The sequence below is a fragment of the Rothia sp. HMSC076D04 genome (assembly GCF_001814645.1).
Classification (GTDB): Bacteria; Actinomycetota; Actinomycetes; order Actinomycetales; family Micrococcaceae; genus Rothia; species Rothia mucilaginosa.
On the sequence record NZ_KV817363.1, the window covers coordinates 93,247 to 150,917 of the forward strand.

The window sequence follows — 57,671 nt, forward strand, 5'->3', positions numbered from 1 at the left end:
CTCATCAGAATCTCCTTTCAAAAGAATGACGCCGCGGTCATTCATATCCACAACCCGCAACCATTGGCGAGCCGAAGTCAGGAAATCCATCGCATGCCCCAAACCGAAATTGAGAGTGCGACTCTCGTATTCCCTGTGACTTGAATTAATACTAACACACCTAGGCAATTTATTTAGTGATTTAAATCACTTATATGATAATATGGGATTTACCCGCTTTAGATATATTTAAATATTATTTACTACATTTACAAGACAAAAAATCCAGATAACATCACACAACCCCACCACAAACAACGCATCAAACCCCGTGGGTACCCACATTCATGTGAAAAACTCAACACCCCACCCAAACAAAGAATCACCCAATACCCCAATAAAAACCCCAATAAAAAAGGTTCCGACGCGCACACATGCTTCACATTCCAGGAGCCATACCGGAGGCATCACCAGAAACCCAGCCATTTTCTAGGATTTCAAAATCGCATCCTTTTTTCGCGTAGCACTCTTTAAGAGCAAAGCAGGCGAACAGAGCAGCAAATTCCTTCATTGTTACCGACTCCTTTCAACCAGGAAAGTCAGGAGGAGCCCACAAACACTGGGCTCCTCCATCACAATTATTAGTTGTACTATTCAGTTCAAACAGAATGTGTTATTGACTAGTGGCGATAATTTCACGCGCCCTCGCCACATGCTTTTCTTTCTCTTCTTTCAACTGGTTAAGCTTCGCCTGGTTCTTCTCAATGAGAGGCCCCTGGTAGGATGCCTCAATATCACCCAGACGCTGAGCCATACCAACCTTCTGATTACATTCCGCTTCGATAGTTGCGAGGCGAATCACTTCTTGAGTTTTTTCCTCCTCACTCTTAGAACTTACGTCAATATTGGACGTCTCTTGACTACCCCACGCCTGGTCATCCTTGCGTGGTGTTAACCCATTGCTCTCTAGGCAGCTCCACCATTCAGAGCGAACTTTATTCCATTCCGGATCACTTTTCGCACTCGCATAGGCTTCCTGTCTAAGCCGGTAAGCGAAAGAGTCATTGTCATTCTCGTATTCAATTTCTTTCAACTGATTGGCACTTTCCTTGCGACATTCCTTCCTAATCTCTGCCGGTATTTTCTCTGCCGCCTGCGTGCGCTCTCGAGACTTTTCTTCATTGAAATATCCATACTTCTTGGCATATTCAACATTCCAGGCACCATATATATTACTGTGCTGATCATCAGAGAACACAGGGACAGCATCAGAGTATCCCTTAGCTACATAACATACTTGCATGATACGGGCGACCGCCTCATTAATTACAGCCCTTGACGCATCGTCATAGTCATACTCATCCAGGGGAAGAGTAATCAAATTATTCGCGTAATCGAGCTTGGCTTTATACTCAGAATTTGAGGCACCTCCCTGAGCGCATGAAGACAGCAAAAGCGCGCCTGCTAGGGCAGTGATTGTGAATGCACTACTTTTATGCAAGAGCACACCCTCCTTTCAGAGTGGAAGAAAAACTTAAAGCAGGAAAGCATCCTGTCCCTCTACCACCATTCACCTAGCAATACACATACCTAACTGAGCTAATCCGGTCATCCCAAGTCTCGCCCCAATGGAGACCCTCATGGCTTAGACCCCGCAGATAGTTGAGGTCGGAAGAAGAATCAAACCTGCGACCCCTATAGTGGCTGTCTTCGTAATAGCGCCACCGGCACCCATCAGAATGCAATGAAGATGCACGGTCATTCATCCAACCCAGATGAGGGTTATCCCAGGTGTACATACGGGACCCAAGGAAATTGGCATCCGAATAGAAAGTAACACCCGCATGTGCCGGAGGTGCTACCGCACCGAAAGTCACCGCAGCCACACAGGCCGCAACAGCAAGAGACTTATTAAAGATCCTCATCAGAATCTCCTTTCAAAAGAATGACGCCGTGGTCATTCATATCCACAACCCGCAATCATTAGCGAGCCGAAGTCAGGAAATCCATCGCATGTCCCAAACCGAATTTGAGAGTGCGATTCTCATATTCCCTGTGACTTGAATTAACACTAGCACACCTAGACTATTTATTTAGTGACCTAAATCACTTATGTGATAATATGTGATTTACCCGATTTAGATATATTTAAATATTATTTACTACATTTACAAGACAAAAAATCCAGATAACATCACACAACCCCACCACAAACAACGCATCAAACCCCGTGGGTACCCACATTCATGTGAAAAACTCAACACCCCACTCTAACAAAAAAAATCACCCAAACCCCCAATAAAAACCCCCAACAAAAAAGGTTCCGACGCGCACACAACGCATCGGAACCTTTAAACACCAAACAGCCGCCAGGCTACGACGGAATCTGGCCAAACACATGGCGGCGAACCCACGCATGCATCGCAATACCCGCAGCCGTCGCCGCATTCATCGAACGCGTTGACCCAAACTGCTCAATCGACAGAGTATCCCTAGCCGCCGCATGCAACTCCTCCGACAAACCCGGGCCCTCCTGACCAAAAACCAGCACACACCTCTTCGGCAGATCATACGTCTCCAGGGGCACCGAATCCGGAAAAATATCAATACCAATAATTTCCAGACCCTCAGCCTGCGCCCACGCCACAAAATCCTCAATCGTCGGATGATGACGCACATGCTGATAACGATCCGTCACCATCGCACCACGACGATTCCAACGGCGACGCCCAATAATATGGACCTCCTTCGCCAACATCGCATTCGCAGTACGCACCACCGTGCCAATATTCAAATCATGCTGCCAATTCTCAATCGCCACATGAAAATCATGGCGGCGCGTATCCAGGTCAGCAATAATCGCGTCCATCGACCAGTAACGGTACTTATCCACCACGTTACGGCGGTCGCCCTCACGCAGCAGCTCCTCATCCCAATGGTCGCCCTCAGGCCACGGACCCTCCCACGGGCCCACACCCACCTCAAAACGGGCAGTACCCTGCTCAGTACCCTCAACAGCCTCAGCTACAGCCGCCTCAGCAGGCACAGCCTCAGCAGGTACAGCCTCAGCAGGTACAGCCTCAGCCGCCTCACGATTCTCAACCATCACAACCACCTTCACGCCAACAACCAGCGCCACTCCGGCGCCCACAGAGCCATCTTACAGACAAAAACCCGCACCACCAGCCACACACAGTAGCCAGCGGCACGGGTTCCCCCGCCGCAGCGGAACGTCTTAAAAATTCACGAGGTCCTAGTCCAAGCTAGTAGAGACTAGTCCAGGCCCAGCTCATCCTTCGAGTACGCGTACAGGCACGGAACGCCCGCAACCTCTTCCACATGCTCCTTAGCGCCGGTCGCACGGTCAACAATCACAGCAACCGCCACAACCTCAGCGCCAGCCTTACGCAGCGCCTCAACAGCAGTCAGCGCAGAACCACCGGTAGTGGAAGTGTCCTCAACAGCAACCACGCGGCGACCCTCAACGCTCGGGCCCTCCACCTGACGGCCCATGCCGTAAGACTTCTGAGCCTTACGCACCACAAACGCGTCAATCGCACGGTCCTGATCACCAGCGGCACGCATAATCGCGGTACCCACCGGGTCAGCGCCCATGGTCAGGCCGCCAGCAGCCTCAAACTCGATGCCGTTCTTATCCAGCAGGTCCAGCATGACCTGACCAACCAGGCGAGAAGCCTCGTGGTGCAGGGTGATGCGGCGCAGGTCAACGTAGTAGTCGGCTTCCTTGCCGGAGGCGAGGACCACGTGCCCGCGCACCACAGCCAGCTCAGAAATCAGCTGGCGCAGGCGTTCACGGGCTTCTTCAATGGGGAGATTTTCAGAAAGCTTAGTCATAGTTCAAGTGTAGCGGCTCACGTACAGGCGGCGCAGGCTATTCCCTGCACTATTCCAGCCCTAGGCTATTCCACCACGCGACCCACCGACGGCGGCAACGCAGCACGCAACTTCGTCAGCATCTCCTCATACTCGGCGGTCGGGTCGGAATCAGCCACGATAGCGCCACCGGCGGCAAGAGTCACCGTGCCCTCATCGTGCGCCACGAGCGTGCGAATCACAATCGACAGGTTCGCCGAACCATCCGCCGACACAAAACCCAAAGCACCCGAATACACGCCGCGAGCGCGACCCTCCAGGCCCTCAATAATCTGCATGGTCGAAGGCTTCGGCGCACCCGTCATCGAACCACCCGGGAAGCACGCCCGCGCGGCAGCCACCGCGGAAATTCCCTCACGCAGACGCGAACTGACCGTAGACACCAGCTGATGCACCGTCGAATAGCTCTCCACGCCCATAAGCACGGGCACGCGCACGGACGCCGGGTCAGACACCGTAGACAGGTCATTACGCAGCAAATCCACGATCATGAGGTTCTCGGCGCGGGTCTTCTCATCGGTACGCAACCATGCCGCAGCGGCGGCATCTTCTTCCGGGGTGGCGCCGCGAGCAATCGTGCCCTTAATCGGCTTGGTCTGCGCGTTGCGGTGCGTATCCACGCTCAAAAAACGCTCCGGCGAAGAAGAAAGCACCGAAAAATCACCGCACCGCAGATACGCCGCATACGGTGCCGAGTTGTGGGCGCGCTGGCGGCGGTACAGCTCAAAGAAAAGCTCCGGGCTCGGATTGGGGATGCGCGCGACCGTCTGCGCGGTAAGGCACACCTCGTAGCTGTTACCCTCGTAAATTTCGCGCTGACTAGTGCGAACGGCATCCATGTAGGCTTCCGCGGCAGGTGCCGGGAAGAGCAGGGGCTCGGTGAGCTCGGGGGTATTTACGGGGGCATTATCTGAGGCACTCTCCCCCACCGCGCTCAGCGCCGGAGCCAGCACCGTGCTCAGCAGCCGCTCCGCCGCCTCACACCACGACTCATCGCCCACCAGCCAGCTACGCGCCGCAGCCCCCGGGCGGGCATGCTCATGCACCAGGTAGCGGACCGCCGGCAACCACAGAGAATCCGGGGTCGGCGCCTCATGCGCCGGCAGGTAGCCGGGCACCGGGTGGCCGTGCTCCATGCCCATGGCGGCACGCGCCTCATAGCCGAAATAGCCCACGTAACCGCCACGCAAACCCGCGGGCAGACCGGTTGCCGCCGCGGTATCCGGGTGCACGCGCGGTGCGCGGGCGAGCGCCGCCTCCAACTGGGCGAAAGGGTCTTCCCCGCCAGACTCAGCCGCCGCACGCGCCGAATCCACGCGCAGGGGCGACAGCTGCGGCGGGACCACGCCCACATACGAGGCAACCGACATAGGCGACTCCTCACGCGCCGAATCCAGCCAGAAGGAATACTCGGCACCACCGGTCAGCAGCGGGTACGCCTCCTCGCAGTTCACCGCGAAAGGAAGCGGGCGCACGATAAGCTCCCGCGTCTGCGCATCCCACGGGATGCTCTGCAGAATACTCGGCAGGGCATGAGGGGACGCAGAAGCGGGAGCGTTCGGGGTAGAAAAAATACGGTCCGCGGAAGTTTCAGTCACGGACTCCATTGTATGGCGTACAGGCGAACTGGCGGTTTAGTGAACGACTGCGGGTGCTTCGCCGTTTTCGCTGGTCATCGGCAGACCGGCAGCGAACCATGCGCTGGTGCCGCCCGCAATGTTGTGTGCGGCGTAGCCGTGCTCGCGCAGGAAGGTTGCAGCGCGGTTCGAACGGCCGCCACCGTGGCAGATGACGTAGAAGTCTTCGCCGGGTGCGGGCAGTTCAGCCAGACGCTCAGCGATGGTACCGAGGGTGATGTGCTTGGCGCCGGTGGCGTGGCCGCCCTCCCACTCGTAGTCTTCACGCACGTCGATGATGGTTGCGCCGGCAGGAACGTCGCGGGGGTCAACCTGGGGTACAGCGGTCATGGGGTTCTCCTTTGAAATGGTTAAAAATGAGCCGGTCGGCACGGCGGGGTGCCGGGTGGGCATAGTTATGGTTCCACTCTAGCGCTTTGGGGGTGCGTGGCGCATCTAGCCCGGTATTTGGGGGTTTGCGAGATTCGGAAGCAGTGCATACGAAAAAATCGAAATGGTTTTTCATGCACTGAATAAGAGTTTATTCTGTGAAATATAGGTGCGTGCCATGTATACATATGCATGGGCAAGGGTATACACTTATACACATATTGCCCGGGTCACACAGAACCCCGGGCTTGCACAGAAAAGAATTACCACCATGTCCAACACCATCACAGGTGCCGAACCCAAGGACACCAAGACCTTCTTCGGCCACCCGAGCATGCTCGCGAACCTGTTCACCGTAGAAATGTGGGAGCGCTTCTCCTTCTACGGTATGCAGGGCATCATGATCTACTACCTGTACTACACCGCCGACAAGGGCGGCCTGGGCCTCGACAAGGACCTCGCCACCGGCGTTATCGGCGCGTACGGTGCAGTCGTGTACCTCATGGCAATCCTCGGCGGTATCCTCGGTGACCGCATCCTCGGCCCCGAGCGTACCCTCTTCTACTCCGCCATCGGCATTATGGCAGGTCACATCTCCCTCTCCCTCATCCCCGGCGTGCCGGGTGTGGTGATTGGTCTGCTGCTGGTCGCTATCGGCTCCGGCGGTCTGAAGAGTAACGCATCCGTGCTGGTCGGTTCGCTCTACAGCGACAACGACTCACGCCGCGACGCAGGCTTCACCATCTTCTACATCGGTGTGAACACCGGTGCACTGCTCGGCCCGATCCTGACCGGTTGGGGTTGGAGCACCTGGGGCTTCCACATGGGCTTCGGTCTTGCCGCAATCGGTATGGCTGCCGGCCTGATTCAGTACTCGCTGACCCGCAAGAACCTGCCCGCCTCCGTGCACCACGTGGGCACCCCCTTCACCGGCGCCCAGAAGCGTAACTTCTTCCTGGCACTGGTCGGTATCGTCGTCGTTCTCGGCATCCTGCTGGCAACCGGTCTGATGACCGCAGACAACCTCAAGAACTGGGTCATGGGCTTCATCTTCATCGGCGCTATCGCCCTGTTTGCTCAGCTGCTGAGCGCTAAGGACGTCACCTCCGATGAGCGTTCCCGCGTCACCGCATTCATCCCCCTGTGGATTGCTAACGCCGTGTTCTGGGCACTGTACCAGCAGCAGTTCACCGTCATGGCGGTGTACTCGGATGAGCGCCTCAACTGGAACATCCTGGGCATGGAGCTGAGCCCGAACCTGGTCAACTCCATCAACCCGATCTTCATCATCGTCTTCGGCATGATGTTCTCCGCCCTGTGGACCAAGTGGGGTGACCGCCAGCCGGTCACCACCCTGAAGTTCTCCGCAGCGCTGATCATTATTGGTCTGGCGTTCTGGATCTTCCTCGCTCAGGCGGGCGTTCAGAGCGTGAACGTCGGCTGGATCGTGCTGATTCTGTTCGTCTGCACCATCGCTGAGCTGATTATTTCGCCGGTGGGTATTTCGCTGGCGACCAAGCTCGCACCGAAGGCGCACCGCGTGAACATGATGGCGCTGTACTTCACCTCCGTGGCAATGGGTACCGTGCTCTCCGGTTGGCTGGCTCCGTTCTACAGCATGGAGACCGAGGTTCCCTACTTCACCTGGATGGGTATTATCACCATCGCGACCGGTATTCTGCTGTTCCTGGTGCACAAGCCGGTTCAGAAGATGATGCGCGGCGTGAAGTAGCCACAAAGTTACTTGCCTGCACTGCTGACTCGCTGTTTCAGGCGGCGTGAGTGTATAAGGCTGAGGGCCCCGAATCCTTGAAATATCAAGGGTTCGGGGCCCTTGCTGTATGCCCTGGTATCCGGAGCGCCGGAATGTTGAAGGGAGGTTCAGGAGGGGCGGATTTAGTGGCATTCGGGGCGTTTTCCTTAATGAGACAATCCGCGCGGATTTTCTTATTAAGCGCCTTAATAAGAAAATCGAAGTGTATTGTCTTATTAAGACCCCCCATAAGACCAGCAAGACGACACCGATGAAGAGGAGGAGGGAGGAGGAACCATGCCCTCAGCCATCACCTGGCCCGCTCTCACATGGGAGCCGCAAACCCCCTGGGTTCACCGTGACGCCCTCGCCTCCCGACGCGCAACGCGCCGCAACTCCGGCGCCTTCTCCAGCGCCGTACCCGCCTCCATTGCCGCACTCAACGTCGAACTCAGCCCCGCACTGCGAGTGCGCCTCCAAGAGAACGCCACCGCAATGACCCGCTTCGATGAGCGGCTCCACCACATCGGCGGCATCCCCTTCTCCGCGGTTCTTCTGCGCGGCGAATCCGCCTCCAGCTCACAGATTGAAAACCTCACCGTTAGCGCACGCAGGCTCTCACTGGCTGTCCTGGGTGCAAGCGGGTCGAAGGTCGGCGTTAACGCCGAGCTGGTGGCGCGCAATGTTCACGCCATGCGTGCAGCCTTGAACACCGCAGAGAACATTAGCGTCGATAATATCCTCGCGATGCACCGCGAACTGACCCGCGGCCTGCAGCAGGACTCCGGTGTACTCCGCACCCAATGGGTGTGGATTAAGGGTGATTCGCCGGTAACCGCCGACTATGTGGCACCGCATCACGAGCGGGTTCCTGCCGCCCTCGAAGACCTTGTAGCCTTCATGAACCGCCGCGATATTGACCCCCTCGCACAGGCGGCTATCGCGCACGCCCAATTTGAAACGATCCACCCTTTCACTGACGGCAACGGCAGAACCGGACGAGCCCTCATCTCCGCGCTCCTGCTCGCCCGCGGCGTCACTCGCCACGTGATTCTGCCCATCTCCTCCGGGCTGCTGCACGATACTGACGGGTACATTCAGGCGCTCACCGACTACCGTGCAGGCGATGCTGAGCCCATCATCGAGCTCTTCATCGACGCCGCGCAGAAGGCAATCACCAACGCAGAACTCCTGGCGCAAGACATTGAAACCCTGCGCGATGAGGTGCTGTCCATTGCCCAGCGTAAAACCCCTCTCCTGCGTTCCCTCACCGACCTATGCTGCACTGAGCCCGCCTTCACCGCGCACATGGTGGAGGAGCACACGCAGGGGTCCCGAGCTAGTGTGTATCGCCTCCTCAACCGCATGGTGGAGTTGCAGATTCTGCGTGGAGAGCGCGTCAAAATTCAGGGGCAAAAAGTGTGGACTGTCCCCGCTCTCAACCGCGCCCTCGACGACTTTGCGACACGAGCAGGACGACGCGGATAGATGCGCCATCGGGTTCGATAACCCGCGCGAAAATTCTGCGGCCGTAGGCGGGTTGCCGCGCGCGGAACTGTGACGATTTATGTCTCCGCGTGAACGCGCGTGACGGAAAACAGGGTCACAAAAGGACGCATTAAGCCACGAACAGAAATCTACTAGACAGCCCTCAAGCACAGGTCTAAGGTGAATCCAGAACGAGTCGGAAAACCCCTTCCGGCACGACCCTTCAACCCTTAGCCGAGGAGAAAATCATGGCACTTTACCTGGTAGAACTGACCCCCGCACAGCCGTCCAAGGACGAAGCAACCGCACTCATCGAGACCGTCAACTCGTCCCTGACCAACGGCGCCGAGCTCATCGAAACCCAGGTCTCCGCAGACCACAAGATCGTCTTCGTCATCGTCGAATCCGAGAACACCGCATTCGGCCCCGACCTCGCCGCAGCAATCGGTGAGCGCGCATCCGTCGCAGGCCCCGACGCAGTCCGCCTGGTCGGCGCAGAGCTCGAAGACATCAAGAAGCTCAAGAAGGACGCAGACTACCTGGTTGAGTGGGACATCCCCGCAGAGATTACTATGGAACAGTACCTGACCCGCAAGAAGGCAAACGCCCCCAAGTACGCTGAAGTACCCGAGGTTTCCTTCCTGCGCACCTACGTTCGCGAAGACACCGCAAAGTGCCTCTGCTTCTACGACGCACCCGACGAAGAAGCTGTTGTTCGCGCCCGTAAGGCCGTCAGCACCCCCATTGACCGACTGTTCAAGCTGCACGCATAGACGCGATGCTCCCCGCTTAGGAGAAACCCCATGTCCGAGTTCACTCTCGAACCCCTCTACGATTACCCCCAGCGCGAGCAGGTGCTCGCACTCGCCCGAACCCACGCAGATGCTGTTGACCGCGGCGAGCGTTCCCCCTTCGAAAACCTGCGCGAAATCGCTAAGGACGGTCTGATTACCCTGGGCCGCGACGGCGGCTCCCTGGTCCCCCAGGTTTCGGTGGCTTTCGACCTTGCTACCGAGGACGCCTCCACGGCGTTCTCCCTGTGGGCTCACCGCTCGACCATTGCGTTCTTTGACGCTGTGGGCCGCGAGCTGCCCGCCGGTCTGGCGGATGCAACCGTCAGCGGCACCACCGCCATGGCGGCGGCGTACAAGGAGGCTTCGGGTCTGGCACCGATCAAGGTGGAGGGTACCCTCGTTGAGGGCGGTCTGAAGCTGAACGGTTCCGTGTCGTGGGCGTCGAACCTGTACCCGGGCGGCGTGATTGTTCTTCCGGTGGCTGTGCAGAACGCCCCGGAAAGCCACCCGAACCGCTACATTGTGACGGTCCGCCAGGACGTCGAGGGCTTGAGCATTGACTACCACCGCAACCTGCTGGCGCTCAACGGCACCGAGTCCGGCACCCTGAAGTTCGAGGACGTTTTCGTTCCGAGCGAGGATGTTCTCAGCGACAACATTGAGGCGTTCCTGCACGATGTGACCGCGCCGTTCCTACTGGTTCAGTCGTCGTTCTGCCTGGGTCTTGCCGCTGGTGCTCTGCAGGAGGCTGCTAAGCACCTGGACGTCTCGCAGGGCGTGTTCCGCCCTGAGTTCCCGCTGATTCTGGCGGAGTACCAGAGCCTGCGTGAGGAACTGGTTCGCCTGGCGTCCGAGCCGGCGCGTGCTGAGCGTCGTGACCTGCTGAGCCTGCGTCTGGGTGTGTCTCACTTTGCGACCATTGCTACTCACTTTGAGCTGCAGGTCGTTGGAGGCGCCGGTTACGTGGCCGATTCCCCGACTGCTCGTCGCCTGCGTGAGGCGTCGTTCCTGCCGGTTCAGTCCCCGACTGAGGGTCACCTGCGTTATGAGCTGGCGCGTTACGATCACCTGGAGAACCTGCGTGACGCTCTCTAAGCCGTTGAGCTGTGTGTAGCGAGGTTTTTATTCGCTCTTTGCATCAATACCCCGTATATGCCTTGAACTGCATATACGGGGTATTGATGCATTCTGGGCTATATATTAGGGGTTTGGGGCTCATCATAAGAGAATATATGCCCTGCTCAACGTATCCCTGCTCATATTTATAGCCGTTTAGCTGTGACCCACACCCGCATACGCGTAGAATTATGTGGAATTTTATACACCACCACATTCACCTCAGGAGCTCCCTTTGAGCATCTCTAAGCTTCTCGGCTTTGACTGGTCGATCCACGGCGACGGCCGCAGTATCAAGCCCGGTTCCTTTGTTGCCCCGAACGAGCGCCTCGCATGGCCGATTACCATCGGCATCGGCGCGCAGCACGTGGTCGCAATGTTCGGCGCGACCTTCCTCGTGCCGATTATTACCGGCTTCCCCCCGGCAACCACCCTGTTCTTCTCGGGTCTCGGCACGGTTCTGTTCCTGCTGATTACCCGCGGACGCGTCCCCTCCTACCTGGGCTCCTCCTTCGCGTTCATTGCGCCCCTGGCGGCTGCCATGAACTCACACGGCCCCGCTGGTGCCCTCGGCGGTATCGTCATGGCGGGTGTGGCGCTGTTCCTGGTCGGTCTGATTGTTCAGTTCGCTGGCACCGGCTGGCTGACCAAGCTCATGCCCCCGGTCGTAACCGGTTCGATTGTGGCGCTGATTGGCTTCAACCTGGCGAAGAGCGCTAAGGACAACTTCATGGTGGCACCGGTGACCGCGCTGGTGACCCTGTGCTCCATCATCCTGATTTCGGTGCTTTTCAAGGGCATCATTGGTCGTCTGTCCATTCTGCTGGGTGTGGGTATCGGCTACATCACCGCTGTGATTCGCGGCGAGGTGAAATTCGAGAAGATTCAAGAGACCGTACAGGCTCAGGGCTTCATTGGCCTGCCGCAGTTCCAGACCCCCGAGTTCCACTGGGAGCTCGCCGGCCTGTTTATCCCCGTGATTCTGGTGCTCGTGGCTGAGAACATCGGTCACGTGAAGTCGGTGGCTCAGATGAGCGGCGAAAACCTGGACGACTACTCCGGCCGCGCCCTCATGGCGGACGGCCTGGCAACCACCATCGCAGGCATGGGTGGCGGTTCGGGTACCACCACCTACGCTGAGAACATCGGCGTGATGGCTGCGACCAAGGTGTACTCCACCGCGGCGTACTGGGTGGCGGCTATCTTCGCGATTGTCCTGTCTCTCTTCCCGGGCTTCGGCGCGGCTATTGCATCCGTTCCCGCGGGTGTTCTGGGCGGTGCCGCAACCGTACTGTACGGCATGATTGGTATGCTCGGCGTTCGTATTTGGAGCGAGAACCGCGTGAACTTCTCGAACCAGATCAACCTGACCACCGCCGCTGTGGCGCTGATCGTGGGTATTGCGGACTACACCTGGACCTTCGATGGGATGACCTTCGCCGGTATTGCTCTGGGTACCGCTGCGACCCTGATTATCTTCCACCTGATGACCTTCATTGCGAAGTACACGAAGGCTGCTGGCGACCCTCTGGAGCCCTTCGACCCTGAAAAGAGCACTGAGGGACACTAGGTTTTAGCTCCTCACGCTTACGCCCGTTGGGAATAGTGCTCCTGAGGCGTAAGCTGTAGAAAAGCGGCCCGGATGGATTGGTTTCCATCCGGGCCGCTTTTGCATGTTAGCCCGATATTCGGTTAGGTCAGGCGGTATGTCGTATTGCGGTTACCTCTACCACCTTCACGCACGATCACGCCCTCTTGAAGGAGCTTCGTGAGGACGTACCGGACCTGCGGTTTCTGCAGCTCAGCAAAAGGCTCAGGAAGAGCACCCATGATGTCCTCGATACCGGCGGGGTGGCGTAGCGAGCGCAGGGCGAGGAGCACCGCCTCCTGACGGTTACTAGGAACCGTAGGTGACGATTGGCGCGGGTCTACTTCCGACTTCTGCTGCGGTGAACCAACATCGGCGATACGAGCACCAGCCAGAGGCTCCCTGCTGATAATCGCGGTAAAACGAATGACCCCATCAACGAATTGGATGGGTTTCAGCCCTGCCTGACGCACCGCCTCCTGTGCAGTGTAGATACCACTGCCCTCACCCTCGATGACTCGGTATCCGTCGTCGGGGGTTGTTACATGCGTGCAGACGTCATACAGGCGGTCATTCACGCGGGAGCGTTCGCCGTACTCTTGCAGACGCTGGAGAGTGATTCCGTATAGACCGCCGGGGTTCTCTACAGAGATTCGGTCAGGGAAAATTCTGACGCGCACCTCTTCGGTATCTGCTTTGGGGTTGAGGCTGCGGTGTACGAGGGCATTCGACAGAATCTCGCGAAGGGCAATATCGGGTACTTCCTGCCCGTTGATGAGGTGCCCGTTAGACAGCTCGACAACCGGGTGTGCCAGGTTCCGTTTGACCCATGCCAGAGTCTCTTCGAGCATGGCGGGGATGGGGCCGTCCGCCTCGAATTTGTCGAGGTTGCGGGCTTTACCGCTTGGGTCGATGACGACTCCGGTAACTTTGAGCGAGGGCCTGAACTCTTGGGGGTAAGAACCCAAGGCGTACAAGCCCGCAAGGGAAAGATTATCGGTTCCGAGGGCAATAATTCCCTTGCGGCGGAGGACTTCTTCATCGGAACTTCCGGCGAGGCGGCGTGATTTAGCGCGGACGTCTCGCAGATAAGCAGTTTTGAGGCCTTCGTCTAGGTCAGCCAGGGAGGTGTATTCTACCGGCTCCTCATCGAATCCGGTGCGTGTCCGCTGAGCCACCATCAGGTCGGTTTCGTGGCGGCTCATTTCGTGGTCACCGTCGCCAGAACGCACGTACGCTTTACCGCCAATGTAGGCGGGGCGTTCGTAGGGAGGCAGCGGAGGGACTGCGGCAACAAAGATTTTGGCGTCTTCGTAGAGGATGGTGCCGGATTCCATGGTGTTCGGCGGCTTGAGGCCCCTGCGGAGCTTGTTGCCGAGGGTTTTTTCTAGGTCTGCAGGGTCGTATACGCCTACAGGTGCAAAGTCATTATTCTCGTCGAGGCCGCAGATAATGATTCCGCCCGTGGAACTATTGGAGAAGCTACTCAGGGTTGCGTCTAGGCTTCCCGGGTAGCCTCCGTGGGCTTTTTTAACCTCAATAAACTGCGTATCGCTACCGTGGGTGCGCAGTAGTTTGATGGTTTCAGCAAGCCATTCGGGGGTCCATTCCACGTTGTTCATACAAAAAATTTTAGTCTAGACACAAATCAGACACAAAAATTTGAGTCTAGACATAAATTTTTATGTCTAGACTCAAATTTTTTATGTGTAGACATAAAAGTTTATGTCTAAGTTATGTCTACGTTATGTCTGCAGAGGCTCACCTAGCCGCTAGCGCTGGATGGCTCGTGCTGGATAGCTAGTGCTAGGCGGCTAGGACCGTTCGGCGAGCATCGCCTCAATCGTCTGCGCTACACCGTCCTCATCGAAGGGTGGGCAGGTACGCCCCACCTTCGCAATGAGCGCCGGCTGACCCGACGCCATCGCGAAGCCCTCCCCCGCCCAGCAGAGCATCTCCGCGTCATTCGGCATGTCACCAAACGCCATCACCTCGTGCGCCTCAATGCCATGGCGTGCCGCGAACTTCTCCAGAATCCGCCCCTTATTCACGGTCTTAGAGCCCATCTCCACGAGCGGCTCACCGACCACGCCGCGGGTCACCGACACCAGCGAACCGACCGCCTGATGCACGCGCGCCTGCAGAATATCGGGGTCCATGCCGGGCACACGAATCAGGTACTTAATGACCGGGGTTGAGCCGATACGTTCGAGTGCTTCGGCGATTTTCGCCTCCACGACGCGGGCGCCCTCGAGCACCTCGCCGCCCTCGTGCGGCCCCTGAATGTAGACGGTATCCACGGTTTCCAGGGTGTAGGTGGCGTCAGGGAACATGGGCTCTAGCAGCTCGTGAGTACGGGCAATCACCGCAGGATCAGCGCCGTTGACTTCTTCCACCTCGTTCGCGCCCAGGTGGTACACCACGGCACCGTTGGAGCAGATGGCGTAGGAGTCGAAGTCGGTCTGCTCGCGCAGGGGCGTGAGCCAGCGACTCGGGCGGCCGGTGACGAAGACGATGTCGATTCCGGCGGCGCGGGCGTCCTCAAGGGCGCGCAAGGTCCGCGGGCGGAACCGGAAGTCGTGCCCGATGAGGGTGCCGTCCAGGTCGCTGGCGATGAGTTTAATCATGCAGTGTTTGCCTTCGGTGATGGGGTGTGTCGGTGCTGGTTAGGGCTACGTGTTAGGCTGCCGGTTCCGCGTAGGTGACGGTCAGGAAGGCGCGGCCCAGGCCGTGGCCCAGCAGGTTGAAGTTCACGACGGCGGGAGTTGCGCTCTCGTCAATGTCGAGCTTCTCCACGTCCACCGCGGTGACGCAGAAAATGTAGCGGTGCGGGCCGTGACCAGCCGGAGGCGCAGCACCCAGGAAGCCCGCCACACCGGCGTCGTTGCGGTGCGTCAGGGCGCCGGCAGGTGCATCCGCGCCGGCATCAATGTTGGTCACCTCGGCGGGAATATTAGAGACGGTCCAGTGCCAGAAGCCCGAGGGGGTTGGCGCATCCGGGTCAAAGCAGGTGAGCACGAAGGACTTAGTGCCTTCGGGGAATCCGCTCCAAGCCAGCTGCGGGGAGCGGTCCTGACCGCCTGCCACGCCGAAGAGGGCGGAGCGCATCCACTCGGGGGCGGTGCCGCCGTCCTGGACGTCGGTGGAGGTCAGGGTGAATTCGGGAAGTTCGGGCAGACCCGCGTAGGGTTCGCGGGGCAGGGGTGCGGTGCCGATGTTGGTCATGGTGCTCCTCAGCGTTGGGGTGCGGGTGGATATGGCGACGCCGGCGGACAGAGTGAGCTATCCGCCGGCGAGGCGTAGATTATTTAGCCGTTGAGTACGGCGGTCAGTTCTTCGCGGGTGGGCGGGTTAGCGCCCGCGCGGGAGACGGTGATGCCGGCTGCGGTTGCGGAGAAACGCAGCAGGTCGGCGATGTCTTCGGCGGTCAGTGCGGCGACCTTGGCGCGCGCCTCAGCACCGGCGATACCGCGGTCGAGCAGGCCCGCGATGAGCGCCGCCATGAGGGAGTCACCGGCGCCGACGGTGTCCGCAACCTCAACACGGTGTGCGGGCTGGCTGATGCCCTCGGGGTACTTCTTGGTGAAGGCGATGGGGCCGTCCTCGCCGCGAGTGATGACCATCAGCTCAGCGCCGAGGTCAAGCCAAGCGCGTGCGGTGTCGTCGAGGGAGCGGTCGGGGTAGAGCCACTGCAGGTCCTCGTCAGATGCCTTCACGACGGTGGAGAGGGACACGAACTTTTCAGCCCAAGCGCGGCCCTCGTCAACGTTGTGGATGAGGGTGGGGCGGCAGTTCGGGTCGTAGCTGAGCAGGGCGCTGTCGCGGGCTGCTTCGAAGGCTGCGGCGACCACGTGCGCGCCGGGTTCGAGCATGGCGGCGATGGAGCCGGTGTGCACTGCGTCGGAGGTGCGTGCCAGTTCGGTGAGCTTCTCGGCGACGGATTCGAGGGACCATGTGATGTCGAATTCGTACTCTGCCGCGCCATCGGCACCGATGGTTGCCTGGGCGACGGAGGTACGTTCAGCACTGTGCTCGAAGGGCAGGGCCACCTGGGATGCTTCCAGGTGCGCGTCAATGCTCTTGCCGTAGGCGTCGGGGCCGTAGTGGCCGACGAAGTTGGTGGGGTGGCCGAGGCGGCGTGCGCCGACGGCTACGTTCATGGGCGACCCGCCGGGGTAGGCGCGGGTTTCTCCGTCGTGCTGGTGGACGACGTCTACGAGTGCTTCACCGATTACAGTCAACATGGTTTCAATTCTACTCATGTTTTCCGGGCCGTGGAGTGTGTTTTTGTGGGTATTTAAAGTGGTTTTGCTTTCCCTTTTGAGGGCTTATGTTGGCTTGCCGTGTGGGTTCACAAACTGCCTTCTGTCTCTTCTGACTTTTAGCCTCAATATCGCTAATTTTGAGGCTCTGAAGGGGTCCGCACGGGTTAGACTTAAACCGACGCCGGGTCTTAACGCCCGGCACGGTATTGACGCGACAGCATCGTCGCGCCTACCCTCCAACGACGAAGTTAGGAAGAAGGTCATACGTGACGACTGCAACCGCTACCTGGGTTAACCGTGAAGCTACCGCAGAGGAGCTGATCCCCCTCATCGGTAAGCTGCACCGCGAGAACGGCGTGGTGCTGAGCATTCACGGCCGCAGCCTGGTCAACAAGTCTGTCATTGAGCTGCTGAAGCTGCACGATTTCGTATCCCACATCGACGGTGCACCCCTGAACCCCGCGCACTCCCTCGAGCTGGTTCGCGCCCTGGTTGAGCTGAACCTGGGCGCGTGCTCGATTAACATTGCTGCTCTGCACAAGGCACACCACGAGGCGGGCTCCCCCGAGCTGTCCATGTGGCTGCCCGAGCAGCTGGGTTCCTCCGTGAACCACCAGGGTGACCAGCCGAAGGAGCAGGACGTTGTGCTGTACGGCTTTGGTCGTATTGGTCGCCTGCTGGCTCGTATTCTGCTGGAGCGCTCCTCCTCGCCGCTGGGTTCTGGCCTGAACCTGCGCGCTGTTGTGGTGCGTAAGAACGGCGATAAGGACCTGGTCAAGCGCGCATCCCTGCTGGAGCGCGACTCTGTTCACGGCCCGTTCAAGGGCGTTATTGAGGTGGACGAGGAGAACAGCACCATCATCGCTAACGGTGTTCCGGTTCGCTTCATTTACTCCTCTGACCCGACCACTGTCGACTACACCGAGTACGGCATCAATGACGCTCTGCTGGTGGACAACACCGGCCGCTGGCGCGACGTTCCGGGCCTTGAGCAGCACCTGAACTGCCCCGGCATTTCTCGTGTTCTGCTGACCGCTCCCGGTAAGGGCGACATGAAGAACATCGTGTTCGGCGTGAACGACAACGTCATCACCGATGAGGACAAGATTGTTTCCGCAGCGTCCTGCACCACCAACGCGATTACTCCGGCACTGAAGGTTCTGGATGACGCATACGGTGTTGAGCGCGGCCACGTTGAGACCGTTCACGCATTCACCAACGATCAGAACCTGATCGACAACTTCCACAAGGGTGACCGCCGCGGTCGCTCCGCTGTGCTGAACATGGTCATCACCGAGACCGGTGCAGCAAAGGCTGTTTCTAAGGCTCTGCCGCAGCTGGAAGGCAAACTGACCGGTAACGCTATCCGCGTTCCCACCCCGGACGTCTCCATGGCAATCCTGAACGTGAAGCTGACCAAGCCCGCAGGTTCCGCTGAGGAACTGAACGAGCTGTTCCGCCGCGAGTCCATCGACGGCGAACTGCGCCGCCAGGTGGGCTACTCGGATTCCCCCGAGGCTGTTTCCACCGACTTCGTGGGTTCCCGCACCGCAGGTGTTGTGGACTCGCTGGCTACCGTGGTGACCGATGACTCCGCAATTGTCTACGTCTGGTACGACAACGAGTTCGGTTACTCCTGCCAGGTGATTCGCGTTCTGGAGCGCATGGGCGGCTACGAAGTGCCCTCCTACCCCGCTAAGTAAGCTACCCCAGCTCATCTAGCACACATATAACAAACCCACCGGTACATATAGCCAATTGGCTATATTGCCGGTGGGTTTGTTTATGAGGTTATATGCGCAAATAAGAGGTGCCACGCAGAAGCTCAGAAGAGCTACGCGAGCGGTGAATTACGCCTTACGGCGGTACACCACACCCTGATGCGCCCGTAGCGTGAAGCTCGAGGGCACCGGGCGGTTTGCCGCATCCACCAAGCCGGACGGGACCTTCACGATCACATCCTTCGAGCCGGTGTTCAGGGCAGCCCAGCCGCGCGTAAAGGCACGAGTCTGAGCGGTCTTCTGAGCAATAATGCCGCCGACCGGATCCCCCAGGTCATAGGAAAGCTCCGGGGCGTGCGGGATCTCGTCGTAGGCGTCGTGGTGGGTTGCGCTGATGCCGGTGAAGGCGCCTCCACCGAACACCCAGAAGCCCGCCAAACCGTACAGGAAGTTCTCATCCGTACCGGTAATAGCAGCCTTGCGGTCGCTAAGCGGGGTACGCAGAATCGTCACCTTCTTCTGCGAGGCGGCGCTACGGCCACCCAGACCCGCAAAAGTAGTACCCAGGTTCACGTCGCCCGCCGAGCCGTTCGCAATCTCACGACCCTGCATCACGGCGTACGGCGAAGACAGGTAGTCGTTCGGACCCCAGCCAAGCCACACCTCCTCAAAGCCGCCACCGTAGGCGCTGTGACGCTCCCACTTGCCGTAACGCAGACGAGACTCAGCAATATTGGGCACCAGAATCTTGCCGATTTTATTCAGCTCAATACCGGCGTACGCGACCAGAAAATCCAGGTGCTCACGAATCTTCGTCATAGACTCCACACCCTGGATGGGCAGGTTCAGGTCGTAGTAGTCGTTCTCGATGTCGTTATCCGCCATGACCCCGTCGAAGGGTGAGTTGCGCATTTCGCGCACCACAGCGTCCACCCACTGCCAACGGTAGTCGGCGTTCCACACCTGCATCTGGAAGTGCTTGGGGTAGCCCTTCCACTCGATACGGTCACCGTTGAGGCGGTGGGCGAAGAAATCCTTACCGGAGTTCGCCATCGACTGCGCCAGCGGGTAAGACACACCCGAAGAATAGATCGGGCCGGGCTCATAAGAGCGGGTGGAGGACAGGCACTTGTACGCCAGTACCACCATTTGAGGTGCACGCTTCTTCAGGTAGCGTGCCGCGTCCAGTTCCCAGGGCTGCAGGATTGCGACAGAGTAGTTCTTGACCGCAAAATCGAGCTGCTGCTGGGTAATGGGCTTGCCGCCGTAGCGGACCCAGGCACCAAATTTGCCGGGTCCGCCCAAGCGGTTGAGTTTATTCGCCATCGTACTCCGGGTCGAATTCGGGGGCGCGAGGGGGCAGCTTGCCCAGCTCGCGGTAGATCGTGTTGTAACGGTCCATGACCAGTCGCAGCTGGAAGAAGCTGATGATACGGTCGTAGGCGTTCACACAGTAGCGTTCGTAGATGCTGGGCTCCTCCATGAGGGTGCGCAGCGCCGCCGCGAAGCCGTGAATATCGCCGGGGATGGTCAAGATACCGCAGTTACCGATTTCGTGGCCGTCGGGGGCGACCAGCACATCGTCGATGAGCTGGGACATACCGCCCACGTCGGTGCTGACCAGCGGGATGGACGCTGCCATCGCCTCGAGCGCCACAATCGGCTGGCCCTCATTGTAGCTGGGCATGAGCAGCAGGTCGAAGCGGTCGAGCATCGCACGCACGTTCACGGTGCCGTGGAAGGTGATGTACTCGCCCATGTTGAGCTCTTCGATGGTGCGCAGGCACAGCTCGTAGTACTCGGGCAGGTGGTCCTTGGGGCCGAGCACGTCCAGGTGGAAGTTCACCAGACCCTGATCACGTAGCACCGCGAGGGAGCGAATCAGGTCGGTCAGGCCCTTAATGGGCACCACGCGGGCAATGAACACGAAGCGCCACACGTGGCCCCGACCCTCAGCGAGGATGCGGGCACGCGCCGCCTGGCGGGCGTAGTAGGCTTCCGCCACGGACTCGATGAGCATACCGTTAGGCAGAATGATTGCGCGGTCCTTCTCGCCCTCGTTCATCTGGTCGATGGGCGCGCCAATACCGCGTGCCTCTTCCAGAGCCTTGGGGTACAGGTAGGTTGCCATGTCGGCGCTGGGGTAGCAGAAGCGGCCCATTTCGACGAACCAGACGGACCAGGCACGCTCGTCGAGGGTGACCGGGCCCAGGCCGGGGTGCTCACGCTCTTCGTTGAGGAAGGCGTAGTCGGTGGTGACGGGCTTCGCCATGTTGCGTTCGAGCTTGGTGTTCACGGTGTCGCGAATGTAGAGGTTGTGCTCGGTCAGCAGGAAGCTGGTGCCGTGGTCACGTGCGGCGGCGGCGGCGATGAGTGACGCGTAGCCGGTGGTGTGGGCGTGGTAGACGCGGGCGTGCGGCATCCGCTCGTGCAGGAGCGCAAAGAGGATGGAGACGAAGTCGCGCACCTTCCAGAAGAGCTCACCGAAGGGCACCTCGGACAAGAAGCCCAGGCCCGCAATCGCCTGCATGAACTCGCGGGTTCCGAAGAGGCCGAAGAGGTTGTAGCTGCGGGTTGCGGGGTTGATGCCCTCGTCGTAGAGCTTCCAGAGGGGGTTCACGTCGCCGGCGATGAGGGCGCTGAATCCGTCCATGAGGCGCTGGGTGAGTGCCTGACGCTCCGCAAAGTTCATGCGCAGTGCGGAGGGGTCGCAGGCTTCCGCGAAGGCGTCGCGGTTGACTTCCAAGCTCAGGTACAGCACCTTGACCCACTTGACGTTCTCGGGCATGCCGTAGAGGTCTTCGTGGGGGGAGTTCTTATCCCAGGCGATGTGAATAATGCCGTAGGTCAGATCCGGGTTTTCGCAGACGATATCGTGCACCACCGCGGACACACCACCCTTGAGGTAGGGGTAGGTGGATTCCATGATGATGGCGACGTCAACGTCCGGGTATTCGGGGTCGCTGTAGTGGGGGCCGGGAGCCGGAAGCTGCAGCGGCGCGTAGTGGTTTCGGTACATCTGTTCAGTCATTGTCGTGTGTATCTTTCGCGGACCGTGCGGTTCTTACCAGGCGAGGGCTCGACGCCAGAAGAGGGAGTACTCGGGTGCTGCCCACGCCTGACGGTAGACGCGGTAGCATGCGAAGGCGAGCACTGCCTCGCCCGCGATGATGGGCAGGTAGCCGGTCTCGTTGGGCAGGATCATGAAGGAGATGAAGAGCAACACCAGGTGCGCTGCGGAGAGCAGCTGCACGGTGACGTACATGGTCATGTACTCGATCTGGTAGACCAGCAGTGCCACTGCAACGAAGAGGAACGCCACGACCAGGCCGGAGAGCGCCAGCGGGTAGGACTGCGGCAGGAAGATATACATCAGGATGCCTGTGACGATAGCGCTGGCGATGTAAATCAGCAGGGAGTTGCGGATAGCGTGGTTGGAGGTGCGCAGGGCCTTGGAGGACTCCTCCTGAACGCCCTTGTAGGGCAGGCGGTCGAAGATGGTCCACAGGTGCTGGATGCTTGCGTTGACGCGGTCTGCTTCCACCACGAAGAAGTAGTTGTAGGCGATAACGCAGGGGATCAGGCTCAGGTAGATTGCCACGACATTGATTTCACCGCCGGTGACCAGGAAGAGCATGTACTTATCGGCCCAGATGATGGAGCCGGTGAAGAAGCCACGCAGGGCGTCGAGCGCAATGTCCTTGAGCGGGATGCGCGCGAAGTGCAGCAGGTGCACCAGGTCCTTGCCAAGGCTCACCAGCAGAATGAGCGAACCAACCAGCGGCGGCAGGAACCAGATGACGGGGTAGCAGTACAGGGCAAGAGTGTAGCCAAGCCACGCGATGAACCAGATGATGCGGTTCTTCGCGAGGTTCGGGATGACCAGCAGCTGCGCGAACGCAATGTTGAGAACGCCCAGGACGAAGAACGCACCGAATGCAGTCGGGCTCCAGTGAAGAACGAGGGCGACCGGAATTGCGAAGAGCAGCACCAGCGGCATGGTCATGAAGAAGAGGTAGAGCCAGTTGCGGGTGAACGCGGTCAGGTCGGTAATGTCCTGGAACTGCGGCTCGGACATGCGTGCGCGTACGGCTCGTGCTTCGGCACGCTTGAGCTGGTGCTCAAGGGTTTCAGCGTGAATACGTAGACCTTCGCGGGCATCCGCAATCTTCTTGTGCTCCATCTGGATAGCACGGTAAAGGGGCAGGCAGGCCGCCTGGCTGAGCCAAGGAACGGTAATGGACGCCGCCAGAATCACCTGGATCAGGGGTACACCATCGAGGTTGTACCGGTTAATGGTCGGGGTGACCATGGGGAAGACGGTGGTCAGCAGGGCGACCGGAGAGACGTAAAGCAGAAAGTTAATGAGGAGGCGCCATGCGCTGTTGCTTTTTTCCTCAGTACCGTGGTTGGTAGACAATCTTGCAGACTTTCAGTCAATAATCGTAAAGATTAGGGGCAGTGTGTTTGAACAGCACCGTGTGACGCGCCAGGGGAAAGAGTCGTCGTACCGAGAAGTGCCGGGTCCCCATGGCTTGCGCTGATGCCGCCGTGAATCAATATACGGCATATATCAACTAAAACCTTTGGTTTCCTTAACCCTCTACTTGATATTTGGAGGGATTTAGGACACACCCACATAATGTGCATCACATAAGAGTGCAAAACACCTAGTGAGAGCAATATTCTATGCAATATACGCGGGGTGCAACAACCCTGATTTGGGTGCTCCACGCGAGGTGATGACGCACTGGCACACCGGCACAAGGTTCACCCGACCAAAGATCCCCCGCACTACCTGTGCACGCACCATGTGTCCCTGCGCAAAAGCATCCCGGCCCCTCCGATTGGAGGGAACCGGGATGCTCTATGCGGCGACCCGTAAGGGTCTTAGCTGATTAGGATGCGCTCGAGAGAGTACGCAGTGCCACAGACACTACAGCCAAGCGCGGGTGACCGGATGCGTCGGGAGCAGCTTCGCGAATCTCCTGCAGGATGCGGTCGATGTTACCCACGCGGGTCGGGTGCTCTTCAATCCAGGTAGCCAGTGCCTTCTGCGCACCGTCCACGGTGGAGAAGTCCCCCTTCGCGCCCTCTGCCACAGACAGTGCCAGACCTGCAGCGGTCTCGTAGAGGCTGCCGCGCAGTGCCTGACGTGCCAGGATCTCCCAGCGGTCGCTGCGGGGCAGGTCGGAGATGAGGCCGAGCAGCTCGTCCACCTTGAAGCGGTCGTAGGTTGCGAAGTAGACCGGTGCCAGCGAGGTTGCCTCGAAGTCGTGGTCGCGTGCCGAACGGATGACGTCCAGCAGGGCGTAGCCCTCGAAACCGCGGATCCAGATGACGATGAGTTCCTCGGGCAGGCCCCATGCCTCGCCTGCGTCGCGCTTTGCACGAACACGCTCGCGGGAGGTGCCGGAGAGGTACTCGGGCAGGTTGTGGCGCATCTCGACGACGGAGCCGAAGATCTCCAGCAGCTCAGAGATGCTGGTGCCAGCAACCACGCCACGCTCGGTGATGAACCAGCGGACAGCACGATCCAGAACGCGCTGGTTGTCGCGCAGAACGGTGAACCATGCATCCAGCGGGGTCTTCGGGGGCAGTTCGCGGTGCAACTTAGCTGCGGTGCCCAGCTCGAAGAGCTCACGAGCGACGATGAAGGCGCGTGCGACGGAATCGATACCGACGTTGAACTCCTCCATCACGCGGTATGCGAAGGTGATACCGCCGATGTTGACCAGCTCGTTAGCGACGCGGGTGCAGATGATTTCCTTACGCAGCGGGTGCGAGTCCAGGTGCTGACCGAAACGCTCAACCAGTGCTGCCGGGAAGTAGCTGCGCAGAACGCCTTCCAGGTAGGGGTCGTCCGCGAAGTCGGTCTGCTCCAGTGCGTGGGTGAGGTAAATCTTCACGTACGCAGCCAGGACGGACAGCTCGGGGCGGGTCAGGCGGTCGCCGGTGGTCTCCAGACGCTCGTCCAGCTCCTCGTCGGTGGGCAGGAACTCGACGGCGCGGTTCAGGCCGGCGTGCTCTTCCAGGTCGTGCATGAGGCGCTTGTACAGGTTGGTGCCCAGGAAGGAGCCGTGGAACTCACCCTGCAGCAGAACGTTCTGCTCAACGTTGGTCTCGAGGACCTTGCCGCCGACCTCGTCCTGCAGGGACTCGATGAAGGAAGCACGCTCTTCGCTGGACAGCTCGCCGTGTGCCACGAGGCGGTCCACCAGAATCTTGATGTTGACCTCGCGGTCACTGGTTTCCACACCTGCGGAGTTGTCGATTGCGTCGGTGTTGAGGATGACGCCGTTGAGCGCAGCCTCAATACGACCCAGCTGGGTGAAGCCGAGGTTACCGCCCTCGCCAACAATCTTGGCGCGCAGGTCCTTACCGTTGACGCGCAGTGCATCGTTAGCCTTGTCGCCAACCTGTGCGTTGGTCTCGGTGGATGCCTTCACGTAGGTACCGATACCGCCGTTGTAAATCAGGTCGACCGGTGCCTTGAGGATTGCGGAAATCAGCTCGGTCGGTGCCAGCTCGGTAACGGACTCATCCAGGCCCAGAACCTCGCGCACCTCGGGGGTAATCTCGATGGACTTCAGACCGCGAGAGTACACGCCACCACCGGCGGAAATCAGGTCGCGGTTGTAGTCCTGCCACGAGGAACGGGGCAGATCGTACAGGCGCTGACGCTCGTCGAAGGACACTGCCGCGTTCGGGTTCGGGTCCAGGAAGATGTCGCGGTGGTCGAATGCTGCGACCAGGCGGGTTGCCTTGGAGCGGAGCAGACCGTTACCGAACACGTCACCGGACATGTCGCCAATGCCGACTGCGGTGAACTCTTCGGTCTGAGCGTCGTGGCCGAGCTCAGCGAAGTGACGCTTGACGGACTCCCATGCACCGCGTGCGGTGATGCCCATAGCCTTGTGGTCGTAGCCGACGGAGCCGCCGGATGCGAAGGCGTCGCCCAGCCAGAAGCCGCGCTCCAGGCTGATTGCGTTTGCGGTGTCGGAGAATGCTGCGGTGCCCTTATCCGCTGCAACCACCAGGTAGTAGTCGTCAGCGTCGCGTGCTACAACACCTTCGGGGCGGACAACGGTCTCGGAGCCGTCGGTGCCCACTGCGAGGTTGTCGGTGACATCCAGCAGGGAGCCGATGAAGACCTTGTAGGACTCGCGGCCCTCGGTGATCCATGCGTCACGATCCACTGCGGGGTCGGGCAGCTGCTTGGGGTAGAAGCCACCCTTCGCGCCGGTGGGGATAATGACGGCGTTCTTCACCATCTGGGCCTTGACCAGGCCGAGCACCTCGGTGCGGAAGTCGTCACGGCGATCCGACCAGCGCAGGCCACCACGTGCAACGCTACCGAAGCGCAGGTGAACACCCTCAACGCGCGGGGAGTAGACGAAAATCTCGAACTTGGGGCGGGGCAGGGGTGCGAAGTCGATCTCCTGCGGTGCCACCTTGAACGCGAGTGCGGGGCGGTCAGCAAGGTATGCGTTGGTGCGCAGGATAGCGCGGATAACCTTGCCGAGGGAGCGCAGGTAGCGGTCAGCGTCCAGGGTGGGGATCTGGTTCAGTTCCTCAACCAGGGCTGCTTCGATTTCGTCACGGCGTGCATTGCGCTGCTCATCGTTGAGACCGTTGTTCGGGTCGAAGCTGACCTCGAAGAACTCGACCAGGTGCTTGGTGATGGCCGGGTTAGCGAGCAGGGTGTTCGACATGAAGGACGGGGTGTAGCCCAGGCCCAGCTGAATCAGGTAGTGGTTCAGGGCACGGAACAGACGTACTTCCTGCCAGGTCAGGCCCTCAGCCAGGATCAGGCGGTCCAGGGTATCGGACTCGCGCTCACCGAGCAGGTAGGCGTTCAGGGCATCCTCGTACAGGGAAGCCACAGCGTTTGCGTCCACGCCCTCGGGGAATTCAACTCCGAAGTCGTAGAGGTAGCCGTAGTCTTCGCCATCCTCAGGCTTGAACTCGTAAGGCTTCTGATCAACAACGACCAGACCCATATTCTGCATAACCGGCAGCAGCTCGGTGAGGGTGTGAGGTGCGGACAGGTAGGTCTTCAGTCGGGTGGTGTTGGCTTCGCCGGCTTCAACCTTGATTGCGGCGGGCTTCTGGCCCGAGAGAGATTCAAGAATCACGATATCCTCGATTGCTTGTTCTACTGTGTAATCGGCTCGGTAGGCTGCACTAGTCGCATCTGCCCAGGCTGATGCGAGTCGGCGGCCTGCCGCTCCGGGTTTCCATGCCTCAATAGCAGCTGCGGTTGCTTCCACCCAGGAGCGGGCGGCTTCTTGCAGTCGCTTTTCGAGAGCTTGATGATCCGTCTTCGGCACATCATTGGGGTTGGTGAGCCGAATGCGGAAAAATAGACGCGCCAGCGATGAGGAGGACAGGTACACCTCATGGTCGATGGCACTAAAATCAAATTCCTGTTGGAACACCCGCTGAATACGGGAGCACACGTTCGTGTTGTAACGATCCCGAGGCAGGTACACCACGGCGGAAATAAACCGGTTGAACTGGTCGGCGCGCAGGAACAGGCGGGTCTTGCGGCGCTCCTCCAGGCCCATGATGCCGCCGAACGTATCGGTCAGGTCATTAGCGGAAGCGTGCAACAGCTCCAGGCGCGGGTAATCTTCCAAGGCACCCAGAAGCGCCTTGTCAGAGTAAGAACCGGGGTGGTAGCCGAGGCGGCGGCGCACCATCGCGATACGCTCACGCACCAGCGGAGTCTCAATAGCGGGCAGTGCGTACGACTGACGGGTGAACAGACCCAGAATGACGTACTCACCAATCACGCGGCCGTTCAGGTCGAAGCGGCGCACACCAATGTAGTCCAGGTAGTCGTTCCGTGCTACGGTGGAGCGGGAATTCGCCTTCGTGATGTACAGGGGGCGCGGGAACAGGGCACGCTCCAGGGTCTCGCCCGAAAGGGGGATGCGGCTCTTACCCTCCGTGGTGCGCAGAATACCGAGCGCCGAACCGGGGCGGTCCACCAGAGAAATAGCGCCGGAGGTGCCGTCCAGCACGCGCTCCTTAACGCCCATAAACACGAAGTTGCCGCGGGTCAGCCAGCGCAGGAAGTCCTGTGCCACCTCCACACGGGAGGCAGGCTCCACACCGCGCGGGTTAGCGGCGTAGGATTCCTCGCCGTGACCCAGGGTTGCGCCGCGCAGGTCGTACATGGACTGCGCCAGGTCGAAAACGCGGGCGACCATGGCATCCAGGTCGGTGTGGCAGGCGCGAACATCAGCGAGGACGCGCTCAACTTCCTTCTCGCAGCGGCGCTGCTCTTCCTCAGTGAGGTAGCGGGTCAGGCGAACCGCAATCCAGGCTTCAATAGCGACAGTGGTACCCGCCGGGGCGTTCTCGCTGAGCTTGAGGGAGGGCACGCCAAGAGTGGCGGTATCGCCACTGGCGAGGTTGCCGCGCATGCCGGTGCCGCGCAGGCTCAGGAGGGTACCGTCCGGGCCGCGTTCAGCGAGGAAGGTGGGGTGAAGAATGGTGACGAAACCACCAAAGTGCGCGGCAAGGCATGCGGTCAGGGAGCTGACGATGTGCGGCATGTCGTCGGTCGCGACGTACAGGGTGGTGTTGTACTCGTCGTTGCGTGCGGCAACGACAGGGGTCTTGGGCAGGCGGATTTGAGCCAGCGCACGGTGGGTGCGAGCCAAATCCTCTAACTCTGCCGGGGTGAACTCTTCACGCTCATCTTCGGGGCTGTTCAGGAAATACTGCTCGACCCATGCATCGGCGCCAGCGAAGTGTGCCATAGCCTTGTCAGTCATTGACAATCTATCCTCCGAATATCGGTATCACTTCACTGTGACGGTGTCTGTGTGGTCTCATGTGCGCGCCGTGGCGCGCGAGCACTTATACCAAGCTTATACCTTCGAGGTGTTTCTGTCAGACATATCGCTCTTGTGAGCGTAGAAATTATTTTTATCTTCTTCCCAAATCCAGCACGCATTTGGTACGGGTTCAAGAAAGTAGGTGCATCTTGAGGGATGGACACGTACAGTGAAACTATGAGTTTGCGTACTGAATCTTTCCTGGTGGGTCTCATTGGTGACGGCATCACCTCCTCCCTGACCCCTCCCATGCATGAGGCGGAGGCGGACGCGCACGGGGTGCGCTACCTGTACCGCCCTGTCGACCTGGACGCCCTGAACCTGGATGGCGCCTCCGCACCGGCGCTTCTGGATGCTGCGGCACTGCTCGGCTTTAACGCTTTCAATATCACGCACCCGTGCAAGCAGTCGGTCATGGAGCACCTGCACGAGCTTTCGGATGCGGCACGCGCCCTGGGTGCGGTCAATTGCGTGGTGATTGGTGAGGACGGCAGCTTCTACGGCGATAACACGGACTACTCCGGGTTCATTGCGGGATTGAAGCGCGGCCTGCCGCAGGTGGCGGAGAATCCGGCGCGCCTGGAGCACGTGGTGCAGCTGGGCGCTGGCGGTGCTGGTAGCGCCACAGCGTACGCCCTGTGCCGTCTGGGGGTGCGCCGCCTGAGTCTCTTTGAGCGTGACGCGGCGAAGGCGCAGGGGCTTGCGGAGCAGCTGGGTGGGCTCTTCCCGCAGACCCGGATCGAGGTGCTGACCGACGATGAGCGCTTGATTGAAGTTCTACTAGAAGCTCAGGGTTTGGTGAACGCAACCCCGGTGGGTATGCACGTGCATCCGGGTATGCCGTTGAGCGAGTCGGCATTGAGCGCCGGGGTGTTGCGTGAAGGCCTGTGGGTTGCGGACGTCATCTATCTGCCGCAACAGACGCAGCTGGTGCGCGCGGCGCGTGCCGCCGGGTGCGAGGTGCTGACGGGCGGCTATATGGCGGTGGGTCAGGCGGTGGATGCGTTCCGTCTCTTCACCGGGATGGAACCGAACGCTGAGCGTATGGCGGCGCATTTTGAGACGCTGATTGCGGCTCAGCAGGGGGCTTAGAAGGTTAAACACGCAGGTGGGGATGGATAGCTAACTATCCAGCCCCACCTGTATTTATTCTGCATATGGAATATATTGTTCGGGTTATGCATCCAGCTCAGCCAGGGACTTCTTGTACCCTTCACGAGCCGTCAGCGCGCCCAACGCCACGAGCACACACATGGCGACCGTGAACACGGCGGGCAGCACCGCGTTATGCAGGTCGGCACCGGCGAGGCTCGTCGCCACGGCGGGCGCCACGCCTCCAGAAATTGCGAAGCCAATCTGGGTACCCAGCGCCAGGCCGGTCACGCGCACGCGGGTCGGGAACATCTCCGCATAGAAGGCGGGCCACACGCCGTTCGCCATGGAGTAGAGCGCACCGTGCATGAGCACACCGTAGGCGAAGATGCCCACCCAGTTACCCTCGGCAATCGCGCCGAGGTACGGGAACATCACCAGGGAAGAAGCAACCGCACCGGTAATAAACACGGGCTTGCGGCCAATCCGGTCGGCAAGCATGGCGGCAAGCGGAATCGCAATCAGACCGAGGGTATTGGAGGCGACCGGCACCAGCAGCATGGTGCTGCGGTCAAGGCCGTAACCCTTGGTGGCGAAGGAGAGCGCAAAGGTCGTAAAGACCATGTTCACGGTGTTGACCATGGCGCACACGGCGATGGTGAGCACGGCGCGCTTGTGGTGCTTGAAGACCAGCATGAGCGGGGATTCGGTGAGCTTTTCACGCTGCAGGTAGGCGGGCGGCTCGGAGAGGGTGCGGCGAATCAGCCAGGCGGTCACGACCACGAAGGCGGAGAGCCAGAAGGGTACGCGCCAGCCCCAGGTGAGCAGGTGCTCGTCCGGCAGGGCGGCGAAGGGAATGAACACGGCGGTCGCCAGCAGCGAGCCGAACTGGGTGCCCTGCAGGGTCCAGCTGGTCGTAAAGGCACGCTGGTGTTCGTGGGCGTGCTCCAGGGAGATGGAGATGGAACTTGCCTGCTCACCGGCGGCGGAGAGGCCCTGAAGCATACGGCAGGCAACCAGCAGAATCGGCGCGATAATACCCGCCTGGCTATAGGTCGGCAGACAGCCAATCGCAAAGGTTGCGGCACCCATCAGGAAGAGGGTGAGCATCAGGACGAATCGGCGGCCGTAACGGTCACCGAGGGGGCCAACGATCATGGCGCCGAAGGGTCGCACAACGTAGGCGACACCCACAACGACCATGGACTTGAGGATGCCGATGGCGGCGGTGTCTTCGGGGAAGAAGATGCGGTTGAGCACGATTGCGGCGGCGGTGCCGTAGACGGCGAAGTCGTAGTATTCGAGGGCGGAGCCTATCCAGCTGGCGAGGGCGGCTCGTCGTGGTGATCGGGCGGGCGCGTCGGTGCGTCGGCTCATGGGTGGCTCCTTCGGTGCTATACCCGTTGGGAGGGGCGGGGCCGCGGTGTCGGCGGTCCGTGCGGTTTGTCAATGTGCCCTTCCAGTCTAGGGAGCGCACCGCCTGTTTTCTATAGGGTTACCTAAGTTCCCAGGGTTTGAAGTAGTAATAGCGGGCGGACACCTCCAGCCACAGCCAGTTCATAAGCAACAAAGAAATGAGGGGTTGAGCATAACTATTTGTCTGCTCAACCCCTCATCATTTATTTATTAAATATTCTCCATCTCAGCACTACCGCTATTCGACGCAGAACGCGCATGCCACACCATCGCAGCCAAATGCACTAGCAGGCCAAGCATCGGACCCGCATACAGGGCAAGAAGAGTGCGCGTTAGAAGAGGCAACGGCGACACCGCCACAACACAAGCAACCACAGCAGCCAGCACCCAACCAGCCACATACGAACGGTGCATATTCAACGCAATCACCAGCGACCCCGACAGCACCAAAAGCGCCAGGAAGGCAGAAGCAAACACCAGAAGCGCAAGCATCGGAGAAGTCACCACCTCGGCGTACGCTTCAACCTCTGAAGGCTTCGGCGGATAAAGCAGACCAAACAGCCACGGTCCCAGCACATAAGCCGCTGCAGCGCCCACAAGACCCACACCCAACAGTGCACCAGCAGGCTTCGCAAAAGCACGCAACGGATGGTTCTGCTGCTTCAAGAAAGCAGACACCGCAACACCCTGAAAAGCCTGCAGAGGAATCATAATCGGCGAGCGCGTAATCGAAATCGCGAGAATCAGAACCGCCAAAATAACCTGTTGCAGCGAGTCATTCGAATCAATGCTCGCGTTCAACAGAAGCGGCAAGCCCATCATAAGAACCGCGTTAGCAGTCGACGACCCCATCGACAGCGTGTAGTTATACAGTAGCCGACCCGATGAAACATCCGCACGAGAGCCAAAAACTCGCCGTGCCTCCGGCAGCAGAAGCACCATCAGCAGCCACAGAAGTACCGGAGAAACCGCTGCGGCTTCAAGACCGATGAGATGCGCAGAGACCAGACCAACCGCACAGATAGCCACAATGCGCCAAATAGCGTCAAACCCCGACACGCTCGCGAAGAGGTACCAGCTTTCCTGACCAGCAGACGCACCATAGAGAGTCATATGCATGGCGTAAAGGGCCACACCGACACTCAGAAGAAGCACACCGTTAAACCCGCTCAAGGGAATCTGAGCAGGAGCCCACAGAGGGCTCGTCACTAAGGTCAGACCGCCCACAATAAGACCCACCAGAGCACCCATAGGGGCAATACGTGCCCCAGTTTTACCATCGCGGCGTGCAGTGCCCACGGCGCGGGTAGCTTCCTGCTGGATACCTACCACCACACCGTAGAGGGCAAAAAGGAGCGACCAGAAGAGAAGGAACTCCGTCAGGCTTTCGCCCTCCAGAAACCGTTTCACAACAACGGTAATTCCTAGAGAAGATAGTGCAGCTAAACCGGACGATCCCAAAATTGCCATCGAATGACCACGAGTCATTTTCTTCGGCTGGGACTCTGCCGATGATTCCACGCTATCTCCGTTCTCTACTGGTCGCACCTATTAGATTGAAGTCTTTACTTTACGACGTGCTCGGCAAGGTTCTTAACACCCTGCCACTTCTTCGCCAGAGCCGCCTTCGGCAGCAGAGTCAGCGCGTGAGCGCGCGAGGAGAAACGGATACGAGCCACGCGAGCAGCCTTCTTCCAGCCCAGGGCGCTCATCTCTTCAACCATGGTGTTGTAGTAGCGGCGCTCCTCCTCAAAGCGGGTACCCTCCAGGGCGCGCCAAGACGAGTCAGAACCACCGTGGCGGCGGTACATGAACGCAACCTGCGGATCGTAGTACAGGGAGCCGCCGCGCATCGTAATGTCGAGAATCAGCGCCATATCCTGGATAACGTTCAGGCCCTCGCGGAAGCCGGTACCCACGATAGCGTCCTTACGCCAGCCCAGGGACGGGAAGTAGAACCACGCGCCACGCAGCAGGGAGGTGGCCAGCTCCTCGCCCTGCAGAACAGCCTCACCCTTGGGACGGTAGAACGCCTTAGTCTGCTCCACCAGGGTGTTCGACAGGCCGTTGTTCTCATCAATCACAACCACGCCAGGCTGGAAGATGGAAGCCTCGGGGTGCTTAGCCGCCGCGTCCACGAGCCACTGCACGTAGTTGGGGAGCATGACGTCATCAGCACCCATGACGGTGACCAGCTCGTTCTCCACGAAGGTCAGGCACTTGCGGTAGTTCGCGTTCGCACCCAGGTTGGTTTCGTTGCGCATGTAGGTGATGCGTTCGTCCTTCAGGGACTCGAACCAGCCGGGAATCGAGTCGTCCGGGTAGCCGTCATCGACGACAATCAGGCGCCAGTCCGGGTTGGTCTGACCGACCACAGACAGCACAGCCTGCTTCATCATGGCGACGTCGCCGTAGTAAGGGAACAGAATATCAACGGTCATGGGGTATTACTCCAACTCACAAGGGGTGAAAAGTACTGAAAGATAAAGACTAAGAATCTTGCTGGTTGCGTTTCTTCGCACCGGCGGCGCCCTCCGGCTGCTCCTGAAGCGCCTTCAAAATGGCGACTTCCTCAGCCAGGATGCGGGTCTTCTCCGACAGGCGCGACAGCTCCAGGGTCAGGTGAATACTCACACCCATCAGCAGCAGAATCGACAGCAGGAACAGCAGGTTCACCGGCAGAGCTACGCCCACGAAGTCCGCCACACCATTGAGAAGAGTCGGGAAAGCACCCAACACAATGATGATGGCACCAATAATCAGCCACAGGGCGGCGTAGCGCTCCTTCATGCGCTGGTGACGTACCTGAATCACCACAAAAGTACAGACCAGAATGGCAAGAATCAAGAAGAAAACACTGGCGCTCACGGCTACTTCTCCTCGGGGCGGCGGCTCACCGAAATGCCGTAGGCAAACAGTGAACGAACCAGATAGATGGCAGACTTCAGCGGACCGGAGGAGGGAGTACCTCCCTGACGCTCACGCATATGCACCGGCACCTGACGCACCTTCAAACCATTGCTAATTGCCATGGCGGTGATGTCAATCGTGTCGCCCAGGTATTCGGCGGGCAGGTTACGGCAGTAGAAGTCGATACCGCGACGGTTCGCAATCTTAAAACCGCTGGTCACGTCCGTGAACGGGGTTCCCGCCGCGCGAGTAAACAGGAACGACAACAGGCTCATCGCCCACTTGCGCGGACCGGACACATCATAGTCCGCCGCACCATCGGCAAAGCGGGAACCAATCACGATATCGTAATCCTGCACCGCCTCAATGAGCGAGGGGATGCTCTCGGGGTGGTGCTGGCCGTCCGAATCCACCTGCATGGCGTAGTCGTAGCCCATGCGCTGCGCGTACTTGTAGCCGGTGCGCATGGCGGCACCCACACCCATGTTGTAGGGCAGGTCAATCACAAACGCGCCCGCCTCACGAGCCACGGCGGAGGTGTTGTCGGTGGAGCCGTCATTGACCACCACCAGGTCCACGAAAGGTACCGTCTCCTGCAGCTCAGTAATAGTGCCGGGTAGCGCTTCTTCCTCGTTCCAGGCGGGCATAATCACCAGCGTACGAGGGAACGTGCGGGGGGTAAGGGACGATGTGGGAGAACCCATAGGGCAGTTACCCCTCCTAACGATTGTGTCTTACCGTGCGTGCGAAAGCCGGCATGCCCTTATGGACATACCGGCTTTCATCATATCAGTGGTTCCGCGGCATCTCAGATTTGGCGACAGATTGTAGACTGCACCACTTATTCTCTGAGATACATACGCTTTATGAGGGGTGCTCGCGTACCTTCTAGTTATCGCAGGCGCTAATACGGTACAGAGTCATCGGACCCGAGGAGTACACGGGGGTCAGAACATCCGTATCAATAGCAGCCACCATGCCGTCATAGTTCTTCTGCTGAGTAGGACCGAAATTGCCCTGGTTCTCCAGGTGAACATACCAGTGAGCCTTGTACTCGTTCACTTCGCGGCAGACTTCCGGGTTCGTGCGGGCATCCTTCAAATCATTCAGGATTGCCGCGTACTTCGGGGAGGTCTGGAACTCGAAGTGGTAGCTGGTCAGGTGGCGGTCAGCCAGCGCGTAAATGTAGGCGCTACCGTCCCAGGGGTTATTGACGATGGTGTCGCCCTTGGGCACGATCTTCGGGATTTCGTTAATGACGTTCATCTCATCCTGGTTCAGGATGTCGGAGGTCGGGGTCACCTTGTACCTATCCGCCACTTGCAGAGTTGCGTCGTGCATCGCCGGGGTACGCGAGGACAGGCCCGCAACCGCGAGCACCAGCACCATGGAGACACCCATCATTGCCGGGGCAACCTTCGCGTGCTTCTCACGCGGAATAGCGTGCATGATGCGCACGAAGATGCCCTCCGCGGCGCCGCCCAGGCCGATACCAGCGAGCAGCACTGCAGGGAACACCACCAGAGCAGCCAGGCGGAAGTGGTCAGTGTACCAGGGAGCCACCATCAGCAGGCGGAAGTCGCCACGCGGCACCGAAGCCGCAATGATCCACATGTAGCCGACCAGCATCCAGCTACCAATCAGCCACAGGTTACGGCGCTTGTACAGCAGGTAGCCAACACCCCACAGCGCCAAGAAGCCCAGCAGATATGCGGGCGCAAAATTACCACCTAGCGGGTTTGCGTTCTCCAGGCCCAGGAACAGGAACTGGTAGACCGCCTCGCCCTCGCTCATGATAGCGGTCCACAGGTCGCTGGCTTCCTCACTCGGACGCAACGCCAACCAGATAGTGACACATCCGGCGATGAGAGCGACCAGAACGCCGGTACCCACCAGACGCTCACGAGTGGATCCGCCGCGGGTGCGCAGCACCTGCACCACGCCACCCAGAAGCATGGGCACAGCAAACACTGCGGCAGAAACCACCGCGTTCGGATGCACCAGAGCCAAACCGCCCAGGCCCACCAGAATCGTCAGCGACAGGGACAGCACGAAGGAGTACTCACGGCGCGCCATGAGCTGAATCATGTGTAGCAGTAGCGCCACGAACGCGGGCAGCAGGGCATAACCCAGAAGGTTCGGGAACAGCACACCCCAGAACAGCAGCAGACCCGGGAACGCAAAGAAACCGCAAGTCAGAGCCGGAATGGCGAGCGCCTGCAGGGGGCGCAGGTGCGGAATGCTCAAGCACATAGCAATCAGGGAGCAAGGCCAGATAATGCCTGCCGCCAGCAGAATCATGACGATGGTTGCCGTAGCGATGCTCGTGCCGGTCGTGCTGTAAATCAGGTACACGAAGTCGTGCCAGCCGGCAGGATAAAAAGTAGGTTCTTGATTCGCGGCGGCAATTGCACCCAGAGTCAGGCTGGAGGCGTCGCCGTGCTCCTGAATCCAGCGAATCGCGTTCATATGGAATGAGTTATCGAGGGTCTGCGAGAACGCCTCGGGCCCAAAGACCATATGCTGGGTTGCGTGCAGGGTCAAGAAACCGCCCAGCACCGCGCCGATTACGGGCCAGGCGAGGGGCACGGTATTACCCGCCCAGTTCTCTGCGGCCTCGCTGGAGGCGTCGGGTAGGGCGGAGGGCCAGCGGCGGCCCACCAGGTGCATCACACCCGCGGCGGCAGCCACCAGCACGGCGCCAACCGGCACGAAAGAAATCAGGCTCCACGGAACACCGGTCTTACCCAGCACAATCGCGGAAACAGCCACCAAAGCGAAGGACAGCAGCGGCGCATAAAAAACGCGCAGACGTGCGGGAACACGCAGCGCCCAGCCCATTGCATAGCCGGGGCCAAAAGCCAACACGACCGCAAAAAGTAGCAGCGGAATAGTTGCCAACCAGCTCATTAACCCTCTTCTCCCCACAGTTCACGCACCCGAAAACCCCTCAAATACGGGGCGCGGTGCGCTTTCGCGTACCAAGCAAGGATACCCTAGAGACCTCTTCACCCCCGCGAAACCCCGCGGAAGAGAGGGACAGCACCCAAAACCAAGCGTTCCGCACCTTTCACGGGGCACCCAGTGGAACACCTCCCGGAAGCCCCCAAACGGCGAAGAATATGACGTAATATTTCGCGCCCCGCGTCATGAAAGGTGCACCTAAGAAACATAGGGCAATAAATAAGGTGTTCAGCACCCATTAGCTTTACTCTGAAACATATCTCCCCTTATACAAAGGGTCGTCCAACGCATACACATCTGGACGAACCCTCAAACGCAGCCGCAGAAGAAAGGGTCGATCATGACCGAAACCATTGCAGCACAGGCACCCATCGCCGACACCTCCGAGCAGTTCAAGCTCGCCTTCGGACACCAGCCCGCCGGCGTCGCCATCATCACCGCCACCGACGAAAACGGCGAACCCGCAGGCTTCACCGCCTCCTCGCTGACCTCCGTCGCCGCAGAACCGCCCATCATCGCCTTCTCCCTCAAGGCAAACAGCGGCTCCGCAGCAAAGATCGCGGCTGCATCCTCCTTCCTCGTGCACATGCTCGACGCTGAGAATGTGACCCTCGCGAAGAACTTCGCAACCCACGACTACCCCCGCTTCGACGACCCCAGCACCTGGGAATTCGTCCACAGCGGCGAGCCCCTCGTCCACGGCGTGCGCCGCGTGCTGCGCGCAACCCCCCTCAGCCGCGTTGAGGCAGGCCCCGCACTCGTCTTCACCGCACAGGTTGAAGAGTTCATCCGCAACGACTGCGAAGGCACCCCGCTGGTCTACCACTCGCGCAACTTCCACGCGCTGGGCGACCACTCCAACGTGAACAACTACAGCATCTAACCCCGCGCAGGGGTCACGGGGCGGTATTCGACGACCATGAGGCGACGAATGCCGCCCCGCGGCGTACCCTGAACATAACAGCGCACAGCACCACAACGCAGAAGGAATAGTTATGACGGCTCAGACCACCCAGCCCGCATCCCTCCCCTGGCTCGAAAAGCTCATCGCGATTCCCACCATCTCCGGTAGCTCCAACCTCGAACTCATTAAGCTCATCGAAGCCGAGTTCGCCCGCTACGGCTACAGCGGCGTGCGCACCTACAACGAGGACGGCACCCGCGCCAACCTCTTCATTACGGTTCCCGCAGCGGACGGCACCACCCGCGGCGGCCTGATCCTCTCCGGCCACACGGACGTCGTGCCCGTCGCCGGTCAGGACTGGGACGCCGACCCCTTCACCCTGCGTGTGGAGGGTACCCGCGCCTACGGCCGCGGCGTGTGCGATATGAAGGGCTTCCTCGCAGTCGCCCTCTGGCTGCTACCGCGCGTTGCCGAGGCGAAGCTGCGCACTCCCCTGCACTTCGCGTTCTCCTACGACGAGGAAATCGGCTGCGTCGGTGCGCCCTCCCTCATCGAGGAGTTCGTGGCGCGCGACCTCGCCCCCGACTATGCGATTGTGGGTGAGCCCTCCAGCATGCGCATCATCGACGCGCACAAGGGCGCACACCGCGGCCGCGTCACCTTCACCGGCGTGCCCAAGCACGGCTCCCTCGCAACCCACGGCGTGAACGCGGTTGCTGCCGCCGGCGAGTTCATCACCTTCTTCACCGACATGGCGGACCAGTGGGAAAAAGAAGGCCCCTACGACGAATCGTTCATCATTCCCCACTCCACCGGTAGCGTCAACCTGGTCAACGGCGGCCTGCAGTACAACATCGTCGCCGAGCAGGCTGTGGTGGAGTACGATGTGCGCACCCTGCCGCAGGTGACCACCGAATCCTTCGTCGAGCGCATTGACCGTGAGCTTTCCGAGGTGATTCTGCCCGATCTGCAGGCGCGCGCCGCACGCGCCGAAAAGCTGACCGGCGCGGAGCCCGGTAGCCTCACCTCCCGCGTGGGCGTGAAGCACGAACTGCTCGCCGCTGTACCCGGCCTCGGCACCGAAGACGACGCGCCCATCGTGCGCCTCGCCCACGAGTGGCTCGGCACCAACGACGCACCGCAAAAGGTCACCTACGGCACCGAGGCGGGCCAGTTCCAGCGCGCCGGCGTGCAGAGCATCATTTGCGGTCCTGGCGATATTGCCCAGGCGCACTCCCCGAACGAGTGGATTGAGCTGGAGCAGCTGAGTGAATGCGAGCGCTTCTTCGAGGCGATTCTCGACTGGGCGAGCGCCAAGTAGCGGCCACATAGCAACCGTGTAGCGGCGTAACAGCCAGTCCACCGCGGTTCGCAAGAGCCGCAGTTAGAGCCGCATAAAAATTACAGAAACTGCCCGGGTACCCCGTGAGGTGCCCGGGCATTTTTATGCTGATGGCAAGTGGTGTGGGCGGGTGCTGATGGCGGGGGTGAGTGTTGGTTTGATCGCGGGTTTATTCGTGAGTTTCTCCATGGGTTCAACCGCGAATTGAAGAAGTGAGTCCAAGGTGTGGACTATGCCCGATTTTCCCCTCATCTTCCACATTTATTTTTAAACGAAAAACCCGAAAAACCGCTTATGTCTAAGGGTGAAATAACACCAAAGTATTGCCCTTCTAGGGTATTCAGGGTTCCATAGATGCCAAAGGTTAAACACGCCACTCGGGCGGCATAACCACACACAAAACCACACCTCCCTCACGCTCGGCACTGCGCACCCGACCAAATCCCGGTTTACCACCCGCAGTTCACTACCTGAAGGACACCCCGTGTACACCATCAGCCCCTACCTCGCCGAATTCCTCGGCACGCTCATCATGTGCACCATCGGCTGCGGCGTCATCGCCAACGTCGAACTTCGCCGATCCAAAGGCCACGGCGACAACTTCTTCACCATCGCCTTCGGTTGGGGCTTCGCCGTCACCTTCGGCGTCTACGCCTCCCACGCCTACTCCGGCGGCCACCTCAACCCCGCTGTGTCCATCGGCCTGGCAGCGTTCGGCGAGTTCTCCTGGGAGAAGGTCCCCGGCTACATCATCGCCCAGGTACTCGGCGCAATGGTCGGCGCCGGACTGGTCTACCTCAACTACCTGCCGCATTGGAAAGCAACCGCCGACAAGAAGATTAAGCTTGGCGTTTTCGGCACCGTCCCCGCTATTCACAACTACTTCACCAACGCCCTCTCCGAAATGATCGGCACGTTCATGCTGGTCTTCTCGGCACTGTACACCGGCGTGAACTTCAAGCCGTCCATCAGCGGCGGTGTGGAACTCTCTCTCAACCTCAACGATGTGCTCAAGCCCCTCGCCTTCGGCTTCATGGTCACAGTGCTCGTGATCGGTCTGGGTGGTCAGACCGGCTACGCTCTGAACCCCGCCCGTGACTTCGGTCCGCGCCTCATGCACGCCCTGCTGCCCATCCACGATAAGGGCTCCTCGCGCTGGTTCTACGCGTGGGTTCCGATCTGCGGCCCGATTGCCGGCGGTTTCATGGGTGGCGCGTTCTTCAAGCTCTACTACGAGGGTCAGGTCAGCCCGTTTCTGTTCGTTTCCAGCGCTCTGGCGATTGCGGTTCTGCTCTTCGCGTGGTGGGCTAATAGCCACCTGTACCGTGCCCCCAGCTCCGAGGTTATCCCCGAGTTTGAGGACACCCACGCTACCGCGGCGGCACGTGCGGCAACCTACACGCCGACCGGTTCCATGCCGATTCTGCTCCCCGAAGAGGTGAAGGGCAACCGCAGCACCCGCGTCGTGAACCGGCTGACCGAGGACGAGTAATCTTCCCGCCCGAGAGCTTCCCTGTCTAGGGTTTCATCGAGCCGGGTTTATCTGAATAGATTTATCCGGCGAGGTTTCATCTAAAAACAGCGAACCCCTCATTTTCATAACCTGCACAACATGAGTCAGGTTATGAAAATGAGGGGTTCACTGCGTCTACCTCACGGCAGGGACATGGGGACTTTCAGAAGCTCCTATGCAGCGGCGGTAGCCATTGCCAGCGCCCGGTCATGCTTAGCCGCGCGGCGCTTCTGAACCGCACGCACCACCCAGATGCAGACCGCACCGAGGACCGCGCCAGCAGTATTATTCACAATGTCATCCACATCGAAAGTGCGGTAGGTGAAGCCCGCCAGACCCCAGTTGCCGGTCAGCTGGCTCAACTCAATGAAGGTCGACAGCGCGAAGCCACTCAGCGCCGTGGCGCGCAGACCCCAGCGCAGGCAGCCCGCAGTAAAGAAGCCCAAAGGGATGAACATGGCGACATTGAAGAAGAGCTGCGCATACACGGTCGTTGCGAAGCGGCGCAAACCCATGCCGGCAGTCAGATCCCACGCCTGCTGCCAGCTCCAACCCACGTAGAAACGCGGGTAGTACAGCTCGGGGTTCGTGACACTATTGGAAGAGCCAATCGGGGTCAGCGTCAGAGAAAGAATAGAAGCAAGGAACAGCGCAAAAGACGCGGTCAACAAGTACTGGCGGATGCTGTGCGCTCGACCGGTCTTCTTGGCACGCAGGCGCATACCAATAAATCCGATAATGGAGAGCGCGATAGTAAGCGCCGCAATCTCGATGGCGAAGGTGCCAATCATGTGTTTACTGAGCAGTTCCTGCATGCCGCGTGTTCCTTAGGTCGTGAGAGTGAGTTATATGAACCCCACCTATATATATGCCTGTTCTAACATATATTCCCGGTGGTATATAGCGGGTTACCGTTCATACCCGCCGCATATCGTTCACCACCAGTGTAAAAGACCGCTCTATGGCTCACCCTAGGCGAAACTGTGAAAAAGCTGTACATGCGCCCGCACACCACCACAGCCGGCGCCGTCAGTACAGAACATCCGGCGGGAACACCGGCGCAATATACCGACCAAACAGCAACACAAACAAGAGCGCACCCGCCAGAGCTGCCACCATCGCGCCCACAACCTGCACCAGCCACAGCATCAGGAACTTCACCATCTTGCCCTCAGAGCGGGCGGTCAGCGCCTCCACCATGGCGGTCGAAAACGTCGTAAACCCACCCAGCAGACCGGTCGTAATCACCGTGCACCAGAACGCCACCTGATCCGTGGCGTTATAGTGCACCCCCAGCGCGCGAGGATTAGACACCGGCATAATCAGCAGGCCGTACAGGAACGAGCCCACCAGGTTAATCACGAACACCGGGCTAATAATCGACGACTCCGTACGCAGGCGAGGCGACATCGCCTTATCCAAGAAGAAACGGGTCATCGCACCCAAACCGCCGCACAGGAAAACCATCAGAGCGAAAAACATTAGCGGCCCTCCTCAACATCACGGGCGGGCACCAAGCGGGACGCCACAAAACGACCCGTCAGCATGCCCGCCGCGGCGGCAACCAAACCACCCACCAGCAGCACCGCCACAGCCAGCACCATATATTGAGCATGCACCGTGTACGGCAGAAAAATCGTCTGCGCCAAAACCGCCGCAATCGACGAATACGTCGTATAGCCACCCATCATGCCGGCACCAAAGAGCAGACGGACCGAATGAATCCGCTCCTCACCGTCACGGCGCGCGTAGGCGTTCCACACCATCGTCAGCAGGCCCAGCGTAAACGAACCCAGCAGGTTCGCCACCAGCACGCCGCCGGGAGTGTGCACGCGGCACAGCGCACCCGTACCGCCTCCCAAAAAGACAAGAAAAGGGGCAGGCACACGGCTCAGAACGCCTCCTATCCATTGTCGGATACTCGCGCGGTTCCTCATCGCCGTACACCTGCCCTTTCGTCTCGTACTAGTCTTCAGAGTGCGCCGTAGCGCACAAACGCACACTAATACTTTACTCTGACCCGAGCTTGCTACCCGAGTCGGCAGCAGCAGACTCACGCTCGTGCTGAATATTCTCACTCAGTGCAGCACCCTCAACATCCATATTCGGAGTGAGGCGATCCAGCCACTTCGGCATCCACCACGCCTTATCGCCCAGCAGAGCCATAATCGCCGGGGTCAGCGTCATACGCACAATGAACGCATCCACAAGCACACCGAACGCCAAACCAAAGCCCATCGGGCGGATCATCGTCGAATCAGCAAAGATGAAGCCACCAAACACCGAAATCATAATGATCGCGGCAGCCACCACCACACGCACCGCATGGTTGTAACCGCTCACAATGGCAGTCGCCGCATCCTTGCCGTGCACGTACGCTTCACGCATGCCGGTCACCAAGAACATCTGGTAATCCATCGCAAGACCGAAAAGAATACCAATGAGCAGGGTCGGCAGGAAGGACAACACCGGACCCGGGTGGTCCACGCCGAAGAGGGAGCTCATGAAGCCCAACTGGTAAATCGACACCACGGCGCCGAAGCTCGCCAGCACCGAGAAGAGGAAGCCCACCGAGGCAACCAGCGGAACCATAATCGAACGGAACACCAGGATCAGTACCAGGAAGGACAGGCCCATCACCACGCTCAGGTACAGGGGTAGCTTCTGCGCGAGCACCTCGGAGACGTCAATATTGCCGCTGGTCTGACCCGCAATGCCGAGAGACACCTCAGAGCCCTGAACCGGAACGGTCACGGCTCGCAGCTCGTGGACGAGCTCTTCAGTCTCCACGGAGCTTGCACTGTGGGCAGGAATCACCTGGAAAATCATGAGGGTACGATCATCGGTCATACCGCCGGGAACCACAGCCTGCACGTTCGCGCCGCCGCGTTCCTTGACCGCAGAGGCGATATCAATCTGCGCCTGCTGAGCCTGCTCCTCACTTATATTCGCGGGCGTGTGCGCGACCGCAACCAGCGGGGCGCTCATGCCCTCACCGAACTTGTCCTTGACCAGCGCGTACGACTTGTACGCGGCGCTATCGGAGGGGTAATTTGAGGCGTCCGGCAGACCCAGGCGCATCTGAGACATAGGGGCGGCAACCGCCAGCAGCGCCAGCGTACCGGCCACCAGGGTCAGTAGCGGACGCGCCAGCACGAGGCGCAACCAACCGTTCGGCTTCTCGGTGCGGGCGGCATCCTGCGCGCGGCGCTCCGCAATCTTCTGCGGGGTATCGATGGAAGCCCACAGCTTCTTCGACATGATTTTGGTACCTGCCAGGGACAGCACCGCCGGGGTGAGCGTCACCGCGATCAGGGCGGCAACAACCACGCAGAACGCGGCGGCATTACCCATCACACCCAGGAAGGGAATACCGGTCACATTCAGCGCCACAAGCGCAATAATCACGGTGCTCGCCGCAAAAATCACGGCGTTACCGCTCGTGCCGTTCGCCAGGGCAATCGACTGGACCTTCGGCATGCCGTTCAGCAGGTTCGTGCGGTAGCGGTTCAGAATGAACAGCGAATAGTCGATACCGACCGCCAGGCCGAGCATCAGGCCCAGGGTGTAGGCGGTAGAGCTCATCTGGATAACAGAAGACAGCGAGAGCGTGCCGAGCACACCCACCACCACGCCTACCAGAGACATCAGGATCGGCAGGCCTGCAGCCACGAGGGTGCCGAGCATAACCATCAGCACGATGAAGGCGATGACCATACCCGCCACCTCACCGGTGTGCGAGCCGCCGCCAAGCGCAGATTCGCTCAGGTTCGCGTCGAACTGGACAGTTGCCCCGTGCAGGTTCGCCGACTCGAGATCGGACATAACCTTCTGCAATTCAGCGGAAGGCACCTCGTAAATCTTCTTCTTAAACGAGACAGTCGCAATCGCCGTGGACTGATCCTCAGAGACCATACGGTAGCCGGAGGTAAAGTCGTAGAGCTTCTGCTGACGCTCAAGCTGCTCACGCTGTGCCGGTAACTCACTCTCGGTCTTCTGCAGCTGGTTGCGCTGCTCGTCCAACTTCTTCTTGCCCTCAGCCAGCTCATCCTTCTTGGAGGCGATTTCTGCGCGACCCGCGTCAACCTGCTTCTGGCTCTCGATCAAGGTATCGTGCTGCTGATTGAGTGCGTTCTGCTGCTCGGTCAGCTGCGCCTGCTGGGCATTGAGCTGCTCCATCATGGCGGCGGGTGAGCCTGCCGCCTCCGCCTGGGCATAGCCCTCCTTCAGCTGTACCTGGGCGTCATCGAGCTGATTCTGCGCCTCATCCAGTTGCTTTCGGCCCGCGGTAATCTGCGCCTGGGAGTCGTCGAGCTTCTTCTCGTTGTCAGCAATCTGCTTGGTGCCGTCTTCAATCTGAGAGGCGGCGGCGTTCAGCTGCTTTTTGCCGTCCTCAATCTGGGCGGGTGCAGCACCAAGCTTGGTGTGTGCCTCGTCGAGCTGGGTTTTCGCTTCGGCAAGCTTGGAGGTGGTGGTGAACGGGTCGGTGACCGCGTCCACGGCGGGCACCTCGGTGGTGAGCTTGTTCAGCGCGGTAGAGAATGCCTGCTTCTGTTCTTCGGTGAGGGCGGTGCCGTCGCCGGTGGTGATAATGATCTGGCCGGAGCCGCGGTTGGCGCTCGGGAAGCGCTGTGCGAGCTCGTCGGAGAGCTGCTGGGTCTGCGTTCCGGGCATGGTGAAGGTGTTGCTGAGCTTGCCGTGGAACGCGGTGTAGGCACCCGCTACACCGGCAATGATGAGTACCCAGGCAAGGATGACAGCCCAGGCACGGCGGGCGGCGGCTTCACCGATGCGGTAGAGCCATGTAGCCATGAATTATTCCTTTGAAGTTGAGTGAGTGAAGAGTTTGGTGCGTTGGGTGCGTGTGAATACGGTGGTTGCCCTGTACTGCGATTGCTGTGCCCTGTTTTTGGGCAAAAAACACCCCGCTTCGGGCACCTGCAGGTGAGGTGCCCGAAGCGAGAGTTTTTGAGCGTGAACGCTTTGGGGCTTAGCTTGCGAATTCGCCCTGGACCAGACGGCCCAGGTAGTCGAGTGCCTCGAGTACGCACTGGCGCATCGCTTCGATGGCGAGTGCTTCGGGGTGGGTGCCTTCGGGGGCTTCCGCTGCGACCTTGGCGGTTACTTCTTCGGCGCGGGTGAGGTAGTAGTAGACGCCTTCACCGATGGTTTCGGAGAGGTTGGAGGCGAAGACTGCCACGCGCAGGTAGGGCAGGTCGGGGTATGCCTCGAGGTACTGTTCGAGGAAGATGTCGTAGGTGCGCTCGAGGATGACATGCGAGTATTCCTCGAACTTTGCGGGGCTGTCCATTTCGAGGGCGTAGAGCAGGTGTGCGAAGGGTGCGATGTACTCTTCGAGGGTGTTGCTCATGAAGACGTTGCGGGCGATGGAGAGCATTTCGGCTTCCATGCTTGCGTTTTCGCCGGAGATGCTGAAGTCGCATTCTTCGAAGATGCGGTTGAAGTACTGGTTCATGCGGGTGACCAGCACGTCGTCTACGGAGGCGAAGTGGTTGAAGATGGTGCGGCGGGAGACGCCGGCGCGTTCTGCGAGTGCTTCTGCGTTGAGGGCGCCGTAGCCGCCCTCGAGGATGAGGGATTCTGCTGCCTCAACGATTGCGATGCGGTTCTCTGCCTTGCGGGCGGAACGCTTGTCCGTGATGTTTGCGGGGGATTCAACAAGATTAGCCATGCTTTTTACAATACGCGCAATGTTTCACCGGGAGTAACTATTTGGGGGTTAGATTCACCACATATTTGCACTCAAGGCAATAAACTTGAAGTGCAGATTTAATCTTTACTCAACAAGCAATTTAGTGTTTTAGCACGTCAGGGCGCTATAACACCCCAAAAACGCGCACCAAGGGGCGGGGTATGCACAACACACCCCACCCCCTCGAGCACTCACCCGGCTACCCGCTCAGCGAGCCGCTCAGCAAGCCACCGAGCAGGCGCATTAGGCGCGCGCCGCCTCCAAAGGCAGACGCACCGTAAAGACCGTATGCCCAGGCTGACTCTGCACCTGAATCGAACCGCCGTGCGCCTGCACAATCGCCTGCACAATCGCCAACCCCAGACCGGTGGTTCCAACCGAACCGGAGCGTGCCTTATCGGCACGGGTGAAGCGGTCAAAAATCTTCGGCAAAAAGTCAGGGGCAATGCCCGGGCCATTATCGGTCACAGTCACTACAGCTTCACGGCGTACAGTATCCACGGCCAGGCCCGCAGTCACGCGCGTACCCTCATCGGTGTGCTTGCGGGCATTCGAGAGCAGGTTCAAGATGACACGCTGAATCTGGGATCGATCCGCCACGACCTCAACCGGCTCGTCGGGTAGGTTCAGGTGCCATTCGTGGGTGCGCGCGGCAGCCTGCATGTCGGAGGTACATTCAAGCACCAGCTCAGTCAGATCGACGAGCTCAAATTTGGGTTCACGGCCTTCATCCAGGCGAGCGAGGGTCAGCAGGTCCTCCACGAGGCGTGACATGCGTTCGGTCTGCGAGTCGATACGCGCCAGGGAGGATTGACCGGATTCACTGAGCGGCTCGGTCCAGCGGAGCATGTCGGAGTACCCCTTAATGGCGGCAAGGGGCGTGCGCAGCTCGTGGGAGGCATCCGCGATGAAGGCGCGAATCTGGTGTTCGGTACGTTCGCGCACCTCGAGGGCGGAGTTCACGTTATCCAGCAGCTGATTGAGGGCGTAGCCCACGGCACCCACTTCGGTGCGCGGATCGGAATCACGCGGATCCACTCGCACCGCCGAGGAGATGGTGTGCTCTTCCAGGTCCAGGTGCGCAACATCGGTTGCCACCGCGGAGACTCGCTCCAGAGGCTTCATGGTGCCGCGAATAATGTAGGAGCCCGCCACGCCGGCACCAACCATCACGGCGATGGAACCGAGGGCTACCACAATCACGAAGATGGTGAGGGTCTGCTGTACGTTGGCGAGCGGAATACCAACCACCTGGGCATCGGCGCTGCTATTAGCCTTCGGGGTGATTTTGATGAGGTACAGGCCGGATTCCAGCTTGACCTCTCGGACTTCTTCCCTAGTGGCATTCAGTGCCATGGTTCCGAGGGTTACCTGGTCGTTGGCGGAAAGGGTTTGTACGGTGCCCTCCTTGGTGAGCTTGCTTGCGATTTCTACGGCACCTTCGGATTCCACGCAGGTGATGATAGTTCCGGACGCCTGACCGGGCGCAAAGAGGGAGCTGCTCTTCTGCAGGTCGCTGCAGTCCACTTCTTCTCGCTTGCCGTCTCGGGAGGTCGGCTGCACTACGCGGTGGCTGGTTTCTTTGAGGTCGCTTTGTGCCTGCTGGTAGAGGGAGTTCTGCAGGGTCACGTAGGTGGACAGGCCAATGATGAGGCATGCAATGCCGAGGGCTGTCACGAGGATGGCGATAAGGCGCGAACGCAGGTGGGGTACGTACCCGAGTTCTTCGGGGGATGCCTCGGGATTCCTCATGCTCTTCCAGGCGGCGCGTAGGCGCACGAAGAAGTTCCCCGGCGAGGGCGCGGCGCCGTCTCGTGCGGGGGTACCTGCACGCAGGGGGCGGGTTGCTTCGTTATCCGGGGAGGCGGGTTCACCTGGTGAGTAGGAGCCCACGAGCATCCTTTCTTTCTATATTCGAAATACGGAATATAACTGATATGGCGCGGTATAACCGGGTGTTATACCGCGCCATATGAAGAGCAGAGAATAAAACTATACGGCGGGACGCAGCACGTAACCGGCACCGCGCACGGTGTGAATCATCGGTTCGCGACCCACGTCAATCTTCTTACGCAGATAGGAGATGTACAGCTCCACAATATTTGCCTGACCGCCAAAATCGTAGTTCCAGACGTTATCAAGAATCTGACTCTTGGAGACCACGCGCTTCGCGTTCTCCATGAGGTAGCGCAGCAGGTCGAACTGGGTTGCGGTGAGGTTGATCTGCTCGCCGCCGCGGGTCACCTCGCGGGTGTCCTGGTTCAGTACCAGGTCGCCAACGACCAACTCAGCATCGTCAATGGCGGCAACACCGGAGCGCTGCACCAGGCGGTGCAAACGAATCATGACCTCTTCCATAGAGAAGGGCTTAGTCACGTAGTCATCAGCGCCTGCGGCAAGGCCCTCGATACGGTTATCAACCGAATCCTTAGCGGTCAGGAAGAGGCAGGGAACCTCGGGGTAGAACTTACGGATACGGGAGAGCAGCTCCAGGCCGTCAAAGCCAGGCATCATAATATCCAGCACGAGCACGTCGGGGCGCCAATCGCGGGCAATCGCGAGCGCGGAGGGGCCGTCGCCGGCGGACTGCACATCCCAGCCGATCATTTTCAGACCCATGCTGACGAGTTCTTTGAGCATTTCCTCATCGTCAACGACGAGGGCGCGGATGGGGCTACCGTCCGGGTGCTCTAGCACGGGAAGGTTCTTTGCGATTTCGGTTGCTTTGCTGCTCATGTGGTTAAGAGTATCGCGATTTAGGGTTCGCGGTGAGGCGGGAGCCGGTTTTCAGCCGCAAACTTATGGAATGCTTGCCCGCGTCACAGCTGGGGCACAGTTTCGCGCCGCCCATTATCCCAACCACGCGCGTTACCCCTTCTATACGGGTTCAATCTTTCGGTAAAATTTGTAGTAGCTTAGGTGATGCTCAATCGCCTTTTATCGTTTCAGTGTGCCACCCCGACACAGGCGCCCCGACACCCGCAGAGGAGGACACATGCGCATTAGCCGTATTTATAACAATAATGTTGTCCTCACGGTGGATCATTACGGCAAGGAGTCCGTGATGATTGGTCGCGGCATTGCTTTTGGTAAGCGTAAGGGTCAGCTGATTGACCCGTCTGCGGTGGAGCAGACGTTTGTGCCGGAGCAGGGCATGTCGGGTGAGCGCTTGAGCATGACCCTGTCTGAGATTCCGGCGGAGATTCTGTCGATTGCCACACTTTTGGAGTCGAAGGTGCGCGCCGAGGGTGCACTGGAGCTGTCGAACTCGTTTATTCTTCCGCTGGCTGATCACCTGCACTATGCGGTGGTTCGTGCGCGTGACGGGGTGCGGGTGCAGTATCCGCTCGCCCCGGAGGTGACTGTCCTCTACCCGCGCGAGGTGGAGTACGGCCGCACGGTTTTGGAAATGGTTCGCGAGCGCCTGCAGGTTGAACTGGACCCGAACGAGGCTATCCCCCTGGCGTTGCACCTGGTCAACGCGCAATTTGCGACGGCGGATATGTCTCAGGCATTCCGCATGACCGAGGTTTTCGCGCAGGTTTTTGAAATTATTGAGGCAAGCTACGAGCGGAAGATCGACCCGGATTCGATGAGTGCGGCACGTTTTGTGACGCACCTGCGGTACCTGTTTGTGCGGGCGAGCCGCGCCTCCGCGAATCGCGCGGAGGATGCAGATGAGGTGTCGCAGCCGAGTTTGTTGGCGGCTCTTCGTGAGGATGCACCGCGTGCCTACGCGTGTGCGCAGAAGGTTTTGTTGGTACTGCAGATGCAGCTGAAGCAGAGCCTGACTCGTGATGAGTTGACGTATTTGACGATTCATATTGCGCGTCTGGCGCGGGATATGTGGGGCATTAACGCGTAGCGCATGTTCGATAGAAAGCGACCGGGAGGGTTCCCGGTCGCTTTTTCTATGCCGCGAAATCTGCGCCCCAGAATCCCGGTGAGGGGTTCGGGTGGCGGAATCTGGGAGTGAGGATTCCTGAGGGGTGCTGCCAGGCGGAACGTGGCCGTTAAAGGTGGGTTGCTATTTATATATACAACCTGTCACTAAATTGTCGTTTTCCTGGGTTTTTCTTCGCGCATTAGCGCGTCGATTTAAATTTTGAAATGACGGTTTATAACGGCGTATTCCAGAAATACCATTCTGTGGACAGACCGCAGGGAAATGTGGGTTTTTTATAAATCCCACATCTTTTGACTCGCATACCCATTTTTTGTTCGGTATTTTCTTTGTAAATCATTTTCTTGCATCATCGCAGTCAAAATATCCTGCAACAAGCACGTCGTCAGCCCGCGTACAAGATGCCGTCATTCCTGAAATTCCGCAAAAATAACGCATTGCCCTCCGTGTCGACAACCTTTTTTCAGTGTTCTGTTTAAATTTTTTACACCCTGGCAATAAATACGTGTTTTGACATCAAAAACCCATATTCCAACACTTGAAAAAATGTCATAGGAACCTAAAGTGTGCAAAGTCAGATAAAACCCACAAAACACAAAAACAACGTGTTACTATCTGAGAATTATGAGGCCCTTCACGGGGCCACTACACACCATGTCACGAACACGAGAGGACCACTATGGTCACTATCATTGTGGCGGCACACGGCGAGTCGGCTCCGGCTCTGCTGAAGACCGCCGGCATGATCCTCGGTAACTTCGAAAACGTCCACCCGGTCACGTTCCTGCCGGGTCAGGGCCCCGAAGATCTCGTCGAAGAGTACACCCGCATCGTTGAGGCGTCTGAAGCAGAAGAAACCCTGCTGCTGGTCGACCTCTTCGGCGGTAGCCCCTACAACGCCGGTGCGCAGTTCGCAGCCACCCGCGAGGGCGTCGACGTCGTCTCCGGTGTCAACGTACCGATGCTTATTGAGGTCATCTCCGGCGCAGGCCGTAAGAACGCAACCCTCAAGTCCCTGGTCGCTAAGGCGCACAAGGCTGGCACTAAGGGTATTCGCTCCTTCCAGGAGGCGAACCAGCCCGCAGCCGCCAAGCCCGCCGAAGCGAAGCCCGCAGAGACCAAGGCGGTCGAGGTTCCGGCTGCTCAGCAGGTTCCCGGCGGCACCATGGACGCTATCTTCACCCGCATCGACTCCCGCCTGATTCACGGTCAGGTGGCAGGCACCTGGGTTCCGCATATCGCACCGCAGACCTTCATCGCGGCATCCGATAATGCGGCACACGATCAGCTGCGCAAGTCCCTGCTGCTGCAGGTCGCGCCGACCAGCGTGAAGACCAATGTCCTGGACATCGCTAAGGCTGGCCGCGTGTACAACAACCCCAAGTACACCGGTATGAAGACCATGTTCGTCGTAGAATCCCCCGTTGACGTGGTGCGACTGCTCGACGAAGGCGTCAAGATCAACGAAGTGAACGTTGGTGGCGTCACCTTCAAGACCGGCATGGTTCAGCTCTCGGACGCAGTGTACGCCTCCGAGGAGCACCTGGAAGCCTACCGCGAACTCATTAAGCGCGGTGTGAAGCTGACGGTGCAGCAGCTGCCCAACCACTCCCCGGTTGATTTGGAAAAGATCCTCAAGCAGAAAGGCCTGGACGCATGAGCGCCCTGACGTTTATTCTCGTTGTTCTCGTGGCGTTCATTGCGGGCGTCGCATCCGTGGTGGACGAGCGTCAGTTCCACCGCCCCCTGGTCGCTTGTACCCTGATGGGTTTTGCGCTGGGTGACCCGACTACCGGCATTATGCTCGGTGGCGCACTGGAGCTCATCGCACTGGGCTGGATGAACGTCGGTGCGGCTATGGCTCCCGACTCGGCTCTGGCATCCACCATCTCCGCTGTTGTTGTGATTCAGGGTCACCAGGACATCACCACCGGTATTGCTATTGCTGTGCCGCTGGCTGCGGCAGGTCAGGTTCTGACCATTTTCGTTCGTACCATTACGGTGTTCTTCCAGCATCAGGCTGATAATTTCGCGAAGACCGCGAACTTCCGCGGTATTGAGTTGATGCACATTAGCGGTATGGCTCTGCAGGGTCTGCGCGTGGCTATCCCGACCGCTATTGTGGCGCTGATTAGCTCCGACGAGCTGACCCGCCTGCTGAACATGATTCCTGCCGAGGTGACCACCGGCCTGCGCATCGCCGGCGGCATGATCACCGTGGTCGGTTTCGCAATGGTCATCAACATGATGCGTTCGAAGGCCCTCATGCCCTTCTTCTTCCTCGGCTTCATCGCCGCCGCCGCTATCCCGGCAACCCAGTCGATTGTGCCGCTACCCGGCGGAAGCTCAAAGGACGTCCTCGTGGCACTGTCCACCCCGGCACAGTTCAACCTGGTTGCTATCGGCCTGGTCGGCGCCTGCCTGGGCCTGCTGTACACGCAGCTGAACCCGCTCTTCCATAAGAGCGAGGCACCCGCCGTAGCACCGGCAACCGCAGCAAACGACCTCGATAACGAGCTCGAGTAAGGAGCATCATCATGACTGAGAACAAGAACGTCGAGCTCGTTGAAGTTCCCGAGCTCACCCAGCGCGATAAGGTCGAAACCTACTTCCGTTCCACTTTCCTGCTCGGTTCGTTCAACTTTGAGCGTATGCAGTCCATCGGTTTCGCGGTTTCTATGATTCCGGCGATTAAGCGCTTCTACACCAAGAAAGAAGACCAGGCGGAGGCGCTGACCCGCCACCTGGAGTTCTTCAACACCCAGCCGTGGGTTGCATCCTCGATTATGGGCGTGACCGCTGCGATGGAGCGTGAGAAGGCAGCCGGTAAGGACATTGACGAAGCCGCCATCACCAACGTTAAGGTGGGCCTGATGGGCCCACTGGCCGGCGTGGGCGACCCGATTTTCTGGGGTACCGCACGTATCGTGCTGGCGGCTCTGGGCGCATCCCTGGCGGTGACCGGCAATATTCTGGGCCCGCTGCTGTTCTTCTTCGGCATGACCGCAATTCGTTGGGCAACCCGCTGGTACGGCTTCAAGTACGGCTACGAGAAGGGCACCCAGATTGTGACCGAGGCGGGCGGCAACACCCTGCAGAAGATTACTCAGGGCGCCTCCGTGATGGGCCTGTTCGTGATGGGTGCTCTGGTGTACCGCTGGACGAGCGTGAACATTCCGTTGCCACTGACTAGCTACACAAACCAGGCGGGCGAGACGGTAAATGTGACCGTCCAGTCCGTGCTGAACGATCTGCTGCCGGGCCTGGCCTCGCTGGGTCTGTGCTTCCTGTGCATGTGGCTTCTGAAGAAGAAGATTAACGCCATCTGGTTGATTTTCGCCCTCTTTGGCGTGGGCATCCTCGGTTCCTACCTGGGATTCCTGGCTCTCTAAAAATATGAGGAATGAGCCCTTTCACCCTTCAGTGAAGGCGTGAGATTCAGGGGCTATATCTCAAGTGGTGGGGGTGCGGTCGGTACACTTAAAAGTACCGGCGGCACCCCCGTTTTTTATGGGTTGCGGCGCACAATTCGCGGCAATGCAGCCCTCCCGCGAAGGAGTTTCTATGACCAAATTGATGGCTTTCGATCTTGACGGCACAATCCTGTTTAACCGTGCCGTGGAGCCTGCCACTGAGCAGGCGATTGCCCGCTGGCAGGCGGAGGGTAACCTGGCGGTCTCGTGCACGGGCAAGAGCATTTTTGCCACGCAACTGGCGTTGAACCCGACCGCCATCCGTTTTGATTACCACGTGCTGTACACGGGTGCGGTGATTACTGACCGGCAGTACCGGGTGATTTACCATCAGCCTCTTCCGGTGAGTGTTGTGCAAGCGTGCTACGAGCATTTCAGCACCGTGGACGGCGTGGCTCTGTTCGCGACGACTCTGGATAACGATTACAGCCTCTGCGACCGGGTGGGCTCCTCGACGAATATCCTGCCGGAGTTCACTCCCCTGCCGGCTGACGACCTGCAGAACCACGAGTACGTGGGTGTGCCCCTGTGGATTCCGGATGCTCAGGTTCGCGAGGCGGCGTACACCTGGATTCTGGAGCGTTTTGGTGATTCGGTGGACTGCCACAAGAACCAGGATTTCCTGGATATTGTGCCGCCCGCCTGCACAAAGGGCACCGGTCTGCAGCATCTGGTGGAGTACCTGCAGTCGGAGCATCCGGGTAGCTCCTATGAGGTGCATACGATTGGAGATTCGTGGAACGATATCGACATGCACCGCTACGCTGACCGTTCGGCGTCGTTCTGCTACTCCCCCGATGAGGTTAAGGCTGTCACCACCGATTGTGTGGATAAGGCGTACGAGTTTATTGAGGCTTCCCTGTAGAAGCTGCCGAGGTGGCGTTTAGGTGCGGCGAGCGCCCGTCTGCCAGCCGCTTCCGCGTACTCGCCGCCTACTCCCCCGTTTCACGTGAAACACCCGCTTTCCCGTTACTCCCCGTGTACCCCCGTGAGGTTTCTATGTGCCCTTCCGCTTCTCAGCCCCGTAAGAACCAGCCCGGCAAGGATCAATTTCCCAAGAGCCAGTCCCAGAAGAGCCAGCAGGCCGAGCCTGCTCAGTCCTACGACCCGTCCAGCTTCTCTGACACCTTCCGCGCTATGGCGCGTGAATCACTCGTGAAGAACCAGAAGAACCAACCGGACTCCCCCATCGTCTCGATTTCTCCGGTGCTGATTGTTTTGGGTGCCATTGCGGCGGCACTGTACGGGCTGTGGCAGAGCTGGGCGTGCCTCATTCCGCTGATGCTGATTCTGGTGCTCATGTGGATCCGCTACACGATGCAGCGTCAGGCGCTCAACGATTTCGCCGAGCTGGAGGCGGCACGCACCGCATGGAAGAAAACCCGCGACCGCCAGTACCTGGAGCTGATGGCGGCGCAGTCGGCGCGCATCCTGGATGAGAATAAGGCGCTGACCAAGCAGGCTCGCGCGCATGTGCAGGAGTACGCGGATTTCGCGGCGCAGAAGCTAGGTACTCAGCGCTAAAGACCCCGCTCGTTCGCCCCTACGCCCAAAAACAAAAGTATTCGACGAGAGTTAGTCGAGGTGAGCGTTCAGGCACAGCAAAAGACCGTAACCACTCCCCCATACGGGAGCGGTTACGGTCTTTTATTCACGTCAGATACCCTCTGCGGGGGTCTTTTACGTCTTAGGGGGTTTACACCCTAGTTGGTCTTCTGCGCGGGTGCTTCAACGGGCTCTTCTGCGGCTTCCTCGGCGACTTCCTCGACGGACTCCGCAGATCCTTCGTCTGCGCTGTCAGTAGCCGGAGCCTCGTCCAATCGCTGCACTACAGCGGGGCGGTCATCAAAGCCGCGGCGGGTGCCTCGGGCAGCCTTCGCCTCCATGGTGTACAGCTGCTCGCGATTCGTCAGCACCACCAGGGTCATGGCGTTCAGGCAGACACCCACAATGCACAGAATCCAGCCGATCAGCATGAACCGACCACCGGAAAGCACCGCGCCGGAAAGCATCAGGGCAACAGAAACCAGGTACGCCGGGGAAAGCAAAAACTTCGTATTCACTACCGACCTACCTAGCGTGCGTTGGAGCGGGGCTTGGGGGTACGACCCGAACGGGGACGCGAGGGCAGAACGCTCATACGGCCGGGGGCACGATCAACAATCGGCTGAGATTCGGTGGGCTCTTCCTCGCGGACCTCTGCAGTTTCAGCGGGCGCGGTCGCCTCAACGGTCTCAGCTGCCTCAGCGGGAGCTACTTCCTGATCAACCTGCGCCGCAGCATCGTGCTCAACTGCCTCATGCTCAGCGGCTTCTCGTTCTTCGCGGCGGTGCTCTGCGCGCTCGCGGATACGGTTCTCCACGGAGGATTCGAAACCGTCCAGGTTGGTCACCAGTGCGGGGGTCGGGTCACCCTTCGCCTTACCCACGGACAGCACAAAGGCGAGGACGTTCAGGCCCAACGCAAGGATGAGAAGGATCCAGCCGAGCCACAGGAGCCAGGGGTTGGAGGTTCCAATCAAGAGCGCGCCGCAAAAAATTACGCAGAGGGAGGTCAGGTACGCAGGCGAGAGAGTCTTGAAATCCATGTCTACTTTCAAAGTGTTCGTGAGTTTGAGAGAGCTAACGTTCGGTTCTCATTTTAGGTGATAGTTGAGGCTTAATCTGCTTCTGCCCCTGTCTATCGCCTGTGAGCTAAAGACCAACGGGCTTATCTCGGTGGCGTAGGCAGGGGCAGAAACGTCACGTTCATGCGCGCAGTGCAGGTACCGGCTAGGACATGGGGGTTACCTCGTTGGTGACCAGGGGCGAGGCGGGCGCGTTTTCCACCACGGGGATTGCGCGGGTGCTCAGGGTGCCCTGGTGCTTCTTCCAGAGGTTGTAGCGTTCCATGGCGACCGCGCCGGCGGTCATGGCAGGAAGAATGAACATGCCGGAGGAGCGGATGCTTTCTGCCTGCGCCAGGATGTCCAGCTTACGCACCACGCGGGTCACGTCGTGGGAGTCGTAGCGGTCCTGAGCAGAAATAACCTCGTTCTGCGCGGCGACGAGGGCGGCATCGCGCAGGCGCACGAAGTCGTTCCTCTTGTCCTTAAGCTTCTCCATGTGCTGCTTGTATTCTTCGGGCAGTGCCTCGCTGATTTCGTCTCGGCGGGTAATGGCGGAGCACATTTCCTTCACGCGAGCGTAGGTTTCCGGGTCGGTGGTTGCCTTCGCTTCAGCCTGTAGCGCTTCAAGGGCGGCGTCCTGCGCAATCTTGAGTAGTTCGGGTACGGCGGTTTCTTCTTCATGGTTAGCCTGCACGCCAAGGACCTTCACGAGCAGGGGCAGGGTCAGGCCGGGCAGCACGAGGGTGAAGAAGAGTACGGAGAGCATCATGACGATGGCGTCCTGGCGTACCTGTTCGGTGCCGTTGACCACGGGGATGGACAGGGCAAGAATCAGGGTCACGAGGCCTCGCATGCCGGACCAGGTCATAACGATAACTTCAGCAAAGCTTTCGGGTGCACCCTCGTGGATGGGGTTCTTGCGTCCTGCCAGCCAGACGATGGTGAACCAGATGAGGCGCACCAGGATGGCGACCAGTGCGACCAGGGCACCGTCAGCGAAGAGGCTTGCGATACGGGAGGGGTCGGCGGTGGCGATGATACTACTTGCCTGCAGGCCGATGAGGCCGAAAGCGACACCGGTCATGAGCAGCTCAATAATCTGCCAGAAGGAGGTGGAGGAGAGGCGTTCTTCCGCTTCGAGTGCCGCCATGTATTTGGTGCTGGTGAACTGGATAGCGCCGATGACCACGGCAATAACGCCGGAGGCGTGCACGCTTTCAGCAGCGAGGTAGGCGCCGAAGGGGATCATGAGGGTCACGGCGTTGCTGGTGACCACGTCGTGGGCACGCTGGCGAACGTAGCCGCCAAGCCAGCCGAAGATATAACCAATAATGACCGCGAGGATCGAGCCGAGCACGAAGTCCTTGGCGACCGAGA

At 59.4% G+C, this 57,671-nt stretch carries 46 protein-coding genes (1 of these 46 running past the window's edge); 16 read left to right on the forward strand and 30 right to left on the reverse strand.

Annotated features, from left to right (window positions below; genetic code table 11):
* Positions 1-418 precede the first annotated feature (418 nt).
* The 6 genes from HMPREF2980_RS09680 to HMPREF2980_RS01265 all read right to left on the reverse strand — a co-directional run bounded on the left by HMPREF2980_RS09680 (position 419) and on the right by HMPREF2980_RS01265 (position 5,840).
* Positions 419-550 carry a hypothetical protein gene (locus tag HMPREF2980_RS09680; protein ID WP_256370613.1) on the reverse strand — a complete coding sequence of 44 codons (132 nt, stop codon included), beginning with the start codon at positions 548-550 and terminating at the stop codon, positions 419-421.
* Between the two features lie 102 nt (positions 551-652).
* Positions 653-1,486, reverse strand: a complete 834-nt coding sequence (locus HMPREF2980_RS01245) for a hypothetical protein (RefSeq protein ID WP_049338606.1) — start codon at positions 1,484-1,486, stop codon at positions 653-655.
* Positions 1,487-2,353: 867 nt separating this feature from the next.
* Positions 2,354-3,130: a TrmH family RNA methyltransferase gene (locus HMPREF2980_RS01250; RefSeq protein ID WP_239662183.1), complete on the reverse strand. Its 777-nt coding sequence runs from the start codon at positions 3,128-3,130 to the stop codon at positions 2,354-2,356.
* 122 nt (positions 3,131-3,252) lie between these two features.
* Positions 3,253-3,834 carry an orotate phosphoribosyltransferase gene (pyrE, locus tag HMPREF2980_RS01255; RefSeq protein WP_005507935.1) on the reverse strand — a complete coding sequence of 194 codons (582 nt, stop codon included), beginning with the start codon at positions 3,832-3,834 and terminating at the stop codon, positions 3,253-3,255.
* Positions 3,835-3,899: 65 nt separating this feature from the next.
* Positions 3,900-5,480 (reverse strand): anthranilate synthase component I family protein, encoded by a 1,581-nt coding sequence (locus HMPREF2980_RS01260; protein WP_070643707.1) that lies wholly within the window; start codon positions 5,478-5,480, stop codon positions 3,900-3,902.
* A gap of 27 nt (positions 5,481-5,507) precedes the next feature.
* Positions 5,508-5,840: a rhodanese-like domain-containing protein gene (locus tag HMPREF2980_RS01265; protein ID WP_049350220.1), complete on the reverse strand. Its 333-nt coding sequence runs from the start codon at positions 5,838-5,840 to the stop codon at positions 5,508-5,510.
* Positions 5,841-6,150: 310 nt separating this feature from the next.
* On the opposite strand from HMPREF2980_RS01265, the gene HMPREF2980_RS01270 reads away from it, so the two are divergent.
* From HMPREF2980_RS01270 to HMPREF2980_RS01290, 5 genes are all read left to right on the forward strand, one after another.
* Positions 6,151-7,611: a peptide MFS transporter gene (locus tag HMPREF2980_RS01270; RefSeq protein ID WP_070689861.1), complete on the forward strand. Its 1,461-nt coding sequence runs from the start codon at positions 6,151-6,153 to the stop codon at positions 7,609-7,611.
* 318 nt (positions 7,612-7,929) lie between these two features.
* Positions 7,930-9,120 (forward strand): Fic family protein, encoded by a 1,191-nt coding sequence (locus tag HMPREF2980_RS01275; protein ID WP_070689864.1) that lies wholly within the window; start codon positions 7,930-7,932, stop codon positions 9,118-9,120.
* A gap of 248 nt (positions 9,121-9,368) precedes the next feature.
* Complete coding sequence (locus HMPREF2980_RS01280; protein WP_012902691.1) at positions 9,369-9,893, forward strand: DUF4242 domain-containing protein; 525 nt, start codon at positions 9,369-9,371, stop codon at positions 9,891-9,893.
* Between the two features lie 30 nt (positions 9,894-9,923).
* Positions 9,924-11,009, forward strand: a complete 1,086-nt coding sequence (locus HMPREF2980_RS01285; RefSeq protein ID WP_070689866.1) for an acyl-CoA dehydrogenase family protein — start codon at positions 9,924-9,926, stop codon at positions 11,007-11,009.
* Positions 11,010-11,265: 256 nt separating this feature from the next.
* Positions 11,266-12,600: a uracil-xanthine permease family protein gene (locus HMPREF2980_RS01290; RefSeq protein WP_049338612.1), complete on the forward strand. Its 1,335-nt coding sequence runs from the start codon at positions 11,266-11,268 to the stop codon at positions 12,598-12,600.
* Between the two features lie 122 nt (positions 12,601-12,722).
* On the opposite strand, the gene HMPREF2980_RS01295 is transcribed toward HMPREF2980_RS01290, so the two are convergent.
* The 4 genes from HMPREF2980_RS01295 to HMPREF2980_RS01310 all read right to left on the reverse strand — a co-directional run bounded on the left by HMPREF2980_RS01295 (position 12,723) and on the right by HMPREF2980_RS01310 (position 16,862).
* Positions 12,723-14,240, reverse strand: a complete 1,518-nt coding sequence (locus tag HMPREF2980_RS01295; RefSeq protein WP_049345931.1) for an ATP-binding protein — start codon at positions 14,238-14,240, stop codon at positions 12,723-12,725.
* Positions 14,241-14,432: 192 nt separating this feature from the next.
* Positions 14,433-15,245 carry an HAD-IIB family hydrolase gene (locus tag HMPREF2980_RS01300; RefSeq protein ID WP_070689868.1) on the reverse strand — a complete coding sequence of 271 codons (813 nt, stop codon included), beginning with the start codon at positions 15,243-15,245 and terminating at the stop codon, positions 14,433-14,435.
* A gap of 52 nt (positions 15,246-15,297) precedes the next feature.
* Entirely contained in the window at positions 15,298-15,843 is a 546-nt protein-coding gene (locus tag HMPREF2980_RS01305) for a YbhB/YbcL family Raf kinase inhibitor-like protein (protein ID WP_070689870.1), read from the reverse strand.
* 83 nt (positions 15,844-15,926) lie between these two features.
* Complete coding sequence (locus tag HMPREF2980_RS01310) at positions 15,927-16,862, reverse strand: carbohydrate kinase family protein (RefSeq protein ID WP_070688753.1); 936 nt, start codon at positions 16,860-16,862, stop codon at positions 15,927-15,929.
* Positions 16,863-17,149: 287 nt separating this feature from the next.
* Between HMPREF2980_RS01310 and HMPREF2980_RS01315 the strand changes: the two genes are divergently transcribed.
* Positions 17,150-18,586 carry a glyceraldehyde-3-phosphate dehydrogenase gene (locus HMPREF2980_RS01315; RefSeq protein ID WP_070689872.1) on the forward strand — a complete coding sequence of 479 codons (1,437 nt, stop codon included), beginning with the start codon at positions 17,150-17,152 and terminating at the stop codon, positions 18,584-18,586.
* 147 nt (positions 18,587-18,733) lie between these two features.
* On the opposite strand, the gene HMPREF2980_RS01320 is transcribed toward HMPREF2980_RS01315, so the two are convergent.
* The 4 genes from HMPREF2980_RS01320 to HMPREF2980_RS01335 all read right to left on the reverse strand — a co-directional run bounded on the left by HMPREF2980_RS01320 (position 18,734) and on the right by HMPREF2980_RS01335 (position 28,392).
* Positions 18,734-19,930, reverse strand: coding sequence for a putative glycoside hydrolase family 15 protein (locus tag HMPREF2980_RS01320; protein ID WP_070689873.1), 1,197 nt, complete (start codon positions 19,928-19,930; stop codon positions 18,734-18,736).
* Positions 19,920-21,635 carry a GT4 family glycosyltransferase PelF gene (gene pelF, locus HMPREF2980_RS01325; protein WP_070689875.1) on the reverse strand — a complete coding sequence of 572 codons (1,716 nt, stop codon included), beginning with the start codon at positions 21,633-21,635 and terminating at the stop codon, positions 19,920-19,922. Before pelF ends, HMPREF2980_RS01320 begins: the two co-directional genes overlap by 11 nt.
* Before the next feature lie 33 nt (positions 21,636-21,668).
* Positions 21,669-23,024 carry a hypothetical protein gene (locus HMPREF2980_RS01330; RefSeq protein ID WP_070689877.1) on the reverse strand — a complete coding sequence of 452 codons (1,356 nt, stop codon included), beginning with the start codon at positions 23,022-23,024 and terminating at the stop codon, positions 21,669-21,671.
* A 478-nt stretch (positions 23,025-23,502) separates the two neighbouring features.
* Complete coding sequence (locus HMPREF2980_RS01335; RefSeq protein ID WP_070689879.1) at positions 23,503-28,392, reverse strand: NAD-glutamate dehydrogenase; 4,890 nt, start codon at positions 28,390-28,392, stop codon at positions 23,503-23,505.
* A gap of 240 nt (positions 28,393-28,632) precedes the next feature.
* Between HMPREF2980_RS01335 and HMPREF2980_RS01340 the strand changes: the two genes are divergently transcribed.
* The gene (locus HMPREF2980_RS01340) at positions 28,633-29,547 is read left to right on the forward strand and encodes a shikimate dehydrogenase (protein ID WP_070689913.1); all 915 of its coding nucleotides are present in this window, start codon (positions 28,633-28,635) and stop codon (positions 29,545-29,547) included.
* Positions 29,548-29,631: 84 nt separating this feature from the next.
* Here the strand turns inward: HMPREF2980_RS01340 and HMPREF2980_RS01345 are convergent, their stop codons facing one another.
* From HMPREF2980_RS01345 to HMPREF2980_RS01370, 6 genes are all read right to left on the reverse strand, one after another.
* Complete coding sequence (locus HMPREF2980_RS01345) at positions 29,632-30,924, reverse strand: MFS transporter (protein ID WP_070689880.1); 1,293 nt, start codon at positions 30,922-30,924, stop codon at positions 29,632-29,634.
* 249 nt (positions 30,925-31,173) lie between these two features.
* Positions 31,174-32,373 (reverse strand): hypothetical protein, encoded by a 1,200-nt coding sequence (locus HMPREF2980_RS01350; protein ID WP_246823630.1) that lies wholly within the window; start codon positions 32,371-32,373, stop codon positions 31,174-31,176.
* A gap of 155 nt (positions 32,374-32,528) precedes the next feature.
* Positions 32,529-33,404 carry a glycosyltransferase family 2 protein gene (locus HMPREF2980_RS01355; RefSeq protein ID WP_070689884.1) on the reverse strand — a complete coding sequence of 292 codons (876 nt, stop codon included), beginning with the start codon at positions 33,402-33,404 and terminating at the stop codon, positions 32,529-32,531.
* A gap of 49 nt (positions 33,405-33,453) precedes the next feature.
* Entirely contained in the window at positions 33,454-33,831 is a 378-nt protein-coding gene (locus HMPREF2980_RS01360; protein ID WP_060824149.1) for a DUF2304 domain-containing protein, read from the reverse strand.
* A gap of 2 nt (positions 33,832-33,833) precedes the next feature.
* Positions 33,834-34,577 (reverse strand): glycosyltransferase family 2 protein, encoded by a 744-nt coding sequence (locus tag HMPREF2980_RS01365; RefSeq protein ID WP_070689886.1) that lies wholly within the window; start codon positions 34,575-34,577, stop codon positions 33,834-33,836.
* Between the two features lie 184 nt (positions 34,578-34,761).
* On the reverse strand, positions 34,762-36,783 hold the full coding sequence (locus HMPREF2980_RS01370; protein WP_070689887.1) for a DUF6541 family protein: 2,022 nt from the start codon (positions 36,781-36,783) through the stop codon (positions 34,762-34,764).
* Between the two features lie 394 nt (positions 36,784-37,177).
* On the opposite strand from HMPREF2980_RS01370, the gene HMPREF2980_RS01375 reads away from it, so the two are divergent.
* From HMPREF2980_RS01375 to HMPREF2980_RS01385, 3 genes are all read left to right on the forward strand, one after another.
* Complete coding sequence (locus tag HMPREF2980_RS01375; protein ID WP_070689889.1) at positions 37,178-37,720, forward strand: flavin reductase family protein; 543 nt, start codon at positions 37,178-37,180, stop codon at positions 37,718-37,720.
* Between the two features lie 112 nt (positions 37,721-37,832).
* Positions 37,833-39,062 (forward strand): acetylornithine deacetylase, encoded by a 1,230-nt coding sequence (gene argE / locus HMPREF2980_RS01380; RefSeq protein ID WP_070689891.1) that lies wholly within the window; start codon positions 37,833-37,835, stop codon positions 39,060-39,062.
* Positions 39,063-39,567: 505 nt separating this feature from the next.
* The gene (locus HMPREF2980_RS01385; RefSeq protein ID WP_070688763.1) at positions 39,568-40,575 is read left to right on the forward strand and encodes an MIP/aquaporin family protein; all 1,008 of its coding nucleotides are present in this window, start codon (positions 39,568-39,570) and stop codon (positions 40,573-40,575) included.
* Between the two features lie 194 nt (positions 40,576-40,769).
* On the opposite strand, the gene HMPREF2980_RS01390 is transcribed toward HMPREF2980_RS01385, so the two are convergent.
* From HMPREF2980_RS01390 to HMPREF2980_RS01420, 7 genes are all read right to left on the reverse strand, one after another.
* A complete protein-coding gene (locus HMPREF2980_RS01390) occupies positions 40,770-41,411 on the reverse strand; it encodes a VanZ family protein (RefSeq protein WP_049352279.1) in 642 nt (213 codons plus the stop codon).
* Positions 41,412-41,625: 214 nt separating this feature from the next.
* Positions 41,626-42,078 (reverse strand): fluoride efflux transporter FluC, encoded by a 453-nt coding sequence (locus HMPREF2980_RS01395; RefSeq protein WP_005504159.1) that lies wholly within the window; start codon positions 42,076-42,078, stop codon positions 41,626-41,628.
* Complete coding sequence (locus tag HMPREF2980_RS01400; protein WP_246823631.1) at positions 42,078-42,482, reverse strand: fluoride efflux transporter FluC; 405 nt, start codon at positions 42,480-42,482, stop codon at positions 42,078-42,080. The genes HMPREF2980_RS01395 and HMPREF2980_RS01400 overlap by 1 nt, the downstream gene beginning before the upstream one ends.
* A gap of 124 nt (positions 42,483-42,606) precedes the next feature.
* On the reverse strand, positions 42,607-45,408 hold the full coding sequence (locus HMPREF2980_RS01405; RefSeq protein ID WP_070689895.1) for an MMPL family transporter: 2,802 nt from the start codon (positions 45,406-45,408) through the stop codon (positions 42,607-42,609).
* Positions 45,409-45,586: 178 nt separating this feature from the next.
* On the reverse strand, positions 45,587-46,288 hold the full coding sequence (locus HMPREF2980_RS01410; RefSeq protein WP_049357527.1) for a TetR/AcrR family transcriptional regulator: 702 nt from the start codon (positions 46,286-46,288) through the stop codon (positions 45,587-45,589).
* 264 nt (positions 46,289-46,552) lie between these two features.
* Entirely contained in the window at positions 46,553-48,208 is a 1,656-nt protein-coding gene (locus tag HMPREF2980_RS01415) for a sensor histidine kinase (protein ID WP_246823635.1), read from the reverse strand.
* A 93-nt stretch (positions 48,209-48,301) separates the two neighbouring features.
* Positions 48,302-49,045, reverse strand: a complete 744-nt coding sequence (locus HMPREF2980_RS01420) for a response regulator transcription factor (protein ID WP_070689896.1) — start codon at positions 49,043-49,045, stop codon at positions 48,302-48,304.
* A gap of 259 nt (positions 49,046-49,304) precedes the next feature.
* On the opposite strand from HMPREF2980_RS01420, the gene HMPREF2980_RS01425 reads away from it, so the two are divergent.
* From HMPREF2980_RS01425 to HMPREF2980_RS01450, 6 genes are all read left to right on the forward strand, one after another.
* Complete coding sequence (locus HMPREF2980_RS01425) at positions 49,305-50,174, forward strand: PRD domain-containing protein (protein ID WP_049345980.1); 870 nt, start codon at positions 49,305-49,307, stop codon at positions 50,172-50,174.
* A gap of 718 nt (positions 50,175-50,892) precedes the next feature.
* Entirely contained in the window at positions 50,893-51,873 is a 981-nt protein-coding gene (locus HMPREF2980_RS01430) for a mannose/fructose/sorbose PTS transporter subunit IIA (RefSeq protein ID WP_049326832.1), read from the forward strand.
* Positions 51,870-52,739, forward strand: coding sequence for a PTS mannose/fructose/sorbose transporter subunit IIC (locus tag HMPREF2980_RS01435; RefSeq protein WP_049360185.1), 870 nt, complete (start codon positions 51,870-51,872; stop codon positions 52,737-52,739). Before HMPREF2980_RS01430 ends, HMPREF2980_RS01435 begins: the two co-directional genes overlap by 4 nt.
* A gap of 11 nt (positions 52,740-52,750) precedes the next feature.
* Positions 52,751-53,605, forward strand: a complete 855-nt coding sequence (locus tag HMPREF2980_RS01440; RefSeq protein ID WP_049352264.1) for a PTS system mannose/fructose/sorbose family transporter subunit IID — start codon at positions 52,751-52,753, stop codon at positions 53,603-53,605.
* A 172-nt stretch (positions 53,606-53,777) separates the two neighbouring features.
* The gene (locus HMPREF2980_RS01445; protein ID WP_049352261.1) at positions 53,778-54,551 is read left to right on the forward strand and encodes an HAD-IIB family hydrolase; all 774 of its coding nucleotides are present in this window, start codon (positions 53,778-53,780) and stop codon (positions 54,549-54,551) included.
* Between the two features lie 134 nt (positions 54,552-54,685).
* Positions 54,686-55,210 carry a hypothetical protein gene (locus HMPREF2980_RS01450; RefSeq protein WP_210399283.1) on the forward strand — a complete coding sequence of 175 codons (525 nt, stop codon included), beginning with the start codon at positions 54,686-54,688 and terminating at the stop codon, positions 55,208-55,210.
* Positions 55,211-55,389: 179 nt separating this feature from the next.
* Here HMPREF2980_RS01450 and HMPREF2980_RS01455 read toward each other — a convergent pair whose 3' ends face one another.
* The 3 genes from HMPREF2980_RS01455 to HMPREF2980_RS01465 all read right to left on the reverse strand — a co-directional run.
* On the reverse strand, positions 55,390-55,749 hold the full coding sequence (locus HMPREF2980_RS01455) for an ATPase (RefSeq protein WP_070689898.1): 360 nt from the start codon (positions 55,747-55,749) through the stop codon (positions 55,390-55,392).
* An 11-nt stretch (positions 55,750-55,760) separates the two neighbouring features.
* The gene (locus tag HMPREF2980_RS01460; protein ID WP_049350253.1) at positions 55,761-56,273 is read right to left on the reverse strand and encodes a hypothetical protein; all 513 of its coding nucleotides are present in this window, start codon (positions 56,271-56,273) and stop codon (positions 55,761-55,763) included.
* Between the two features lie 184 nt (positions 56,274-56,457).
* Positions 56,458-57,671, reverse strand: partial view of a cation:proton antiporter gene (locus HMPREF2980_RS01465; protein WP_070689901.1) — the 3' portion only. Its footprint extends 529 nt past the window's final position; 1,214 of the gene's 1,743 nt are visible here — the last part of the coding sequence; the start codon falls outside the window, past its right edge; its stop codon occupies positions 56,458-56,460.

Excerpts from the sequence above, each read along its gene's own strand:
- HMPREF2980_RS09680 (WP_256370613.1), bottom strand. The coding sequence starts at position 550 with ATGAAGGAATTTGCTGCTCTGTTCGCCTGCTTTGCTCTTAAAGAGTGC.
- pyrE (WP_005507935.1), bottom strand. The coding sequence starts at position 3,834 with ATGACTAAGCTTTCTGAAAATCTCCCCATTGAAGAAGCCCGTGAACGC.
- HMPREF2980_RS01260 (WP_070643707.1), bottom strand. The coding sequence starts at position 5,480 with ATGGAGTCCGTGACTGAAACTTCCGCGGACCGTATTTTTTCTACCCCG.
- HMPREF2980_RS01265 (WP_049350220.1), bottom strand. The coding sequence starts at position 5,840 with ATGACCGCTGTACCCCAGGTTGACCCCCGCGACGTTCCTGCCGGCGCA.
- HMPREF2980_RS01270 (WP_070689861.1), top strand. The coding sequence starts at position 6,151 with ATGTCCAACACCATCACAGGTGCCGAACCCAAGGACACCAAGACCTTC.
- HMPREF2980_RS01275 (WP_070689864.1), top strand. The coding sequence starts at position 7,930 with ATGCCCTCAGCCATCACCTGGCCCGCTCTCACATGGGAGCCGCAAACC.
- HMPREF2980_RS01280 (WP_012902691.1), top strand. The coding sequence starts at position 9,369 with ATGGCACTTTACCTGGTAGAACTGACCCCCGCACAGCCGTCCAAGGAC.
- HMPREF2980_RS01285 (WP_070689866.1), top strand. The coding sequence starts at position 9,924 with ATGTCCGAGTTCACTCTCGAACCCCTCTACGATTACCCCCAGCGCGAG.
- HMPREF2980_RS01295 (WP_049345931.1), bottom strand. The coding sequence starts at position 14,240 with ATGAACAACGTGGAATGGACCCCCGAATGGCTTGCTGAAACCATCAAA.
- HMPREF2980_RS01300 (WP_070689868.1), bottom strand. The coding sequence starts at position 15,245 with ATGATTAAACTCATCGCCAGCGACCTGGACGGCACCCTCATCGGGCAC.
- HMPREF2980_RS01305 (WP_070689870.1), bottom strand. The coding sequence starts at position 15,843 with ATGACCAACATCGGCACCGCACCCCTGCCCCGCGAACCCTACGCGGGT.
- HMPREF2980_RS01310 (WP_070688753.1), bottom strand. The coding sequence starts at position 16,862 with ATGTTGACTGTAATCGGTGAAGCACTCGTAGACGTCGTCCACCAGCAC.
- HMPREF2980_RS01320 (WP_070689873.1), bottom strand. The coding sequence starts at position 19,930 with ATGGCGAATAAACTCAACCGCTTGGGCGGACCCGGCAAATTTGGTGCC.
- pelF (WP_070689875.1), bottom strand. The coding sequence starts at position 21,635 with ATGACTGAACAGATGTACCGAAACCACTACGCGCCGCTGCAGCTTCCG.
- HMPREF2980_RS01335 (WP_070689879.1), bottom strand. The coding sequence starts at position 28,392 with ATGACTGACAAGGCTATGGCACACTTCGCTGGCGCCGATGCATGGGTC.
- HMPREF2980_RS01340 (WP_070689913.1), top strand. The coding sequence starts at position 28,633 with ATGAGTTTGCGTACTGAATCTTTCCTGGTGGGTCTCATTGGTGACGGC.
- HMPREF2980_RS01345 (WP_070689880.1), bottom strand. The coding sequence starts at position 30,924 with ATGAGCCGACGCACCGACGCGCCCGCCCGATCACCACGACGAGCCGCC.
- HMPREF2980_RS01355 (WP_070689884.1), bottom strand. The coding sequence starts at position 33,404 with ATGACCGTTGATATTCTGTTCCCTTACTACGGCGACGTCGCCATGATG.
- HMPREF2980_RS01365 (WP_070689886.1), bottom strand. The coding sequence starts at position 34,577 with ATGGGTTCTCCCACATCGTCCCTTACCCCCCGCACGTTCCCTCGTACG.
- HMPREF2980_RS01370 (WP_070689887.1), bottom strand. The coding sequence starts at position 36,783 with ATGAGCTGGTTGGCAACTATTCCGCTGCTACTTTTTGCGGTCGTGTTG.
- HMPREF2980_RS01375 (WP_070689889.1), top strand. The coding sequence starts at position 37,178 with ATGACCGAAACCATTGCAGCACAGGCACCCATCGCCGACACCTCCGAG.
- argE (WP_070689891.1), top strand. The coding sequence starts at position 37,833 with ATGACGGCTCAGACCACCCAGCCCGCATCCCTCCCCTGGCTCGAAAAG.
- HMPREF2980_RS01390 (WP_049352279.1), bottom strand. The coding sequence starts at position 41,411 with ATGCAGGAACTGCTCAGTAAACACATGATTGGCACCTTCGCCATCGAG.
- HMPREF2980_RS01395 (WP_005504159.1), bottom strand. The coding sequence starts at position 42,078 with ATGTTTTTCGCTCTGATGGTTTTCCTGTGCGGCGGTTTGGGTGCGATG.
- HMPREF2980_RS01405 (WP_070689895.1), bottom strand. The coding sequence starts at position 45,408 with ATGGCTACATGGCTCTACCGCATCGGTGAAGCCGCCGCCCGCCGTGCC.
- HMPREF2980_RS01410 (WP_049357527.1), bottom strand. The coding sequence starts at position 46,288 with ATGGCTAATCTTGTTGAATCCCCCGCAAACATCACGGACAAGCGTTCC.
- HMPREF2980_RS01415 (WP_246823635.1), bottom strand. The coding sequence starts at position 48,208 with ATGCTCGTGGGCTCCTACTCACCAGGTGAACCCGCCTCCCCGGATAAC.
- HMPREF2980_RS01420 (WP_070689896.1), bottom strand. The coding sequence starts at position 49,045 with ATGAGCAGCAAAGCAACCGAAATCGCAAAGAACCTTCCCGTGCTAGAG.
- HMPREF2980_RS01425 (WP_049345980.1), top strand. The coding sequence starts at position 49,305 with ATGCGCATTAGCCGTATTTATAACAATAATGTTGTCCTCACGGTGGAT.
- HMPREF2980_RS01430 (WP_049326832.1), top strand. The coding sequence starts at position 50,893 with ATGGTCACTATCATTGTGGCGGCACACGGCGAGTCGGCTCCGGCTCTG.
- HMPREF2980_RS01435 (WP_049360185.1), top strand. The coding sequence starts at position 51,870 with ATGAGCGCCCTGACGTTTATTCTCGTTGTTCTCGTGGCGTTCATTGCG.
- HMPREF2980_RS01440 (WP_049352264.1), top strand. The coding sequence starts at position 52,751 with ATGACTGAGAACAAGAACGTCGAGCTCGTTGAAGTTCCCGAGCTCACC.
- HMPREF2980_RS01445 (WP_049352261.1), top strand. The coding sequence starts at position 53,778 with ATGACCAAATTGATGGCTTTCGATCTTGACGGCACAATCCTGTTTAAC.
- HMPREF2980_RS01450 (WP_210399283.1), top strand. The coding sequence starts at position 54,686 with ATGTGCCCTTCCGCTTCTCAGCCCCGTAAGAACCAGCCCGGCAAGGAT.
- HMPREF2980_RS01460 (WP_049350253.1), bottom strand. The coding sequence starts at position 56,273 with ATGGATTTCAAGACTCTCTCGCCTGCGTACCTGACCTCCCTCTGCGTA.